This is a genomic window from Methanoregula sp. (assembly GCA_041645435.1).
Lineage (GTDB): Archaea > Halobacteriota > Methanomicrobia > Methanomicrobiales > Methanospirillaceae > Methanoregula.
Genome location: JBAZQB010000007.1, coordinates 1 through 56,035, shown reverse-complemented (window position 1 = coordinate 56,035; position 56,035 = coordinate 1). Strand labels below are relative to the sequence as shown.

The window sequence follows — 56,035 nt, the reverse complement described above, 5'->3', positions numbered from 1 at the left end:
TAATATGCTAAAAACTCTCGTTTTTGGCTTTATCTGTTAAAAACAATCATACGGTCTGGCGATAGCTCTTAAAAAAAAGAAGTTTTGTGGATGTAACCCATAGTCCCGGATAGATTCTGATTCTTTTACCGGAGTCAACATGCACGTTTGTCCGGATAAAAAAGTGTGAGATTTTCGCTATCCTCTATTGTTTTTTGTATCCACGGTATTTTCCCAGGAAATGACCTTTAATCCGGAAATTCGGTTAAAATGAGCGTCCCTACTGAGCAATGGGACTTCAAGAACGAGACATGCTGCTGCAATCCAGATATCATTCTCAGGAATTGGATTCCCCCGTTGCTTCAGATCAAAACGAACTGTGGCATACCGTGCAGCAATGGCTTCGTCGATCTGCATTACAAGAGAATACTCGATAAATTTATATACAAATTTTTCATTGTGTCTGGTTTTTGTACTGTTTAATGCACCATACAGGAGTTCGCCAATAACAGTAACCGGTAAAATGATTGCATCTGCTTCATCGACCTGGTTACATACGTCAGGAATACCCTCCCGGTAGGCGATGACAGCATTGGTATCTAACGCTAATTTACCAACTTCCTTCAATCCTTTCAAACTCCTCATCAATACATTTCTGCATTGCCCGTGATTCGTCATGGGTTATTGTTCCTGCTAAATTCCGAAGACCTTTTTTGACTGGACGTCGGGAGAATATCACGACCATTCTCTCATGTTCTTTAATACCTTCAACCGGCTCAATCGGTTTAAAAACATTATTTTCGTACACAACTTCAATCGCCCTTGTCATAATTGCACCACCCCCATTTATTGCATTTATAGTTAGGATTACATTTTACGGCAAATAACTTGTTGGTTCAAGATAATTGAACCCGTCATTATGACTCACAAACAACAACACGTTCTGCTAACACCAGAGCTTCATGATATTCGTCATCACTGACCGGACCCTCCAGTCCGGGATATCGGGTTTGAGCTGCATAGAGCGTGAGTGTGGAGGCAGTTTTTATCTCCTGAGGGATGACGGTACCATTTTCTCCAAGAGCTGCCAAAAGCTGCGAGATATCAGGATATAGGTGAATGCCACGTTCTATAGATGTAAACCGCCTTTATCGCATTCCCTGTTGCTGTCTGGACCCGGATGCAAAGGTCTTCCGGATAAATTTCACGGGAATGCTGTTTTGCAAGAGCCAGATTGTTTTTTGCACGATTCAGCCATTCAGCCGGATTATCTGGTGCAATCTTTTCCGTTTCATAGATCATAACTCCCCCGTATGGCCGGATAAATTATCCGGAATGGAGAGTACACCTTGTTCCCCCATTTTGATGATGTAAATATTCTCCAGACTCTCTAAATTTACATTCTCAAATTATTTAAATAATCTAAAAACGCACGTAAACACATATGGGCACCATTACGATAAGCATCAATGATGATATCGAGAAACGTTTCCGGGAGGCAGCAAAGAAGAAGCTCGGGGACCGGAAAGGATACCTTGGCAAGGCAACAGCCGAGGCCCTGGAGAGCTGGGTGAATAACCAGACCCAGGATGAGATCGCACGCGACGCTCTTGCACTTCTGGAAACCGGATATCATCTCGGCAGGCATGCCTGTACGGAACGAAAGGACCTCTATGACCGCACAACCGGCACTTATTGATACGAATATTCTCTGCTATGCCCTTGATGCCGGGGAGCCGGAGAAGCGGGCGGTTGCTGTGGAACTTCTCTCGCAATGCTGGCGCTCCGAGATCGATCTCACGGTGTCAGTACAAAACCTTGCGGAGTTCTCTGTCGTTATGACTGAAAAAGTCAAACACCCGGTACCGGATGCCGTTGTTACACGATTTATCCGGGACATTGTCTCGTTCGATGGGTGGAGGGTGATCGGCTATGACCCGGGAACGATTATGGATGCAATCGATATCCGGCGCACGTACTCTCTTCACTTTTGGGACGCCCTGCTTGCGGCAACCATGAAACAGCACTCGGTTGGTATGATCTATACAGAAGATTCGCATTTTAAAAAGATCCCGTGGATACAGGTTAATAACCCGTTCACGTAAACAAGGTCCCGTTCCGAAATAATTATCGTTAATTATTGCTACATTTTTTATATGTTCTCTCTCCCAGTGGATCATCCCGCGAATTGCATATTACCCGATTCATGAGGCCTGTATCCGATCCGTGGGGAAGCTCGTCCTTTAGGGTAATGATAATTGAAATACAGCCGAATATGGCTCTTTTTCTGGTTGGAAAATTTTGGTGAAGAATGCATTCCGGCTAGTCAGGCCACCTCACATCAATGAAAACCGGGGCTCTGGTGAATTTTTATTTTCATATTGTTCGATTATTCTTAATCGTGACGGAACGTGTCCCTCCCACACTTCCGGAGGGGGTGGCAACTCCCGGGGAAATCCCCTTGCCACCCGTGAGTAAAATCCCTCTCTCGAAAGCGTTTCAGCAGAGCCAGAAAACGCTATTCTTTCAGTAAAGGATTGGATCGTATGAATATCCTTTATATCATCAAATGTCCATCCAATATACATAGCGTTGTGAATTATGAACATCAGCATTGGCTCCCCGTATGAAGCGGTAATAAAAAGGATCATTGAAAAAGGATATGCCGGAAACCAGACTGAGGTTATCCGCCAGGCTATTCTCGCCTATGAACGAATGCTTGAGGATGAAGAACTCATGCTTGTTCATAGAGCAGTTACGATTGAAGTGAGTGAGATGAAGGCTAAGAAGAACTCAACCCACTCATTTGCTGAGATACAGAAGATTCTCAAAGGCTGATGTTTCTACGAATTATGGAACTTGTTTTTTCCGATTCTGCCAAAAAAGAATTGTCAACAATGCATCAGGACATGAAATCTGTATTCCTTATGCATCTTGAAAAAATACATGCCAGGCCCCCACGTAAACATATGAAACATGGCATTCCCTGTCATGTTGAGAACGTAACGAAACAAGCGAGAATAATTTACGATATCAGTGAAGATCGAACGTATATATTGCACTGCTTCACCAGTCATAAGGAATACGAGCACTGGTACAGTTCTTATAAATGATATACGATCAAAATCCCTTTTTATCGAAATCCCCAAAAATTTTTCAGGGCATACCCTCATCCGGCTTGGGATGACTTTATGATAACTACCGCCAAAATACGCTCAAAATCGGGACCTTTTCAGTCCGAAATATCCTGGTGGACATATTATTTCAGAGGGTAAAGTACCAATCTAGCCCCGAACCTCACTCTAACAATCATCCGCCCCCCTTGCGCCAGCCCTGCGCCCATTGGGGGCGGGGACGCATGCGATTTCTCTGAATTAACTAAGATCCCATTTAGATAATACAGCACTATCGCACCCAGGGGCGCCATAGCGGCGGGGCGAAGCCCCTGGAGCGTTAGTGTTTTCCGGACCAACCGGATGTCCTTTTTACAATACATTTTAGGCATGCAATTTATACCGGTTTTCACTCCGAAAATCCTTCCGGAATTTAGGGGCTGAAATAGTACATTACCCATTTCAGATCTTCTGTCCACCAGAGAAACATTCGCTCAAATCCATTCTCGTAAATCTCGGTAAAATCCACAACAAATCCTTTCTCTTTATTGGTGTTCCGGAGGAGACATTTTTTGAACATTTTGTCCATTGAGGAATCCTGGAACCTGCCAGCAGTCGCAGCCTTGGACGTTTTTTATTCCGGGGATTGGTAAAATGATGAATAATGATGGGTGTAGGCAATAACTGATAAAACGATCGCTGTGATATGATATCCGGTATATCCCCTCGAAACAGCGTAGAAAATCAATCTTATTCCAGGGAATTGGGAGAAATTCGGGCCCGGCGATTTTAATTCCCTTCAGTAAAATTCAAGAGCCCTCTCTCCCGGGGTATGTTTGCCACATGGTCTGAAAACAGGCTGCAGCCTTTGAAAAGCGCTTCTCTGATCGTATCAGCGGATAGTGTACGCTCTGGTACTTGCCCGGAGATTCTTAAAAACCATCCATCGGATAACCAGATTCACGGATAAAAAAAGATCAGCCGGTTTTAATGAACACGGCGTCAGATATCGCTTTGAAATGAGGATCACCGGTGACCACGGTATGACCCCCGGATCGGGCGGTTGCGAGGATGATGGTATCGGCAATCCCACCTTTAAATCCCTCATTTTTGAATTCACCGGCAAGAATGGCAATATCTTCTGTTACCGGGATAACAAGACTCCGGATACCTATCTCTGAAACAACATGACGGATATTCTCCGGATTCTCGTGGTTCTGATGAAGGAATTTTATCATCTCGGTGAGGGTAATTGTGGACGTGAACAAGTCGAGGCTGTCATTTTCGATATACTCATTCACGCGTGAATCTTCACCGAGATAATATTCAACCCAGACCCACGTATCAATGACGAATCCGATGAGAATCATCCTCCTCGCGGGTAAAATGACCGATACCGGGTAATTTTCCGAATGACGACGGGAGATGTTTCCGTCGCTCGCGGATCAGGAACAGAATTGCCTGATCATAGGTCTCGACTCCGGACTGTTCTTTGATTTTATCCAGGTAATCCTTGGTATGAGGGGTAACCTGGATCGTGGTCTTAGAAACTTTTCCTTTCCGTACGGTCAGATCAAGATTTTGAGGGGGATGAATTGCCTGAGTCATACTATAGACTACAGCAGGACACATTATTAAATTTCGTATCAAAAAAGTCGCAAACCGTGGAAGTGACCTACATCGGGATATGGTACAATAAAAATTTTTCCCCTTATCCTGACATGATCTGAAATTTTATCAATCATCGTTAAAGGCTTTCGGTTGTTTTTTTTCAGTGTAGTATCCCGAAATCATTTGACATCAAATGTAAATATCGATGTGAGTAAACTATCAGATCGGGATATCGAGAGACTAATCAAGCAATGGCTGAAAGAGAAGCCGGTTTCAGAGATAGCTCGGGATTTCCAAGTCACTCGCCAGCGGATTTACCAATTAATCACTCAATTCGAACAGAGACTGGTAATCCCCGAACTTCGTTGTCCTGGAAGAAAGCCAGAACCTATCGATTCAGAAACTGAACAGATAATCCTGGAATCATATTACGAGAACGATCTCGGTCCCGTTCATCTTGAGAAAAAGATCGAACAAACACGCGGGATCCACATCCCTCACAACCGGATCTATCGTGTCCTTCTCTCGCACGGGCTTGTTGAGGTGAACATGAAGAAACGCAAACAACGGAAGTATGTCCGCTACGAACGGGCTCATTCTATGTCGCTGTGGCAAGGGGACTGAAAAGAGTTCGAAATTGACGGAACCAAACGTTGGGTTGTCGCATTTATTGACGATTCGTCCCGGCTCATTACCTGCTGCGGTGTCTTCGATTCTCCTACCACACAAAACACCATTACAGTACTTAACCAGGGATTCACTGAGTACGGGACTCCGCGGGAGATCCTGACGGACCATGGTACGCAATTCGTTTCAGCTCGCGACCGGGAAAATGCCCGACACACCTTCGGAGAGTTCCTTGATCAAAACGGAATCAAACACATTGTCGCTCGAATAAAACATCCACAGACCAACGGGAAGATCGAGCGTTTCTTTGGAGAGGTTGAACGGAAAATTCCTCGTTTGGGTTCAATTGACAAAGTCGTTCGGTGGTACAATGTCATCAAACCTCACATGAGCCTTGACTGAGATGAGCCGTGTAATGTATTCTGGTACAGATTGCCTCCAGAGAGGATTTTGGATTATGCGAAGAAATGGTTATATGTGTAAAATTAATTTGGGATATCACAGTTGTTTTTTTTCAGATCAATGAAATTATTGATGAACTGAAACAGATTCAATTGCAAACTATCCGATGCGGATATACATATCATATGTAATGTGAAATTCCCTCTTTAAACAGATCATAGTAAAAAGACGCTCAATATAGGCTCCGTTTCCACCCGTCAGATCACTGTGAACACATTCTTCCGGGTCTTCTGTCCACCATCTGAATTTCCGTCCGAATCTGCACCCGGATTCGACAAAATATCGGTAATGCCAGTAACAAATCCTTCCTCTTTAATGGTGTTCCGGAGGATGCATTTTTTGCACACTTTGTTCATTGAGGAATTTCGGAACCTGCCACCGGTCGCATCCATGGACGGTTTTTTTATTTCGGTATTTGGTAAAAATAGTGAATATGGGTGGGTTTCGGCAAGAATCGATCAAACGGGCGTTGCGATACGATATCCGGTACATTCCGGAACATCGCAGAAACAGGATCTCATTCCTGTGGCTTATGAGAAACACGGGCCAACCGGTTTTTCTCCCTTCATCAAAATTCAAGACCCCTCTCTGACAGAGGTATATTTTGCCCCACTGCTTCAAACGGGCAGCAGCTTTGCAAAAGCGCTTCTCTGATCGTATCAGCGGATAGCGCACGCTCTGGTACTTGCCCGGAGATTCTGAATGCCGTGCGGCAGGAGACATACATTGATAAATCACTCAAAGGGATTGATTGATGAAAAGGTACGTCCTGACAGGACAGAAAAATGTGGCCTGCATGAACTCGCTAACTCCATTGGATCAGGAGAATGTAGAAACAAGACCGGAAAAACCGGTCTGCAATCACATGTAATGCTCAACGAACTCACGTCCGGAAAAAATTGTTCGAATGTTTCGGGACATGAAATGAGGCAGGGGGTGACAGGATGACCCGGGGATACAAGCCGGTCGTTGCAATCACTGAAGCCCAACGTCATGCAATTGGATGGGGATTAATCATGATTGGCCTGATCACAGATGCAAAACTTGCGTTCGACTTTATTATCCACGACCGGGGATGCACAAGTCTTGTGCGGGTCCGGAGACTGAAGTATGCCGGTTTCAGACTGGAAACTATCGGGAGATCCTGTGCACAGGAAATCAGAGAGTTGCGGGAGCTTAAGGTCCCTGAAGGAATTTACCGGGAACTCTGGGTGAGAGGGCCGGAACGGACATGGCACCGGTACCGGATTCTTCCGGAAACCATAGACCCGTTGCTAATCCGTCGCTCATTCGAAGTGATAACCATTAATCAATAATCATTTTTGGGAAAGGAGATCCTGCTGAACCGGAATAGTCTGGTCTCTCCCCTTTAATAACCGGGATTATTCAGGACCTTTTTTTGTATCCCCTTCCATGGTACTGTGCAATCGTTTATCGAAGATTGTTCCAAATCCTGTATTCAGGCAAACCGTAATTCTGATAATTTCCCGGATGACCTGCAAAAACAGGTGACCGTACAGCCACCTGTTTTTTGGATATCAATACGCAAACGCCAGGTACAGAATTGTGGTTGAATTCAACAGGGTGATATGCATCCTTTTTAGATCCTGTGCATTAAATACTGTATCCCGGGTTCGGATCTTCATGAACCTATTGTTCATCTTTGTGATACAGCGAAAGAAAAATAACGGTATCCTGCTGTTTTGTATATATATAGGACAACCTGAACGGAGGAATATACACTTCCCGTGTTCCTTTTTTGCAGTATCGCATTGGTTTTCCCGTTTCCGGGTGGTTAACAATTTTAATGAGCTGGGCTTTGATCCGCTCTTTGATGGAATGATCCTGGATCTTTCTGATGGTTTTTTCAAAGCCCGGACTGTAGGCAACTGTCACCATGATGCAAGTTCGTTGATGAACTCTTGTTTTTCCTTTACCTTGAATAATCCTTTCCGGTACTCGGCAAGTGACTGTTCCGTTTTTTCTGCAAATTCGATATCTTCTTTTAATGCAGCTTCAAATCCTCCCAGTGGTTTGATGAGATATCGTTCACCATCACGGACGATAAGAAGTTCTTCGCCTTCTTTTAAGCCTTTTCTCATGGATGCAGGAATGACAATCTGTCCTTTCGAGCTCATACGGATAATGCTGGCTTCCATATTAATCAGTAAGATACATCTTACTTAATAGGATATTATCATTTGGACAGATACAATACAGTTGTAGGGAATTTGCTCTCTGACCGGTGAGTTGGGATGGCGGGTCTGATGAATCCGGTTTTTCACTATTCCAAAAAAGAATGAAATTCCGGGATATACTTCAATTATCCCAGCTCCCGGAACCATTTCACGGTCTCGGCCAGCCCTGTTTTAACGGTATATTCTGGTGCGTACCCCAAAGCATTCCTTGCAAGGGAGATATCTGCCAGTGAGTCCCTGATATCCCCGGGAGCCGAAGGTCCGAATGTAACCGGAACCTCACTGCCGGTAATCTCCATGATCATATCGGACAGTTCACGCAGATTGATCCTAAGGCCGCATGCAACATTGAAAATGCCCGGTTCTCCGGATTGCATTGCCCGGATATTTGCCGGGACAACATCCTTTACGTATACAAAATCGCGCGTCTGGGTACCGTTGCCGAAGATTACCAGCGGACGGTGGGCAAGTGTATTAGCAATGAATTTTGTGATGACACCGGAGTAGGGGGAACCGGGATCCTGTCGGGGGCCAAAAACATTGAAGTATCTCAGTGCAATACACCGGAGCCATATATCCGGGAGAAGACCGAACAATACTGTTCCCCAGCCAGTTTTGATACCGCGTATGGTGAGAGCGGATCGGTTATCATATCCTCCCGCTTGGGCATCTCGGGATTGTCGCCATAGACTGCCGCAGATGAGGCGAATACCACCTTTTTTACACCGCAGTCGCGTGCGGTTGTTAGGACATTGAGGGTTCCCGTCAGGTTCACTTCATGAGTATGATGGGGATTTACCACTGAGTGGGGAACCGATGCGATCGCACCCTGATGAAAGATTCCATCTGCCCCTTCAAATGTCTTATGAAGAAGCGGAAGGTCCGTGATGCTTCCCTTCACAAAAGAGACTGCATCCTTTTTGAGAAATGGTGCGATATTCTCCATCTTGCCTGAGAACAGATTGTCAAGGACTACGACCTCGTGCTTCTGCCTCTCCAGCTCTTCAACAAGATGCGAGCCGATGAAGCCAGCACCACCGGTAATAATGTATTTCATGAAAATCACTATGGTTGAACGAAATTATCCTGAATCTTTTTTTGGTTTTTAAAAGCCTGGTGGGCAGGCAACTCTCACCATCATGCAAGTTCGTTGATGGACTAGTGTTTTTCCTTTACCTTGAATAATCCTTTCCAGTAATTGGTAAGTGATTGTTCCGTCATCTCTGCAAATTCGATATCTTTTTTCAATGCGGATTCAAATCCGTTCAGTGGTTTTATAAAATATCGTTCACCCTCATGGACGAAATGAAGTTCTTCGCCTTTTTTTAAGCCATTTCTCATGGATGCTGGAATGACAATCTGCCCTTTCGAGCTCACATGAATAATGCTGGCTTTCATACGGAATCGGTAAGATACATCTAACTGAATATAATCTCATCATTTGGACGGATATAATACAATTATAGGGAATTTGCTCACTCACCAGTTAGTTGGAATGCCGGGTCTGATTAATCCGGCTTTTCATTTTTCTAAAAAGAAGAAATTCCCGGAATATGCTTCAATTACTTCCCGTCTGATATCCTGCGTCATATATGGAAAAACTCAGTTGGTTAAAAAAACCCGGGTCAAATCCATAACTGGTATAATTACTATTTTAACAACCGATAAATATTCTTAATAACAGAATACATATACTTGTTGCCAGAGTCAGGGATTATTAATTTGCATTGATGAACTGAAACGACGGGGGTACCTGATAACGATGTCGACAGAAAATCACCCTGAAGGAAGTGCATTCTTCCCGCAATATTTCATCATCGGAAAAACTGACCCGCAGTATATTCCTATAAAAAAACAACTCGTGGATTCCTGCCCGCATACCATAGGATCGTCCTGTTACTTTATTCGGGCGGGCGCAGACAGCACCTGTATCTGCCGGATTAAAGCCGGCAACGAGACTGTGCTGTTTTATGAAATAATGAATCACACTCTCGCAGGAATCTCCGATCAGGAAATCCAGGAGGTTGTTCTGCAGCCTTCCTATGCAGCCCCGCTGCCGGACTATTTTTTTCTCACGCCGGAAATTGAACAGAAGATTCGCACGCTATATCCACTTGGATCCCGCTCACCCGGGACTTCCTGACTATAGGAAAATCGGGTGTTTTTCTACCCGAGCCACCTTTTTTTTGTCATATTGAATATTTTTTGTGGTTATCCTGATCCGGGTATAAACCGGATTTGTTCTTCTGCGTTTCTCCAGAACACATAAATTGACTCGCCCGCCAACGGTTATCACCCTTGAGCTGCAATAGCTAACCGAAACATGCACGCAGGCAGAGAGGATATGACCGGAAAAAATACCGAAGAAGAACAGATCGTCATGGCACGGTACGGCGAGTTGTTCTTGAAAAGCGAACCGGTAAAACATCACTTTATCGGCATGCTCCTGCGGAATATAAGAAAAGCCCTGAACTCATTCGGGATAACCTGCCGGTATGAAACCCCCCGCGGACGTATCCTGATCCACACGGCTGATCCGGTAAAAACTGCGGATATCGTATCCCGGGTATTTGGAATCATCGATGTCAGTATCTGTATCCTTACCAGCAGCGAATACGATGCACTTTCCCGCAGTGCAGTCAGGCTTGCATCTGAACACCTGACGTCCGGAAAAACGTTTGCCGTTCGCGCAAAACGCCAGTACAAGACCGGGCTGGACAGCCAGGAACTCGGCGCCCGGATTGGTTCTGATATCTTCGATACCATCCCCAATCTCACCGTAGATCTCGGCACTCCCGAGTACGAGGTATTTGTTGAAGTGCGGGATTTTGGCGGCCTTGTTTATGATTCCCGCATAAAGGGACCCGGGGGTCTGCCCTGGGGCACCCAGGGACGGGCGCTTGTCCTGCTCTCGTCCGGTATTGATTCCCCGGTGGCGTCGTGGCTGATGATGAAGCGGGGATGCGAGATTACCCACCTGTACCTTGATGCCGGGCGATGGGCCGGGAGTGACGTGACTTCCGCTGCAATTGAAAATCACCGCAAACTCTCTTTCTGGTGTGCCGGAAACAACCTGTCGATGGTGATTGCCAGGAACGAACTGCTGTTCGATGAGATGAGCCGGCTGAAAGTCCCGCCCCGGTACCGCTGCGTTATCTGCAAGCGGTTCATGCAGCGGGTTGCCGGAGAACTGATGACAAAAGAAGGAGCACAGGCAATCGTTACCGGAGAAAATCTCGGCCAGGTGGCTTCCCAGACCCTTCCGAATCTCGCGGTTATCTCCGATGCAGTGAGCGTTCCGGTCCTCCGCCCGCTTATCACCTATGACAAGGAAGATACGATCACCCTTGCCCGCCGGATCGGGACTTTCGATGCAACGCCCGGGGACCTGGCCTGCCGTGCAGTGCCGAAGATGCCGGCAACTGCGGCGGTGCTTGATGAGGTCCGGGAATTTGAAGATCAGATGGAAATCGCAAAGCTGGTGAATCTGGCCTGTTCGGATGTGCGGTTTGTCAATGCGCTGAATGGTACGATTACAGAATAACCGGCTCTGTTGAAACGCACAAGACCGGTTCCTCACAGACTATAAAAAAACCAAATCCTGGATTCATTTTGAGATCAATTGTGAGCATAGCTCATCTCCCAAGAATAGCCACTTTTTTTGTATGTGTTTATTTTTCAGGAAGAAAGGAGCATGACTCCCTACCCCTCAGTGGGATAAACGACCCGGGGGGAGATCCTCTTGGTTCACGACAAATTCGTGTCTCTGTGCAGAATTTCATCAGAGAACGAATAATGCGAATTTTTCCTGGCAACCCGCTCATAGAAGTTTCCTTGCGGTCTGGATAACCGTGTTCAGGGCCTTGACCCGGGCATACCATTTATCATTCGATTCAATAACGGTCCAGGGAGCATACTCCGTGCTCGTCCTTGCCAGCATCTCATCAACCGCCTCTTCATACAGATCCCATTTTTCCCGGTTTCTCCAGTCATCATCGGTGATCTTGTATTTTTTGAGAGGATCACTTGCCCGCTGCTGGAAGCGTTTGAGCTGCTCATCCTTGCTTATCTCGAGCCAGAACTTTACCATCCCTCCGCCCGTGGAAGATATGAAATCTTCTTCCATGTCGTTGATCTCGCCATAGGCCCGCTGCCAGTCGGATTCTGTACAGTATTTTTCCACGCGCTCAACAAGCACCCGGCCGTACCAGCTCCGGTCAAAGATTGCGATATCGCCACCGGTGGGAAAATGTTTGATGAACCGTCTCAGGTAGTGGTACTGTTTTTCGTGTTCAGTGGGAGCGGCAACAGGAACCACGTAATATCCAAGCGGGTTCATATATCGCGTGACCCGGGTGATATTCCCGCCTTTTCCGGCTGCATCCCACCCCTCGTAGGCTATGATGAAGGGGATCTTCCTCTTGAAAAGAAGGTAATGCAGCTCGAGCATCTCAATCTGGAGATTGTTTAAGGTCTGCTGGCATTCTTCCTTTGAGTACCCGTTATCCGGCGTGGATTTTCGTATAACCGGGTTTTTCCTGGGTCGGGTGGGATCTTTCTGTTTTAATTTTTTGGCTCTTGTCTCTTTACCGGCTTCCTCTCTTTTTTCCAGGTTTTTCACAATCATTGAGTATACTTTCAGGATCGCATATTGCCGGTCGGTTGCTTCAATGATGGTCCAGGGAGCATACTCGGTGTTGGTTTTTTCAAGAAATTCATCGATCAGGGGATACGTGTTCTCATAATGCCGGTGGACATTCCATATTGACGGTGTGACAAGCCACGCGGTGAGGGGATTTCGTTCACGCTCCTCAAGACGCCGCTTCTGTTCCTCCTTTGTGATATGCAGGAAAAATTTGAGGATTATCGTGCCGTCATCGTGCAGTTTCTTCTCGAAATTATTTATCCGGACTGCCGGCTCCAGCATGGATTTTTCCCAGGTGTGTTTCTGCATCTCTTCCGAGAGCGCCCGGCTGTACCAGCTCCGTGCAAAAAGCCCGATACGCCCGCGGGGAGGTGTCCGAAGCCAGAATCTCCAGAAAAACGGGTGGGCCTTCTCCTCCTCGGTGGGCTTCTCTATGGCATGGAGGGCAAATCCCCGGGGGTCCAGAGCCTGGACGATCTCATGGACGGCCATGGTGATGCCGGCAGCGTTCCAGCCCTCAATGACGATGACGGTTGGGACATTCTGGTCTCGCAGGGAGCGCTGGAGGATGCCAAGGCGTTCTTTTAATGACGTGAGCGTCTTTTCGTAGGTGCTCTCATCAGCAGTTTTTGTAAGATCGGTTTTATCAAGCATCCGTACCAAGACTCCTGTAACCGTCAGGGAGATACAATCCTGTTCATCGGATTCGTAGGCTATCGCTGGTAATAATATTACCTGCCCGGCCGGGAGATCCTGATACTGGTTTTTTAGAGAATATTTGTTATGGGCCGGCAAAAAGGATTATTTCCGGTATTTCAGAAGAGAGGAGAGAAAAATGGAGGGTGAGATGTTCCGATCTTCGGATTTTTCGTTACGGGTTTACCACAAGGCCGTTCTCGCGGGCAATATCGACAAATACCTTCCCGAGATATTCTGCCTGGATGCGGGTCATGCCATAGGTATTGAATTTCCAGACTTTCGTTGCCCCGGGGATAATGCCGGTCACCCCTTTTTCCTCAAGGGCGCCTGAAAGATAGAAGCCCCGCTTCTTGTGGGATTCTGCGACCTTATCGAAGGATGCTATGGTGTCGATCCGGGTCATCGTGTGTTTGCGGGGAAATTCTGAAAGGATCTTCGTCCCCTCAATGGAAAGCAGTGCATCGAGAACGATCCGGTTATTTTCCAGTTCCTTATCGAAATGTTTCACCCGTTCTTTTACGTGCGGAAATGAGGCCATCATGCCGATGAGGGTTGCCCCCATGAGAGTACAGCCCATCATCTCGGGCTCCTTGATCCCGAATTTCCTGTTCGTGACATCACCGACAATGGTTGTCGTGCGGAATACTTCGGCCGCACGCTCGGCAGTTGCCGCAAGAATGCCGGAGGGGGCCGGTGCTGCCATGCTCTTGTGACCCGACCCGACAATGAAATCGACACCGAGATCTTTGCCGTTCACCGGCAGCGTTCCAACCGTGTATGCGCCATTGTACACGATCGGGACATCGTTCTCGCGGGTAACTTTTGCAATTGACCGGATATCGTGCATATTGCCAAACTGGTAATCCACATGATCTATAAAGGCAAGAACGGGCGGACGGCCGAATTCCCGTTTGACTTCTTCGATTTTCATCGCGGCTGCATCAGCAGTAATAATTTTGTTGCTGTCGGCAGGGATCTCCCGGGGAATTCCCCCTGCTTCTTCAACCGCCATGAATTCAGTATAGTGGGATAATGAGGTGAGGAGGACCGGGTCGCCTTTCTGCACGTACGTATTTGCAACTGCCTGGAATCCCCGGCGGGCACCGGGAACCGTACGGACCGTATCCATGCCAAGCCAGGATGCCACATCCTTGTGGAATTCAGCAATAGGGGGTTTACTGATGTAGTCGAGCCGGTTTGGCTTGCGGCAGTTGTCGCAGACCGAGTACCCGTCCCCGTAAGCCATGACTGCTTTCATGGCATCGGCAGTGAGCCGGCCGGCGGCCTGGATCGGATCGATGTTGATGAACAGTTCGTCGACCTGCCGCGCTTCAATGCCATTTGCGCATCTCATTTCAGCATCTCCTGTTTGAGCGAGGCAACCTGCCGCTCAAGGTTCTGGAGCAGCCGTTCGGCTTCTGCCCGCTGGCGGGGATCAAGCGCATGGGTGGGTGCGGTCTCCCGGAACAATACCCGGAGGTCCGTAAGCGTGTAGATCGCCTGGAATGTCATATCAACGGCCCGTTTCGACATAGTATCACATACTTATTGGGACGGTGATGAATTAATTAAACGCTCGCTGCAAAGGTGCGGAAAACCGGTATCGCTGTCCAAAAAAAACCGGCTTTTGACTTTTGGATCTTATGGCTTTATGCAATCTTGTTCCAATGTTTTCTTGTTTTCCAGCGGGATGGATCGTTATCCCCTCTCTCCAGCGCATTCAGGAACGCTTTTTGGAGTGCCGGGATGACTCCGGTCTTTGACAGGATCAGATGGTAAAAATCCGATCTGTCCTCGCTGCCCACAAAATGCGTTTTTATTTACACAATTTTCATAGTCCGGGTGTGAACCTGCGTGCAGGTTCGTTTTTACCGAGCTGCTTATTCATAATCCCAACAGGATCCGAAACTGTGATCGCGGCAGAAATCACCGGCCGTACCTGAGTGCTGTTGGTACCGGGCAGGCTTCCGTACACCGGCCGCAGAGATAGCACTCCCGTTTCCCATCGTTCCTGCCAGCTGTTGATGCAGGGCAGGCCCTCTCGCATTTTTTGCACCCGATACAGGTCTCTGTGCGTTGCAGCCGGAACCAGCTGAACTCCGCAAACATCGAGAAGAGGACGCCAAACGGGCAGAGAATCCGGCAGACCGGACGGTACAGGAATGCCGAGAGCAGTATGAGTCCTGCGGCAACGGCAAATCCCGCAGTGAGCGTGAGAGAGAAGAGATCGTACAGGCCAGTATACGCCATCAGGTCGATGAGAGAGATGGCAGCAGCCGCGGTTGCTATGAAGAAGACAAGCCGGATTAATTCAAGAATTTCTTTCTTACGGGGAACAATTTTTTTCACCGGAATGATATACGCCAGTTCCTGCAGGGATCCCACCGGGCAGACGCTCCCGCAGAACGTCCGGCCCACAAGGAGTGCAAGCAGGATAACAGCACAGATCACGATAATAGCAATACTGAGAGCCGAGGTTCCGGTAATTACATTCACAATTCCCCCGAGTTCCAGGGGCATTATCGGCGACAGGAATACGAAACCGGCAAACGTGGCAAGCCCTGCTAATAGGAGTATGATCCGTTGGGTCATCCTGCCGGCATGCCAAAGGTATGCAACGAGCAGCGGGCCAGCCACCATGTAGATCAGGGAGGATGTGATTCCAACCGCGGTACCCCCCGCGAGAAGTGAAGTCGCAACCAGCGAAAGGTTAAGGCCGAAAAGCGATACAAGGGCAAGTGCCGTCCCGGTTTCCTGTTTACGAGTCCCGGGCAGTCGTGCCATCAGGAGAGCGAAGATGATACCGGTGAAGACAAGGAATAAGATCACGCCGGACAGGAACGCGGATACGTGGATGGTTTCCAGAAATCCCCCGGACGTTGTCTGCTGAATAACAGTGTTTGTTGTATCCGCTGATACCGAACTCATTGTCGGTACCGGCATTTGAGTTGCGGATATATCCGGTTGCGGTGCTGCCGGTACCTGGGCAGAGGTTCCAGGCCCGGAAGGAATGGCATTTGACACGGTCTGAGAACCGGTCCGTCCGGTATAATCGCATAAACTGTTGCCATCGGCATCCAGGAACAGGAAACACCTTCCCGGAGAGGTGCATCCGCCTATCCCTTTCGGGCACACTGCGGCACACGCCGGATATGCGAGTCCTGCAGTAAGGAGGACGGTTCCTATGGAACGTCGGATGGATTTTGTAATCTGCATGGTGTAGACCTCCTTTTCCTGGATGATCAGAATCAGATGCTGGTGAAAAGAGTATATATTGGTCTGATGGTTAGGGGAGGATCTTATCCGCGTACTGCGATATTATTCCCGTGAAGGATGCTATGAATTCTTATAGGAGTACCAGATCCGGTTCGTACTACCGGAGGAATTCCTGAAGGGGATTTTTAGAAAAAAACGATATACGGTCTCTTGAAGGACCGGTTTCTCGTGTACCGGGCCGATACAGGAAACCGGGAGTAAGCCCTGTTGTATCATTACCCATTTTTTTGCCTGCGGTATAATCCCCGGAATCCGAAAGCTGCAGGTCCGGTTCGTCATCGACATACAATACCGTAATCACGCTGCCGCTGCACGCCCCTGTATTCCGTATGTAACATTAAAAGAAGGTGTTGAAAAGGATTTGGGAGATCCTGCCCCGTTGGAACATTCACCCGGTTATCATTTTTACGGAAGAATTTCTTTACGGTAAAATTACCATATTCCCATCCTCATTCTATAAATCCCCGGGCCGCCCATACTCCCGGCATGAAGTATACGGCACGGCATATCCAGCGTTTCCTCGAAACCGGGAAGATTGATGCAACGCTCTGGAAGAACCATTTCCCCTCGCTGCTGCCGACCCTGGTGCCGACCTGCGAGGAGTGCTCGGAGTTCAAGGACCGGACCTGCGCCGGCGGCAGGGACCCGGTCGAATGTTTCCTTGCAAAAGTTCCCGAGGCAAAACCGGGGGACAAGCCCCGCCAGAAGAAACGGGACCCTATGCTCGGCATTGGTGCGAAACGCCCGGGATTCAACGGTACGGCAATGCCCAAAGACCAGTCAAAAATGTGACCGGGGAACGCCCCCACACTCAATATCCGGTTTTTTGTACGGGGAATTCCCCGATATCAAGGTATTTTCCGGTTGCAGGAGTGTACTGCGGCCACGTAACGTTCTTCCCGCCATCCGGGCTGCCGCTCCGGGCAAACTGCGTCCAGTACTCCATCATCCTGTCCGAAACGTTCCGGCTCACGGGATCCGGGTCCATTGCGGCCGGCCGGAAGACAAAATATAGTTCACTGCCATGGAATGTCCCCATCGGCTGGCCGGGCATCTCGTACGAGAACCGGTACAACCAGGTTTCCTGGCCAATCCCGGCGTTCGATCCGGCAATGATCTCTGCTGCTGCTGCAAAGTCAAAGTCGTTCATAATCCGTTCCATCTGGTACTGGACCTCTCCTTCTGTTTTTGCCGGGTACGCTCCAAGAACTTCATCGGCATACCTCCCGAACCGGTCCCGGATATAGCGTTCGTACCCCGGGACATTCAAACCCGTCTGTGCTGCAAGCGTTGTTCCTTCATCGGCATTGGTCCCGATAATGAGCGGGACCGGGTTCTGCTTTCCGTTCAGGAATTGGTCCTCAGGAGCAAAAGGAAGGATATACCCGTCAACCGATGGCTTGAACTTCAGGGTGTGGGTGGCCCAGAACGCTGATTTGGGATGGGGTGTTGCATTGACAAGAGTCATCGCGTCCAGTGCACGCATCTGCCGGATCGCATCCGGCCCGGTATACCCCAGCGTGCGGGCAAATTCCATGCTGTCCTGTTCGGCTTGAACCCGGGAACTGACAATATTTAAAGAAGAGCCATTTGTCCAGAGCGGCCCGCTCTCAACAATGGCCTGCCGGAAGAGACCGTTACCCTGCGGGCTTGAGAGGTGGGAAAGGATGCTTGTTGCCCCTGCCGATTCCCCGAAGACAGTTACACGGGAGGGATCACCGCCAAACGCCCCGATATTCCGCTGCACCCATTTCAGGGCGGCCTGCTGGTCCTGGAGACCGTAATTGCCCGAAGAGTTATTGGCCGATTCGTTGGCAAGCGCCGGGTGGGCAAGGAACCCAAGAGCTCCGAGCCGGTAGTTGAGCGTGACAACGATCACCCCTCTCTTTGCCAGTGCGCTGCCATCGTACAGCGGGAGGGAGCCGGCCCCCTGGATGAAAGCCCCGCCATGGATGAAAACCATAACAGGCAGTTTCTCTGAGGGATCCTTTGCCGGTGTCCAGACATTCAGGTACAGACAGTCTTCGCTCATGGCTTGGGCTTTTGTTCCCGTTGAAGAATTGTCTGAAACGTTCTGGGGACAGATTGCCCCAAAGGACGTTGCGTTCATCACGCCGTTCCAGGGTTTTGCTTCTGCCGGGGGTTTCCACCGGAGGTTTCCGGTGGGTGGAGCCGCGTAGGGAATGCCCCGATATGCGGTGATCCCATTATCCGTTATTCCCGAGATTGTGCCTGCATCGGTTTTCACGATTCCTGGCGTTGCAGCAGTCTGACTGCATCCGGCAGCAAGAACAAGACTGAAGAGGATCGCCAAAAGGATCAGTATAGCCACACGGGATTTCTCCCACCCAATTTTACCCGCCATGCCCGATTCTCCAGTGATAATGGAAGCAATTGGAAGGATTTCAGATAAGAGTTTCGTTTCTTTCCGGGTTTCTGGTACCCCCAGCGAATTTGCACGGGATCCGGCATGAACTTTCTTTTGGAAAAAATACCGGGAAAAATATGACCGGATATGGTGAAGGCGCCAAAAAGAAAACGATTTGAAGTGGAAAAACAGAACGGTCGGAAAGACTAGCGGCCAATCCAGCCGAACAGCCCGTGGTCATTCTGCTCCTGTGCTGCAAGGCGCTGCCATTCCGCCACATTCTGGTCCAATGCCCGGATCTGCTCTTCCATTAAAGTACGGGTCTCCGCATCCATCTCCGTTGTGTTCACGAGCTGCTGGATCTGCATGATACGGACCTGGTTTTCAGAAGTAATGTTGGCAAGTTCCCGGGCGGCCGGCTGGTCCCCGCCAAAGAAAAGCCTGCTGAACGCATCCCGGTTCTGGATACGCTCTTCAAGCCGGAAGGTTGACTGAACGGAATTATTGAAGGTCCGGGCGATCTCCGATATCTGAGGGCCGATACCTCCGGTTACGTTCTCCATGGCAAGAAGCGAATGGACCGCAACGCTGATGTCATTCTCATTTTTCATCCACCCGGCCTTGCCGGAGCTGGAATTGGCAAGGGAGGCTGCATATTCCATACGGTTCTTCTGGAGGTTCTCACGCAGAGCTGAATTATTCCGGACTGCAACCGTTGCATTCTTCTGGATTTTTACCGGGGTTTCCCGTGGTTCTTTGTCATATGAGGTCGTATTTTTCCCGCCGGGCTCTGCAACCGGTTTGCCACCCGGGGACTCATTGTCATCCCCGCCACCGGCAATGACAACCCCTGCATGAATTCCATTGCCCTCCTTACCCGCCGCAAGTACCGGTATTGCCAGGGAAGCCAGGCACAGAACGATTACGAAAATACCTGTTATTTTTTTCATGGGAAACCTGCCATTTTGTAGTATTCACCTGTGCGGGCAGTGCTATAGAATTTTTCTGATGAGAAGGATCGGGAAGGTATGGATATGTTCATGCCACTCATGGAAGCCAGGAAATTTTAATCCTGTTCATGAGTGAAGTATCGCTCAAAAAAAAGGGTAAAGTGCCAATCCAGCCCCTGCCATCTATCTTTTACAATTGTCCGGCCCCCATTTGCGCCAGCCTTGCCCCCATTGGGGGCGGGGGCGCATGCGATTCCCCGGTATTACCAAAAATCCCGATTCAGGTAATGCAGCACTATCGCAACCGGGGCGCCATAGCTGCGGGGCGAAGCCCCTTGAGCGTCAGTCTTTCCGCTCCAAAACGAATTTCCTTTTTTGATTTAAATTTCAGGCATGTTTTTTTTACCTTTTTTCACTCTGTAAATCCTTCCTGGATTCAGGGGTTGGAATAGTACATTACCCCCCCCCAAAAAAAAAATAAAAAATAAAAAATATCCAATACGAAAAAGGGATTAACAAGTATGTTTACAACCGCGTTCAGAACACGTAGGTTGTCCCGGTTGTGTTCAGGATGCATTTCCCCGGCATCGCTGCCATGAACCGGTTGATTGCATCCCACCCGGTGCAGTGCATGGGTACAACGTAATCCGGGTTGATCCGTTTCATGGCATCAATGGTTGGCTGGATTACCGGTGCAAATGCCGGGCCGGTGAGATGGAACCCGCCTAAAACTGCATGGACCAAATCGACCCCGGTTATCTTCCTCGCGTACTCCACCGTGTTGATGATCCCGGCATGGGCACAGCCACTTATGATGACAAGCCCCTTATCCTTCACGTTGATCACGAGTGCCTGGTCATCCCGGATAGGATCGGCCTGCCACCGGTCACTGACAAACATCTCCATCCCGGGCATACCGTTCTCGAAATCGGTCTTCCGCTCCACTTCCCCGGTCACGATCAGGTGGCCACCAGCGAGTCTCGAGGGTCCGGTGCGCTTGAGGATATCAGCCCCGGATTTTTTCAGCACTACCGCGTCCAGCTGGGGAAGCGCAGCAATACCATTCGGGCCGTTCAACCGCCGTTTCAGGAAAGCATCCGGGTGGACAACGAGCGGTATCTGCCGTCCTGCCCCGGAGAAGACTCCTTCAAGCCCGCCGATATGATCGAAGTGCCCGTGGCTCAGAACCACCGCCTCTGCGCCGGCAAGCGGGATGCCCAGCTGCCGGGCATTCCATGCCATGCATTCCCGGGACAGCCCGGCATCGAGCAGGATCGCGTGCTCCTTTTTGCCGGAGAATACCCGGACAAAGCAGGAGAGGCCGTGCTCAGCCAGGATCTGGCGGCCCGTGTTGAACGGAAGACGGTGGTCAACGGGAGTTGAGGGCGGCACAAAGATATCAATGTAGTTATCGACAAGAACGGTGATTTCCACACGATCGGCCGGTCTTAACAGATGTTCAGTCATGGTCTTTTCACCCGTTAATCGATAAGCAGGAGCGCCATAAGCTCCGGGTTTCCCTGCACGGGGAAACGTATCGGCATTCCCGCCTTTTCTGCAGTCTTCACCATGTTGACGCCAACGGCATGCTCGGGAATCCGGGCCTGTGTGGGATGAACGCAGATACCGGCCTTCACGTTGCAGGTCTCGCAGAGCCGACACGAGCCGTTGACAAAGGCAAGGGCTAAGGGATTGCCGGCATTGAACGCGGTCTTCTCCAGTTCGAGCATCATCGGGGCGAACGCACCGGTGCCATTGAAATGATCTTTCCAGAACTGCGTTGCCTGCTCTTTCTTATCCGCCGGGGCTTCCGGGTCGAGCCAGTACCGGTAGATCGAGCAGATCACATCCGGTTCGGCTTTTGCCGGCGAGATAAATTTCACGAGCAGGGCGTACCGGTACTCCGAGAGGATCTTCCGGAACTCGTCAGGGGTTGGGACGTTGGGCGGGCAGGTGAGTTTTTTGCCGTACCCGATGCAGCCGGCCCGGCACTTCAGGGGCACGCGGTTTTCGACAATCACATCCGATGCGGGGATAACTTTGGCATCAGCAGCACCGAGCGCGCGGGCTGCCTGCACGAGGAATGCGAAATCCCCTGATTCTTTCTTACCGTCATTCATCATGTTCACCCGGTTCTGCCTGAAGTGTATGGAGCGGAATACAAAAAAAACCTCATAACTGCTGTCAGCAGGGTTCAATCCGGTACTCCCAGGTCATTTTCGCGGAAGCGGCCGCCATCACGGCAACCTGGCAATGGAGCGTCATGACATGTTCAATCACCGCAGCCACCTTTGCGTTGTCCAGGTTTCCTTTCAGGGTGAAGGTCACGTGAATTGTCCTGAGAATCTGGGGAAGCGTCTCGCTCCGGGTACAGTCAACGTTCACTGACAACGACACTGGGGGGGTTCCCATGGCAGCAAGATCGATTGTGGTCTTGATTGCTGCACATCCCCCGATCGATGCAATATAATACTCCATCGGGTTGGGGTACTTCCCGCTCCCGCCAAGTGCCGGGCCCGGCTCAAAGAATATCTCATTGCCCATGTTCGTTGTTGCTACAAATTTCAGGCCGCCGGCCGATGATACGGTTGCGGACGGTTTTGTCATGGTTGTGGTTGGTGTTGTCTTCATATTCAGGTTCCTACTTTGTTGATGAGTTCCTGTGCTCTCCTCCCTGGAGAGCAGGGCAGAAATTACACAGCGAGTAAAAAACTTCTTTCTCCTTATCCCGAACCGGGCAGTAATACACACTTCCTTTCATCTCCACATTATATCCCCCGGGAAACCGCGTTCCCACCGGATGGGCCGGTTCTTCGAGAACAAACATAGTGAACGCTGCGAGAAGATAGTAGAAAAGGAAACTAAGTTTTTTGAGATGGAGGGTCCCTTCGCTGGTATCGATCACCGCAAACATACCCGAAGGGAGCATATTGCAGAATGCTTCGAACCGCTTCCGGTTGCCAACAGGTGCAGTGAGTCTTGCAAATTCTCCGCTACGGTGAAGAACAATAAGATGATGGTGACACGTGAATACATGGTCCCGAAGCTGGACCATGGCCTTTCGATAGGTAGAAGGCAGATGTTCTATCTCTGTATTCATTTTTCCCCCAAGGATCTGGAGGTCATTGAGAGAATATTTCTGTACTTCCCGAGAAAGGATCTCTCCTAGTTCGCCTCTGGTCCGGGCAGATTTAAGCAGGCACGCAATCCGGAAGATATCTTCAGCTGCTTCGCTGCTATCAGTCATGTTACGGTTCAGTGAATCGCTCATTTTGTCTCGCCGTATCCAAGGGCATCAAACTCAGGTCCGATAAGGAGATCAGGATTTGTCCAAGTGAAAAAATGATCTTTTTGATCAATACGTAACGCGCTCCTGCTATCCCGTCCCGGAGTTTTCCGGTTAACTTACTGGCATCGAGAGATAACGGAGTCCGAATCATTCCGAGCAGCGTCGGGTCATCGGATTCCATGAGCCCCTCGAACCGCGGAGGAAGGATGCGAATATCAGAGTGTTTTGACGTTGACATAGAGTTCCTTCTCATTTTTTTGTTATCAAGTTGTTTTCTTTCACATTTTCAGGAGCGAACGGTCAATTGCAAAGAGGAAGCACCCCCGCACTCCCCACCACGTGCACTCCGGGCAGGTGGTATGATCTTTCCTGCATCTCCGGCCAACCGCTTCCATCGGGCAGTCGTCCCGCTTGGCACAGCCCCAGCAGCAGGTGCCGGTTGTCCGGCCATAGATGACGTCGAAGTTGACGTACGTTCCAGGATCAATCCGTTTTTTTCCGTTCATGTCTGTTTTCTCCGTAATCAGATGTTCAGGATCGACCAGTCCAGCCTGAATTTCTTACATCCCCGCTCGCTCCACCGGGTGCAGGAATTGCAGGTACTCTGTTTTTTGGTGCACTTCCATTTCCGGACTTTTTTCGGACAGTTGTTTCTTCTCGTACAGTTATGACAGCAGGTGAATGCAGAAACCCCGAAAATATAGCCCGTGTCAAGATAAGATCCAGAAAAAACGGGTACCGGGTTGTCATGGATCATGCCCACCAGTCTCCGGGATCGGTTTTGTGTCGAGCCATGAAGCGGCATCACGCCTGCACAGCGCAAAATATTGGGAGTATGTATACCCCCAGCCAATTACTGCAATTACGAGAGAGATTCCCGCAGCAGCGGCACTCAGGAATACAAAGGACAGGATTGCGGCCATCATCAGCGTCAGAAAACCGCACTCCAGGGCAAGCATGAACATCCGGTCCTGTTTACCGGTTGGCAGCACCGCGTTCCAGGGATGCTGGAGAGCAATTGCACCCAGGATAAATACAACAAAAATAACACCGCCGGTAAGAAACAGGTGATCCGTGCCACGAACAAGGCCGGCAAACGTAAAACCGCCGGTGATCATTGCGGTAAGGCCGAGAAGCGTCAGCGCCCCGACAACGGCGAGCTCCATCAGGGACCGGGCCATGACAGGGATGTTCATATTCAGGACGTGATTTGAGAGGTACCCGAGTACAAGACCCGTGATCATTGCCACAATAACGGCAACCAGGGGGGCGAAAAAACCGGAACATGTCGAGAGGAGCATCCCCCCCACACCCGCTCCGAATCCGATCATTCCCGCGGACGGGACACCCGTACCAAGACCGTAACTGTTCAGGATCTTAATCGTGTCCGATCCCCACCACAGTGCACCAAGTGCGGCAAGACCCCCGAAAAATGAGAAGAGATCTGAGTTCGTCAGGTCATTGAGATACGTACAATAGAGGAATGCAACGGAACAGATTATACCGGTGATCAGGATCCGGTTGTGCGGGATGCCAGGGTCGATCTGGTTGATATCGACTTTGATACTCATGCTCATTCATCTCCGCCCGTTGCCTGTTCCGGCCCGGGAATCGTTGCATATGCGAGCGTCATGAGGCCGGATATCTTCCGGTCCGCATTTTTTCCGGAGTAGTACATCCTCCCGAAATCCCGGGAGGGTATCACCTGAATACCGGTAAAGCCATGGCTCGCGAGGAAAGGTACGATCTCGTCCTTTTCAAAACCCGACTGGAGCGGCTCACCAGCCAGGATGGTATAGGCCCGGATCTTCCGGCCGCCCTCTGCCTCAGATGACCCGTCCGCCATTGACTGCGGGATGAAATCAAAAAGCACGGCACTGCCTGCCCCGGCATTCTGGCAAAGGCCGGAAAACAGGTCCGCCACTACCGGGCGGGGAAGGTACATCACGAGCCCTTCGAGAAGGAAAAGGGTCTTTTGATCCGGAGACCAGCCGGCCCCTTCCAGGGCCTGCCAGCAGTGCTCATGTCCGAGGTCTATCGGGATAAATGAGACATGAGACATCGGTTCGCCAAGAACCCGTTCAAGGATTGCAGTTTTTCTTGCCTGCGTCTCCGCCCGGTCGATCTCGAAGATCCTGACCCGGTCCTTCAGCGTCCCGATCCGGTACGCCCGGGTATCATACCCGGCACCCAGGATCACCAGCTGGTTAAATCCTTCACCCGGAGCATTCTCGCAAATTTCGTCAAAAAAACGGACCCGGGCACGGATGGTGTTGCTCCACCCGGGCATAGCCTCTTCTATCTCATCTGCCATCGCTTTCGCTTCAGCGGGATGGGTCTTTCCCCAGGCAAGCAGAGCGGGATTTAGGAAATAGACTGCATACGGATCGTAAAAAATCCGCATATCTTCCGGCAGCATCGATTCAGCGAACCGCTGCAGGGCAATTCCTTCCGCCATCCGGCTTGGGCTTTCGGGCCCATAATTTCCCGCGGGTGATATATCCAATCTCATGGCAAATCACATACCCTCTTGTAAAATAACATACTAATTGGAATGTATAAATACCAAACGGTTTGTATTTTATCCGGATGCAATGTTTTTTACATCTCACGGGAGTAGTGAATATGAGAAGCAATGCCCAAGGTAATCCCGGAATATAAAGAGGATGCAAAACGCCGCATCATAGAAGCCGCAATGGATGTTATCGCAGAACGCGGCTGCGATCAGATGACGATAGATGATGTGGCAAAAAAACTTAACGTTACCAAAGGTGCGGTCTACTGGTACTTCAAGAGTAAAGAGGAACTTGTTGCTGCGGTCTTAAAAAAATTCCAGGATACTATTGAGCGGACAGGTTTTGAATCGTTTTATAACCGTCCCATCGAAGATGTCTTCTCAAATCTGTTCGAACGGTTCTCCTTAACCGATGACCGGCAGCGGGCAATTTTTTTTGAGATGTTTGCCCTTGCTGCCCGGAATTCTGATGTCCGGCATGCAACCCGGGAATATTATATGGGACTCGTCTCCACGTTTGAAGAGGCAATCAAGAGAGAAAAGAAACGGCATTTCATCCAGACCCAGGCAGACCCCCATACACTTGCCCTCCTGATGGTGGCCCTGTACTCGGGCCTCCAGAATTATGAGATGGTCTGGATGTTCCAGAACGAGATTCGGGATCTCTGGATGGAAGGGACAAAGATCCTTCTCAAACCATCCTATACCGGCACGTACGGGGAAGAGAAAAAGTAACCCTCTTCACGGGTGGATCTTTTGTCAAATTATTTTTTCTGAGGGAAATCTCCCGTCAGATATGCCGGTTTTTGGTATAAAAAAAAGAAACCTGTTATTGTTCCGCGGTAATCCGGTCATAGAAAACTGCTGCAACAATCGCGCCGACAACCGGGCCTATTATGTAGATCGGGAAGAATGTCCAGAGGTTCGGACCTCCCAAAAGAAAGTCCATGATATAGGGGCCAAATGTCCGGGCCGGGTTGAGGGACGCTCCCGCAATATTGCCGGTTGCGGTGATCATACCGGCAACCGTGAGACCGATAATGAGTCCCGCAAAACCTGTTGGGGCACGCTTGTCAACAGCAACGCCCATGATGACAAGCATCAGGACAAAGGTTGCAATTGCCTCAACAAGGATTGCCTGCCCGTACCCGATACCGGGGAAGGGTGCCGTTGCTCCAAGACCCCCGATAGTCACCGCGTCCATTCCAACCGTTAAGAAGAAGAGCGTACTTCCGATTGCTGCGCCGATACACTGGGCAAGTACGTATGCCACGGTCTCCCCGAGCGAGAACCGTTTCGTTGCCCACAGGGCAATCGTTACTGCAGGGTTGATATGTGCCCCTGAAACCCGGCCAAGCGCATAGATGACCGCGGCAATCACGATACCAAACGAGATACCTATGGCAAACCAGTCTCCGAGCCCGCCGAGCTGGCCGATACCTATGTTGAACGACGATGCCGGTTTGGTCCCGTGAGCGATCATCAGCGTTATGGCCGCAGCACCCGCCCCAAAATACACAAGGAGCAGGGTTCCTACACATTCCGTAAGGCTGCGGCAGGTCAGCGATGCCATTACTTGCCCTCCCCAAACGCATTACTGCAATCAGGGCAGAGCATCCGTGGCATCCTGGTGGGGAGTTTTCGTGAGGGAAGAGGATAGCTTCCTTCCCAGACATCAACGTCTTTCCGGACCGTATGCTTCATGCAGGTTCCCATACCGCAGGCAACACAGACTGCAACGGCATCGGTCTCTTTTCCTTCTTTAGCACAGACGTAACACTTCATTTTGAACTCCATCTCTCCAGTACAGGTTTTCAGACCGCCTCTTTCCACTGGCACGAGCAGTGCCGGAAATCCATTAAGGCTGCTGAGGCACAGTCTTTGCAGATTCGTGCAGGAGCTGCAGCAATTTCTTTGTTTAAAGCGATAATATTTGTCATAAGTGTTGCTGTCACGGGTTCACTCGTGAGTAGGCACGGGTAGTCGGAGAGGCGCATCATGGCCGAGAAGCGGACGGTCATGGCACAGGCAGGATATGCGTACCGCTGCGGGTTTGCGAGCACCTCGTTCTTCAGGATGGGTGAGAGATCAACATCGAATCCGCCAACCTTTGGAGTTACCAGACCGGGCTCGCTGCTCTGCATCCTCCGGGCCTTGTCCACCATCTTCCATCCACGGTAGATCATGTCCATGAAGTCGCAGTTGTGGAGCTCGATGGCTGCACCCCGTTTCGGATAGAGCTGGACATAGTTGTGGTAGCGTTTCGTGAGCATGTCCACGACCATGATGGCATTGAACCCGTCGAGTTCAAGGATATACTCGGCAGCACTGGCCGAAGAGCCGGTTGCAACCGATAACACTTCGTGCGGGGACTTCATCTTCGGGGCCGCTGCTTTGAGGGTCCTGTCCATCACTTCGGTCACGGATTCAATGACCGCCATGATCACGTCATCCTTGCACATGTTGAACGTGGACTGGGAGATGTGATGGGCAATGTCCCCGACACAGTAGGCCGGCACGGTCACGATGTTGCCGTAATGAACCCCCTCATTGAGGGATGCCTTGACCGCACCCTGCATCTTTGCGCGGTAATCCTTCATGTATTTCCGGCAGTCAAACGAGGACTGGCCCACGCTGTCCATGAGCTTTGCCTGCGCATCGACCGGCGTGTCATAGATGGACTGGATCATTGCAATCTCCTGCTTCACCGCATCGGCAAGGGTGGCGCCGCCTTCGACTGCATGGGCAAAGACATCGCCAATGCCGTACGAGGTGTTCATGGCCCAGGATTTTGAAGCCAGGATTGCCTGCTTATGGGATGCCGGGATGTCCGTGTTCTTGAGGATCTGGTTGACAATATTGCTGCTGCTTCCCGGGATCAGCGCAAAGTCTACTACGCAGGTGGGGCCATAAAAACCCGCATACCGCCGGGCTGATTCCCTGCCGATAAGAGATTCTGCTTTTGTAACCGCTTTGATAAATACCTCAACACTTTTACGGAATTTGGGATCCGCATCATAGAGCATCTCGAGAATGACCGGTGTCTGGTAGTGTTCAACAAAAGGATCATCTTCGGGACGGATGGTCGTGGTCAGATTTTTGAGAATGGTATAATGGGCATGAACCGAATCGGTATGGAGAGAAAATACTGCCTTGCTCTGGTCTCCTGCGGCTTTCATGCCTTTGACTGCATCGACATACACTTTCGAGTCATCGATAACAAAATTCTGCCCGCGCTTCTTTTTTATCTGGTCTACATCGGCGTGCTGGGCTGCCATCGCCTCGTTGATCATTTTTTTGATTATTTCCTGCATAAATCATGCATCTCCCGGCACCGTAACTGGACGGGGTGCCTACAGGCAACCATTGGCGTATACCTTATAAATATCTTCATATTTGGAAAATTGAACCGTCATGGTGATGTTCCCCCATGCATGGGGTGGCGGCGTTTCTTGTGATGGGGAACGGGGACATCAGCCCCCTTGAAAACATGACAGATGGATCTTATTTTCACGTTCATTTAAAAAAAAGCCAAAAAACCAGGTAATTGATCGCAGGTCTTCCAAAGGTTAGTGTCTGCCACCACCAGGTTCTACCCTGCCACCCGGCAGATAAGGTAAGGTCTCTTTCCCCCGGTTGCGGGAGCAGGGAAAAACCGGAATACGAAAAAGGGGGATTTTTTTAAGGATATGATCTTCCCGTCTCCATCCCATGTATCAGAACAGTTTTGAGAGCAATGCTTTAATCTGGGCTATAATGTCCTCATTACCGGCCGTGACTGATTTTTGCCCGGCCGGGTTCTCGTTGTTTCCCGGTTGCGGATGGGTTATATTCCCGCTCCCCTGCAATGCCCCGGGTCCATCTCCCGCTGCCGTCGAGTTCCCGAAATCCCCCGCCGGGGGTGCGTGGAACGTCATGTTTCCCATCCCCTGCGCATCGCCACGGGAAGTCACGTTGCTAAATTCCCCGGCAGGTCGCTCAGGAGAAGTCATGTTTCCAAAACCCTGTGTCTCTCCGGGCATGGTACCCGGTGCAGTTTCATTGCCGAAACCTTCGGAGGGTGGACCCTGGCGGCTCATGTTTCCAAAACCGGGCCCGTTACGCTGGGAGGTTGCATTCCCAAACCCGCCGGATGGCGGGACGTGGCCGGTCATGTTTCCCGTTCCCAGTTCCTCACCCGGATTCTGCCCATCGGATGGCGGTGCACGAGACGTCCCGTCCCCCCCGCTGTTGCCATCCATGCCACTGTTTCCATGGTTACCGGTATCCTGTCCGCCGGGACCGTTCAAGGTCCCAGAATTTCCCGAGGGGGGGTTTGACATCGGGTTCATGCCACCATTGCCGGATACACCCTGGCCCGGAGCTGATCCGGCTGCGGATTCCTGGGCCTGGGCCATCGGTACAAGCAGTACGGCTGCACATACCAGCACTGCAATGACCGTAAATGAATTTCCGATCTGCTTCATGGTTATCGTTCCTTGCATCAGACACCTGCGGTGCAGGTTGTCTGGCATCTACTCCCACGAATCAGGATATAAATAGCGTTTATGACGCCGGTCATATATATCGCGGAGCGTTATGATGGCAGAACCTGGAAGTTAGAACATGGGTTCTGCAGGAAGCCCATGTCTTTAAAAGAAAAAACGCGATCAAAATCGAGGTTTTCTCCAGAGCATTTATGCACAATCTGTTGCATGTTAAAAAAAGGGTTATGGCAAATCAGGTTGCCTTTGCCGTCTGGTTGGCAGTTGCATTCACGGCGGTTGTTGCCGTTGTAACGGGTTTTGCCGTTGTTGCCGTTGTGGCAATTGTCGGGGTTGGGGTGGGTTTGAGATCAACCTGGATCTCAACTACCCCTTTCGGGGATGTCGTTGATTTCTGTGTAACCAGGTTGCCGTTCTTATAGACTTCAACCAGGAGTTCCTTGCCCGTTGAATCTACTTTCTGGACGTTTGCAACAACAATGCCGGTGCTGGTTGAGATCTGGTAGATGTGTTCGCCGGTATCAGCCTTTGCGCTTTCCGCTCCCGGTGTGCCGATCGATGCAGCATAGTTGCCATCCGGATAGTACACCCGGACCCAGACTCCTGTTGACGGGATGACTATTTTGGATGATACAGGAGTTGCCAAGGTCGGCGTCGGGGAGGAGATAACCGCTGCGGTCTCTGCGGGTGTTGCAGTTGGTTTAACGGTAAGCTCAGGGGTTGCAGTTGGAATCGCCGTTGTTGCAGGAGTTGTTGTTGCGGGAGGGGTACTGCCCTGAGGGAGCGCAAACAAAATTACGCTTCCGATTACGGCAAGGATAACAATAACCGCAACGGCGATTGCTATGTATTTTTTCTTTGAGGATTTTGGTGCCGCCGGGGGAGGAGGTGGCGGAATCTCCGCAGGAGTTTCGGGTGCGGCAGGTGCCACTGGTGCGACAGGGGCCGCAGACTCGGCTGCTTGTGCAGTTGCCGGCGCAGGTTCCGCTGCCGGAGCCGTTCCATCGGGAGTAATTACCGGCCACGGAATACCGGCAACGGGAGCCGTGGCATCAAACGGGATGGCCTGCGGTTCCGGTGGTGCAGGTTCAGTAACGGTGTGAGTGACCATCGTGGATATGACACCGGGCTTCTGGATGAGCGGGGACGGCTCTGTTCGCGGAACCGAGTCTGCAATAAGGGGTTCGATAGAGTGGATGACCTGCTCGATGGGCCGCTCCCTGCGCTCGGTTGCAACGGATCCAAAGACCGGCGGGGGAATCGGGACATGCATCTGCGGGATTGCGGCCTGGGGTGGTGGTGGTGGGGGTGAAACGGGAAGAGCCGGTGCCGGTGCAGGGGGAATTGACGGCGCGGGAACCGGTTCCTCAGTTACAACCGTGAGGGCTGGATCTCTTACTACGGGAGTTCCGCAGCGGTTGCAGAACACGGAATCCGGGGGCACGCGGTTCCCGCACCGGTTGCAGAACGACCCCATGGGAAGCGAGGTTGTCTCTACAGGTTTTGGCATTGCCGGGGGAACTTCAACTATCTTCTTGATGGGGCGGGCGATCTCGATCTTCTTCTTGGGCTGGGGGGCATTGGTGATCTCGATCCGTGGTGCTGCCGGGGTTTCCTGCACGTACATGGGTTCCGGTGCCGGCGCAGGGGCCGGGGGTTCGGGAGCAACCGGGGCAGCGTGGTGCTGGAAGGTGGGGGAGAGGTTCTGTTTGAGGACGCGGATCCACTCATCGCACTCGCGCTTCCTGTCGCCCCCCGAGGTCTTGGAGAATGTCAGGATCATCTGCCTTGTCGCGCCACTGTTGGTGATGAGCGAGAGGGTGAGCGTTGAGTCGCGGATGGCATTTTCTCCTCCCTCAACATCCCGGAGGGTTGCAAGCAGGATCTCCTGGGGTGCGATGATGTGTTTCTTGCTGTCCACAAGGATGAGACGCTTCGTCGTGAGGATTGCCTCGAAAGTCACGGATTTGACTTTGACATTCTGCGCGTTCAGGAGTACCGATTCGTCATTGTAAAGATCAGGATATGCCATGCAACCACGTTCTAGTATCTATCTAGGTTATCTGAATAAAATAAGTGTTTGCAGGCTTATGGTTCTGCAAGCCTTCGATCAGAGCGTTTCATGCCCGTTCATGTAGGGCACAAGGACTTTTGGGACCACGACGGTCCCGTCCGACTCCTGGTAATTTTCAAGGATTGCCCGGATAACCCGGGACGTTGCGATTGCCGTGGAGTTCAGGGTATGGAGGTGCTGCTTGGATTCAAACTCACTCTTGTCGCGGACCTTGATATTGAGCCGGACTGCCTGGTAGGTGGTACAGTTGCTGCACGAGACAACTTCCTTGTACGCATCCTCACGCGGCATCCAGGCCTCGATATCGTATTTCTTTGCAGCAACCGTGCCGATATCGCCTGTACAGATATTGACCACCCGGTAGGGGAGGCCAAGGCTCTGGAACACTTCTTCGGCATTGGCGAGGAGTTCCTCATGGATCTGCCAGGAATCCTCCGGCATGCAGTACACGAACTGCTCGACTTTCGTGAACTGGTGAACCCGGAAAAGACCTTTCGTGTCCAGGCCATGCGCGCCGATCTCCCGGCGGAAACACGGGGAGATTCCCGCAAGCCTTAAGGGCAGGTCTTTTTCCTCGAAGATTTCGTCCTGGAACATTGCGCCGATCGGGTGCTCGCTCGTTGCAATCAGGTAAGCATCGTCCCCGTCGATCTTGTACATGACTTTCTCGAAGTCGCCGAGATCGGTCACGCCTTCGTAGGAGGTCCGGTTGATCATGTAGGGCGGGATAACCGGGGTGAAGCCTTTCCTCACCAGCAGGTCGATGGCATACCGCTGGAGCGCAAGATCCAGGAGGACGAGACTGCCTTTCAGGAAATAAAAACCGGCGCCGCTGGTCTTTGTTGCCCGTTCGAAATCCGCCCAGCCCTGCTCCGATGCGAGCTGGCCGTGGTTTTTTATCTCGAAGTCAAACGTCCGCGGAGTGCCGACTTTTTTGAGCTCGACATTCTCCGTATCGTCTTTTCCCACGGGAACGCTCTCGTGGAGGATGTTGGGGAGGCGCATGAGATAGGATTTGACGGTGGTGCGGATCTCCTCCTGTTCGGTATCGTGATCGCGGATCTTCTGGGGAAGCGCTGCTGCCTCTGCCATGAGCGCGCCTGCGTCCTGCCCGGCTTTCTTTGCGGCATTGATCTCGCGGGCAATGGTGTTGCGGCGCTGCCGGAGCACGTCCGTCTCGACCTTGAGTTCCCGGGAACGGGCATCCTTAAGAAGCAGGTCGTCGACCCACTGGATTTTCTCAGGATCATTTCTCTTCCGGAGATCGGCTTTTACGATATCCGGGCTGGCCCGTACAAACCTGATGTCAAGCATGGAAAAATACCTTCTTTGCGAGCGTATCGTTTTATTATTAGACGATTATCCCACATAATGTATTGTTTTTTCCGGGTTTTTTGGGTGTCGGATACCCGGGGGAAAACAAGCCCTGTGAGGGCCCGGTTTCCCACTTTCATATCCCGGCCCTCTCCAGAAAACCCTGTAAATCTCTTCTTTTCACTTCCTTTGGAGAATATGCCCAATTATCGCCCTGTTTGCCAAAATCCGGCTGAAATCCACCTCATACAATGGCCCTTCCTGGTGTTCCGGCAGCCCCGGATTTTGCCACCTATTTCACTCTGTCCGGTACTGAGAATCGCCAAAATAACTGTGGATATGACGGTCATATTTTTCGGGAAATATTCTGGGAAGGGGGGGAAATGCCCGGATATGAAGTCATACGGGAACCGTAACGATCTCATCCCGGAGTTTCTGGATAATCTCCAGATGATTGTTTGCTTCCCTCTTTTTCTCTTTCGTTATGACTGCCAGAATTTCCTTGAACGAAATTGCCAGAGAATACTTTTTCACGGGCCGGCCTTTCCACACGGAAGGGATTTCAGCGGACTTTACCCAGTCCCGTTCGGTAAGATCCTTGATAACTAAGCTTACTGCGGGCTGTTGCGTGTTTGTCCCGCGCTCAATTTCCCGGGATGTTGATGCCCCCGGCTTGTCGCGCTGCTCCGGCGCAAGCGGCTGCTCCTGCTCGCTCCCCGCATACCGCTCCCGCGAAATGCTCGTCGCTGATTAATGGATAATTATGGCTAGGGATTCACAGGGGGGGGAAATCCGAACCCGTCACCGGGTTCGACAAACCGGGTTTTTACAAGATTATTTGCCGGCAAATCGGCATCCCTCTTTTTTCTTTCCTCCTGTTTTCGTACCCGGGCATCCTTCCGGGGATGCCGGGTATGTACTCTGGTAAAAGAGATGCGATGCCCGGAAGATAGGAAACCGGTATGTTCTGTTTTTTGTCTCATTTTTTGAAACACCAACGCGGTTTTATCTGGTTTTTCCCCTATTTCGCATTCAGGGAAATGATCACGGGAGATCCCGTATATTTATTCCGGGGGAGTCAGTTTCTCCCGGAATAATTATGGGATTATACACCGTGACCCCGGTATCGGGTTTCCCGAATTCATAAAAAGAGGACGGATTCAAAGTATGAAAAAAAAATATTCAGGTAAAGTGAGGACGGCTGTCGTTATTCTTCTGGTGCTTGTCCTTGCATCCGGTATCGGAGGAATCGTTACAGCAGATAGCCCGGCCACGGATGGTGCGGGTTTCTACCCGGGAATGATGTACGGGTACGGGAACGCGGGATACGGGAATGCAGGGTACGGCATGATGGGTTCCGGCGGGGTAAAGATGATGGAATCGGTGGAGATTCGTGCCATGGGAAATACCACGCATGCCGAGATGCAGGACCTGGTCACGAGGATGATGGCAGGCAGCCTTGACACCGCTGGCCAGCAGCGCATGGTCGAACTCATGAACCAGTATCCCGGACCTTCGAACATGATGGTGTCCCGTCTGGCCGTGGGATACGGTTCCACCACGGGCGGGTACCCGGGCATGATGGGCGGTTATGGACAGTACGGGTACCCGGGTATGATGGGTGGCGGCTATGGCCAGAATTACGGTATGATGGGCATGATGAATTCGGGACTCATGTGGCTTGGGTATCTCCTGGCAATACTGCTCTTCATCGTATGGCTGGTTGTTGGTATCCTTCTGGTCATCTGGCTTCACCGTCAGCTCAGGCCAGAGCAGAAACCCTGATAATTTTTTTCGCGCCGGTCCGTAGCTGGGGAGATGAAATGCAGTTCAGCGTAAAAGCACTGGCACTTGCATCGGGAATCGTCATCGGGGCTTTCACTTTCGTAATCGCCCATGTTGTTGTCATCACCGGGACCGGGCTTGCATGGGTCAGCCTTGCCGGCCCGCTGCATCCCGGATGGTCACCGTCATGGTTCGGAGCCTGCATCATGACATTCTGGATGTTCGTATACGGTCTGATTGGCGGCGCGGCGGTTGCGTACATATACAATTACTTTACCAAAGGAGAGAAAAATACATGAAAGATCGAGTTTTCCCGGGGGAGGGATAATCATGGGTTGCTGTGGCGGGGACATGAGTGGCATTGGGGGATGGTTCAGGAGACTGGGCATATTTGGCTATATTCTGGTCACCCTCCTTATCATCATAGCCGCATACTTTATTATTGAGCACCAGGCTCACCTTGCAGCGTATTCAACGATCATCTTCCTTGTGATCTTTATCGGGCTCCACCTGGTCATGTGCGGGATGGGTCACGGCAGCCACGGGAGTCACGGCAGTCATGGTGAACCCGGAACGAAAGAGGGAGATGCGGATGAAGGGAAGGGCAGGGTGGGTGAGGATGAGAAAGAAAAGCCCGGTGGCGGGTGTCACTGAGGCGTCGTCCGCACCAGGCCCGGTTTTTCCCGGGCGGCCGGGGAAGACCTTGCCAGGACAGGCACTCCAGCACCGGATTATTGGAAGTGGATATCCATGGCCATGAAAAATGAGCGGATCATCACCATCGGGGCAGTTCTTGTCAGCGCCGGCGTCCTGCTAGTGAGCGGCCTGACCTCGTCCATTATCTGGGGACTGTTGATTATCTGCATCATTGCCGTTGTGTATTTTTTCCTGCTGTACCAATAACTGAAACTCTGGAAAAAAGCCGGTCGTACCGCCAGGTACGATCCTGAACCGGATAGGGGGACCCGTATGCCGGCTCCGTACAGGGATCCAGAGGGGCATTTCACGTACTCCGCTCGGGTTTCTTGTCCTTACTCTTTTTACGGGAAACACCGGGAATATACCCGAAGCCCCCGGGCGAGGGTGGCAGTGCAAGACCATGTGCTGCAAATTTTGAGTTGAAAATTGTGAAGTGCCTGAATGGAGATATAGGTCTTCTGTCGATATTCACGCATACTGCTCGGATGAGGTGCGGTAATCCTTAGCAGGAGCAGGGGATGTCCCGGCCACTGCTGTCCACGGGTACGCAGGGCAGGGAGGAATTGACCCGGGTTACGATACGTAAGATCGTGGTTTCCTGTTCGCTGTCAGGGCACCGGGAAGCCGTAACGGGCATTTCCCGGCCGGGACAATTCAGTCCACCGGGGCAGGCCGGCCTGAAGGCACACTCTTAAAGGAACGTGAACCCGTGCAGGAATCCTAAGGGAAAACAAGAGAGCCGGAAGATACCGGGGACACCGATGAAAACGAAGCTGCTGATAGCAAACGACGATACGAAAGACCGCGACTTCCTTGAGATCCTGCTGCGGAGCGGGGGATACAACGTTGTCACGGCCGCTGGCGGCGCCGAGGCGCTCGAAAAACTGAAAAGGGAGCCGTTTGACGGGATCGTCTCCGATATCCTGATGCCCGGTATGGACGGGTTCGTCTTCCTGCGGGAGTGCCGGAAGGACCCGACGTTCCGCTCTCGCTGGTCGGGCCACGATCTTATCATCTCCTGCGAGGACGACGGCGTCGGAATCGCCCAAGAGTGCCGGCCCCGCCTCTTCGAGCGGGGGTTCGGGAAACATACCGGCCTTGGTCTCTACCTCTCGCGCGAGATCCTTGCCATCACGCGGATGACGATCACGGAGAACGGGGAGCCGGGCTGCGGAGCCCGGTTCGAGATTTCGGTGCCCGAAGGGGGATGGCGCATTGCCGGGACACTGCGCTGACCGGGAGCTGAGAAGATGGAAGAAGGTGAAGTGAGGATGGACCAGAAAAAAACGCGGAATATTCTCATCATTGTTGCCTGCGTTATCCTAATCCTGGCCGGGGCATGGTATTTTTCCCAACCCCCCGCAGGTTTCTCCGGGACCCCAGATCAGGTCAGTATCGGTTCAACTTCAGATGAATCCTCCGCATTGATCTTTGTTGCCGAAGACCAGGGCTATTTTACCAAAAATGGTCTCAACCTTACCCTGCGGAAATATCCTAACGGGGCAGCTGCAATACATGGCATGGAGACCAGCGATGTGGACATATCCCTCTCCGCTGAATATCCATTTGTCGTTGATGTGTTGGAAAAAAAGGAGTTCCTCGTTGTCGGATCAATCAATAAATATTACGGTACCTATGTCGTGGCACGGAAAGACCGGGGCATAGTGAACATTTCCGATCTCCGTGGAAAAAGGATCGCTGTGCCTGGGAAAACGATTGGAGAGTTTTATATCGCGAGATTCCTCGATCTGAATGGAATAAATAAGCAGGATGTCACGCTCGTAGACAAGCTCCCGGCACAGTCAATACCGGAATTTACCGGTAATGGCAGCGTCGATGCATTAGTAACCCGGAAATTTGTTATCGAATCAAAGATTGGCCCACTGGATGGCAATTACACGGTCTGGCCATCACAAAACAATCAGGCAACGTACAACATCATCTCAATAAGGAAGGACTGGTCAGAGGGGCATCCTGATACAATCCGCAGGCTCCTCTTATCGCTAGAAGAGGCCGAGAGGTATTCCCTCAAAAATCCCGATGAGGCAAAAGCGATTGTCCGGAAAAATCTGAACATGAGCGATTCATACATGGCATCAGTCTGGCCGGAACACCAGTTCTCCCTTTCCCTTGACCAGTCGCTTATCCTTGCCATGGAGGATGAAGCCCGGTGGATAATTGCGAACAACCAAACGGACAATAAAGAGATACCTAATTTTCTCAATTACCTGTATCCCGATGGCATGAACACGGTAAAACCGGGATCGGTGAATATCATCCGTTAAGGTGATCCCCCATGAAGATCCGAACACAATTTATTATCAGCGTGGTGGTCTTCATCGGGATATTTCTCATACTCAGTTTATCCGTCATCTCCAGCATGCAGGAGGTTGACCGGATGACCCTCCAGATGGAGATTGCTGACAGGATAACCCTGGACGCCTACGAGCTCAACCAGATCTCGAATGACTACCTGCTCTACGGCAATGAACGGCAGCGGGTCCAGTGGGAGTCAAAAAATGCCGCATTGTCCGACGACCTCTCGCTGCTGGATACTACACGCCCGGAGGAGCAGGAGCTCATCAGGAATATCAGGGCTAACCAGCAACACCTGAAGGAGATCTTCTCCGAGATCTCGTTGTCGGTACAAGAGACAGAGGCAAACGGGAATGCACCCCCCAGCACTGCTTTCATCCGGCAGTCATGGAGCCGGATCGCAGTCCAGAACATGGGTATTGCCTTTGATGCCTCGCGTCTCTCGCAGATAATACGGACAGAACTGGAACGGGATCAGAAGGTCCATTTGATACTTACCATTGTTCTGATGGGAGCCGTCTCACTCATTCTCGTATCAATTTTTTTAATCCTTGGTCGGCGTATCCTTGGTGCAGTATCCGAGCTTGAGGCCGGGACAAGAATTATCGGGTCAGGTGATCTCGACTTCCGGATTCCGGAGAACGGTGATGACGAGTTCCGGTATCTCGCCTCGTCGTTCAATACCATGACTGCCAACAGGAAAGCGGCTGACGGGGAACTGCAGCGGAAGAACGAGGAACTGTACGCTTCTTACGAGCAACTGACCGCAACCGAAGAGGAACTTCGCGAGAACTATGAAAAACTTGCCGGGAGGGAGAAGGCACTGCAGGAGAGCGAGCAGAAGAACCGCAATATCATCGAGACAGCGCAGGAAGGCATTGCCATTTGTGTACCGGAAGGCGGTTTTGTCTTTGTCAACCAGAAGATGGCCGACATGCTGGGGTATTCACGGGAGGAGATTGTCGGCAGGAGCACCATGGATTTCATGGTCCCCGGCGAGGATGGCCGGATAGTTCAGGTACGGGCTGATCTCAGGGCCGGCAAAAAAATCCAAGGAGAATTCCGGTGGCGCAGGAAGGACGGTTCGGTATTCTGGACCCTTGCCCATTCATCACCGATCAATGACACGACAGGCCGGCATACCGGCAATCTTGTTATGCACTCAGATATCACCGCCCGTAAGCATACAGAACAGATCGTATCCCTGACCGCCAGGATCTACCAGATCGCCAATCAGGCCGGCTCCCTGCAGGAGATGCTCGATGGGTTTGTTGACGAGTTCATGGCATTCTCCGGCTGCGAGGCGGTCGGCATCCGTCTCCTCGATGGGGAGGGGAACATCCCGTACCAGGCACACAAGGGGTTCCCGATGCCGTTTTACGAGAGCGAGACGCCGCTGTCCATCAAATCCGATGAATGCATGTGCATCTACGTCATCAAGGGAACAATCAACCCCGGCCTGCCAGTCGCCACGCCGAACGGATCCTTCTGGTGCAATGGCACGAGCAGGTTTCTTGCCACGGTATCCGAGGAGGATAAAGGGCATACCCGCAATGTCTGCAACGCAATGGGGTACGAGTCGGTGGCATTAATCCCGATCCGGACTTCGGCCGGGATCCTCGGGCTCGTGCAGTTCAACGATCATCGTGAGAATATGGTCCCGCTTGATATGGTCCGGACCATGGAAGATGTGGCGCTGCCGCTTGGGGAGACGATCCGGAGGAAACAGGCTGAAGAATCGCTCCGCGAGAGCGAAGAGCGGTACCGGAACCTTTTCGAGACCATGACACAGGGCGTTGTCTACCAGGATTCCTCCGGTAAAATAACCGAAGCAAACCCGGCAGCGGAGAGCATCCTTGGCCTGTCCCTTGACCAGATGCAGGGAAGAACATCGGTCGATCCACGCTGGGAAGCGATCCGCGAAGATGGTTTGGCATTCCCCGGGGACCAGTATCCCTCGATGGCAGCCTTGAGGACCGGAAAACCGATCACCGGAGTTACCATGGGAATCCGCAATCCCCGGGATGACCGGCTGCACTGGATCTGGATCGCTGCAACCCCCCAGTTCCTTCCTGGTATGACAACGCCATTCCGGGTCTACACAACCTTTACTGATATTACCGGGCGCAAAGCTGCAGAAGACGAGTTGAAGGAGAGCGAGTCCAAGTACCGTACCCTTGTGGAAAATATCCCGGAGAAGATCTTTATCAAGAATTCCGATCTTGTCTATGTTTCCTGTAACGACCTCTATGCCCGCGATCTCGGTATTATGCCCGGAACAATCGCAGGAAAGAACGACTTCGAGTTCTATCCCCGGGACCTGGCGGAGAAATACCGTGCTGACGACCGGGCGGTCATGGATGCCGGGGAGGTCCGGACGTTTGAGGAACGGTATGTCGCGGACGGGAACGAGTCCTGGATCTCCACGATAAAAACCCCGATCCGTGACGAAACCGGGACTATTACCGGCGTCCTCGGCATCTTCCACGACATCACCTCACGCAAACTGATGGAGGCGGAGATCCGGTCCTTAAACACGGTCCTCGAACAGCGGGTCATCGATCGTACAAGCCAGCTCAACAAAACCCTCGCCGAGAAAGATCTCCTCTTAAAAGAGGTCCATCACCGGGTCAAGAACAACCTCCAGATCATCATCAGCCTGCTCCGGCTCCAGAAGCACCAGATCGCGGACACGGCAACACTCCACCATATCACGGACAGTGAGAGCCGGATCCGCTCGATGGCGATCGTGCATGAGAAACTCTACCGCTCGACCGATCTCACTTCCATTGATTTCGACGATTACATCAAAACGCTGGTGAACCAGCTCATCCTCATGTTCGAGGTCAACAAGGGACAGGTCCGGATCGCAGTGGACATGAAAGGGATCACGGTCGACATCAACCAGGCGATCCCGCTGGGGCTGATTATGAACGAACTGGTTTCCAATGCGATGAAGTATGCGTTCCCGGAAGGGAAGAGCGGAGAAATCACCATCAGCGGATCATGTGAAAAGAATTCCATGCTTTTCACGGTCAGGGACACCGGCGCCGGCATCCCTGCGGACTTCGACTGGAAGAATACGAAGACGCTGGGGTTGCACATCGTGACCATGCTCACCGACCAGCTGAACGGGACCGTGGAACTCGAACGGGATGGCGGCACGCTGTTCCGGCTGACGATCCCGGCAAAGCGTGAGGAACGGTAGGATATCCATGGGGCTCCTGAATCCCGGTGGCGATGAACCTGCAGGCAGGGAGAATCCCATTCCATCATAAGGTGCAGTACCATGAATGATACGATACCAAAAATCCGCGTTCTCGTGGTCGAGGATGAGGCCCTGGTAGCAGCCGATATCCAGGAAACCCTTGAACGACTCGGGTATGATGTTCCGGTCATTGTCCCGAGCGGTGAAGAGGCTCTCGCGGTCATCCCTAATGTTCACCCGGATGTTATCCTGATGGATATCTACCTGAAGGGAGAGATGAACGAGATCCAGTGTGCGATGATCATCCGGGATACCCACGACATTCCGGTTATTTATCTTTCGGCCTTTTCTGACAGCGGCACCGTGAAAAAAGCCAGTGAGACGACCCCCTACAGCTACCTTTTCAAACCCTTTGAGTGTGCGCAGGCCCGGGCCAGCATCGAGATGGCGGTCAGCAAGCACCGGGTTGAACTGTTGCTCAAGGAGAGCGAACAGGATAAAAAGCGCTCCTCACGGCAACAACCGATGCGCTGGTACTGATCAGCAGGGATGCAAGAATTGTCGAGTATAACGATGCCATGGCCCGGCTGGCGAGTATAACCGGAGGTGATGTGTCCGGGCGGTTCCGGGCGGTTCCTGGACGACCCCGGAATTCCAACCGGTTTTACGGTACATACCGGGGATATTGATGATGTGATACGGTCCGGGACACCGCCGCAGTTCGAGAGGCAGCATAATGGGAGATGATTTGACATCAGTATCTGCCCGGCGATCGGGACACATGGGAAGATCAACCTGCGTACCCTCGAGTTGAAGCTCGTGTCCCTGCTGGTGCAGCAGGAGTGGGGCACCATCGAGCGGCTTCCGGAGCAAGGCACGGTCTTTTATATAATCCTTGAAGAACAGCCGGCAATTGCCCTCCATGCAATCTCTCCCGTGAACTGATACCGGCAATTCCGGTAACTGAATAGATCGGAGCAGGGTGTGATGTTTTCAAACCTTCTGTTACCGGTGCCTCCCTCTTTTGGAGCTATCCGGATGTATCTGGGGATAGTCTGAAACCCATGCCGAGTCATGACGCGGGGCTGACGGGTCCGGATGGGGTGTCTTTTCGTAACCGGAGGCTCTCCTTGTGCTCCCGCAGCTGCTGTTCGATCCGGGCAAAATTCAGTGCAATCTCTATGGCCATCTCGATCTGCATCTCGTTATAGGGTTTGAAGATGAAGCCAAATGGATCGGTTTTCTTTGCCCGGTCGACAATAGACCGGGTGGCATAAGCCGTGGCATAGATGACCGGAATACTCCACCGGGACCGGATCTCTGAAGCAGCCGTGATACCGTCCATCTCCCCGTTCAGGTTGATGTCCATCAGCACGAGATTGGGGTGATGTTCACCGGCGAGACGTATTGCGCCTGTCCCCGAATTTACTATTCCGACAACTTCATACCCGGACCCGGTCAGTATCTCCCGCAGGTCATCGGCCACCAGCAGTTCGTCCTCAACAACAAGGATCCGTGCTTTTTCTGCCATTAATTATTTTCTCCTGATTTGTCAGATTCGGCTTTACGTGGCATTGCAAGGGTTACGGTCAGTCCGCTCTGCCCGCTTGAATAATCCAACCTCCCTCCAACCTGGTCTGCAAGGATCCTGACAAGTCCGAATCCGATCGTATCACTGTCAGCAGGATTGATCCCTGCCGGAAGCCCCCTCCCATCATCACTCATGGACAGAAGGATATAACCGTCATTTTTTTCGGATATGGTGAGAGATATCGTCCCGCTCCGGCCATCGGGAAACGCGTGCCGCAAGGAATTACTTATAAGTTCGCTGGTAATAAGCGCAAGCGGCAGGGCAAGGTCGACACCAAGTTCCCTGATGTTGATCCGGATATCGATGTCTACGTATTGGACCGTGTTGCCGCAGGTGCTTTTGAGGAAGCTGACAATGGCCGTGATCACGTTCTGGAGATTGACACGGCTGATGTCCTCGGAATAATAGATCTTCTCAAACGTGGCTGCGATGGCATTCAGCCGTATCTGGGTATCGAGAAGCACGGACCGGACCTGTCCGTTACTTTCCCGGCGGATTCCCGTCCTCATCATGCTGACTGCCATCTGGAGGATATTTCCGACCCGGTGGTGGAGTTCACGCAGGAGGATCTCTTTTTCTTTCTGGAGACGTGTGAGTTTCTTCTCCCGTGCATTGCGTTCCGTCACGTCCCGGAAGCTCCCGAGGATGTACTTTTTGTCGTTGAGGAAGAACGGGGATGAGTTGATGTCTGCATAAAAGATTGTGCCGTCCTTCCGCAGCACCGGAATGTCGGAAGAAAGGTCAATCTCCCCACGACTCTGTCTTTCGAATTCCCCAATGACATATGGCAGGTCTGCCGGGCGATGAATATCGGGAATAGAGAGGCTGAGGAGTTCTTCTTCAGAATAGCCGGTCAGTTTTGTGATGGCGGCATTTGCCATGACGAACCGGTGTGTTTCCGGGTCTGCAATGAGTATGCCGTCGCGTGCCGCATCGAAGACGGCGTGGAATTTCTTCTCGGATTCACGGATTGCCTCTTTGGCCAGTTTGCTCTTTGTGATGTCCCGGACCGTTGCCTGGAGGAATGTCTTTCCGGCAAGTTCTATACGGGAGAGGAGCACGGTCGCGGGAAAGTCTTTGCCATTGAGCCGCTTGTGGGTCCACTCAAAGAAACGGGTGCCGTCCTGCATGGCAGATTCGATCATCTCCATGGCTTTTTCCCAGGATTCACGGCCATCAGGCTGAAACTCCGGCGAGAAGTCCCCCGGCCCGTGGGAGGTGAATTCAGCCTCGTCCTGTGCCATGAACATCTGCACTGTAGCCGGGTTGCCGGAGGTAAACTTCCACAAGGGGGGTTCAAGGGTCATGATGGCATCGCGGGAGGATTCAAAGATCGTCCGGTACCGCAGTTCAGATTCGCGGAGGGCACGTTCCACCTGTTTGCGATCGGTGATGTCAAAAAATGTCTCGATCAGAACCGGGCGGCCGCCAGACACTTCCTCGATTACCGTTTTGATGATCGGGATCCGGCCACCGGCTGCTGTCAGCAGTACCCGCTCGGAATTGTCGACGGTCTGGCCGAAATCCGATATGGGGCATTTTCCGGCTTCGGCCGGGCAGACAAACTGGTGGCATACCTTTCCGGTAATCTCATATTCGGGGGCGCCGATGAGCACGACGGCTTTCCGGTTGGCTTTGATGATGGTATGGTCCGCCGCATCGATGACCAGCACGCCGGCCGGAAGATGATCGAGGAGTTTTTTCAGCCTGTCCTCATTTTCCCTCAATGCATCTTCAGCCTTCTTTTGCTCCGTGATATCGCCGGAATTTGCAATGATGACCTGCCCGTATCCCGGCATGGCGGCAGATATCGCCCCGGACTGCACCCATCGCCACGACCCGTTGCGGTGACGGATCCGGAACACCGGGGACACGAGGCTTCCGGGATGTCCATGGGCAAAGGTGATGCTCTCCCGGACCATGACCCGGTCGTCCGGGTGGAGGATCTCCATCAGATCCTTTCCATCGAGTTCTTCGGAACGGTACCCCAGGATTTTTGTTAATGACGGGCTGTTGTAGAGAAGGATTCCTTCCGGTGAAAGAACCGTGATGATATCGATCGAGTTCATGATCAGGAGCCGGAACTTCTCTTCTTCTGCTTTCAGCTGCTCCTCTGCCTGTTTGCGATCCGTGACATCACTCCAGCTGCCGATAATCTCGCGGGGGGTCTTGTCCTTGTTGCGGATAAGGCGGAGGGTATCCTGGATCCACCGCCACGTCCCGTTCTTGTGCCTGAACCGGTATTCAAGAACCACCTGGTCCTTTTCTGTCAGGTGTGACATGCCCTCAGCTACGAATGAAGCATCGTCCGGATGTACATTGCGCTGCCAGAAGTCCGGATCGCCGGTAAAATCAGAGGGTACGTAGCCAAGGTTTTCGGTGATATTATCGCTGACGAAGGTTGCTGCATAATTCCCCGACGCACGGCAGGTATACAGGGTAACCGGGCTGGAAGTGACCAGGTAACGCAACCGCCTTGCGCTCTCTACCCGGTCCTCCTCCATCCGGTCACGTTCCCGGGTAAGGGAACCCATCCGGACAAGAACCCCATACGCGACCAGCGCAACGGCAATGCAGATAACCAGGATCAGACCGAAATGTATCACTCCGTCATGAAGAATGTTTGTGACATCCAGCCAGTCTTCCACCATCTCGAATCCGATAAGGATTACTGCTGTTGTAAGGAAAACAGCAGGGATGATCAGGAGATCTTTCTTTTTCCATGCAGTCCTAGTCGTTGTCATTTCGTGGTTTTTCCAAGTGGGTTCGTTCCGGTTTTTTGAGGGAACATAAATGAGTACTTCGTGCCCGCAGTCCGGTCGATGGTAACTGTCCCATCCAGCTGGTCGGTCAGCGTATTTATCAGACGGAGCCCGAGCGTGGCCTGGTTCTCCAGCGTGATGTACTCCGGCAGACCGATACCATTGTCAGCTACGACAAATTGCAGGGACGCGGAATCCATGGCAGCACAGATACTGAGTTTCCCGTCTTTCTTGTTCGCGAATGCATATTTCAGGCAGTTTGTGATCAGTTCGTTGCTGATGAGACCGAGGGGAATGGCAGTATTGAGGTCTACGGAAATTTTCGGGATGTCCAGATCAAACGTAATCCCCCGGTTTGAAGCCTCATACGTCTGGAAGAGCCCGGTTCCCAGGGCACGGATATAATTCCCGAGGTCAATCTGGGCCAGGCTCTCGCCCCGGTAGAGGTGTTCGTGGACAAGCGCCATGGTCCGCACCCGGCTCTGGCTGTCTTTCAAGGTTTCGATCATACCTGGATCATCCATTGTCCGGATCTGGAGATTGAGGATGCTCGTGATGATCTGGAGATTGTTCTTGACCCGGTGATGGACCTCTTTGAGGAGCGTCTCCTTCTCAGCAAGCGAGGTTTCGATTTGCGCAGTCATCTTTTTGCGCTCGGTGATGTCAAGGAGCGCCACGCCCAACCCGAGAAAACCGCCATCCGGCAGTGTAACCGGATAGACGCTCTCCAGCCAGTAGCCCGTGGTGCCGGGAGATGTATGGGACTCTCCCTGGATCTCGATGTTGCTGACCGGAACTTTCATGTCGCGGACCTGCTCGAAGACCGGTCGTACAGTGCCCCAGATCTCCGGGACCATCTCTTCAAATCTCCGACCAAGGTGATCCACAACCGGTATTCCATTCATCTCCGCGAGATGCTGGTTGATGTACTGGTACCGGAAATCCTGATCAAGGAATGCAAAACCCATCGGGGCGTTCTCGTAGAGCGACTTGAACAGGGCAAGCGACTCTTCGTTTTTTATCCGGGCCTCTTCGGCAGCCTTTTCCGCCCGTTTCCTTTCGGTGATGGCCCGAAGCACGACCATCACAGCGGGACGGCCCTGGAACAGGATCCCGGTGCCGGTGCTTTGCACATCCACGATGGTGCCATCGAGACGCAGGGCCCGTACATCCCGGACCGGCGTGGTGTGCCCCTCCCCCTCCACGGCACGGATCCGGGACGCGATAAGATCCCGGTCCTCCGCGGGGATCAGGTCAAGCACCTTTTTCCCGATAATCTCATCCGGAGCAGTGGCCCCAAAGAGCCTGAGGCCTGCCGGGTTCATGTACACGTAGACCCCGTCCTGGTGGACCGCGATGGTATCCGGTGAGAAGTCCACGAGATGCCGGTACCGCTCCTCGCTCTCCGCCAGCTGCCGGTCCCGCTCTTCAAGGATCTCGAATTGACGGCGCAGTTCTTCTTCGGAACTTATGAGTTCCTCGTTCACCCTCTGGAGCTCGGCTGTCCGCTCCTCCACTTTCCGCTCAAGGTCCCGGTTGAGGGTTCTAATCTCCTCATCTTTTTGAGAGAGAGCTGCATACTGCTGCCGGATCTCTGCTTCGGAGGCAACAATCATGTCATAGGAATCGGCAATCGTCTTTTCCGCCGCCTTGCGCTCCGATATGTCCTTGATATGGGTGATGAAGAACTTCGGTTTTCCTGTATCATCGCGGAGCAGCACCGAGCTTACGGCTGCCCAGATGATGTGGCCGTCATGGTGGAGGTAGCGCTTGTCGAACCGGATCACGTTCTGCTTCCCGCTGACGGCCCGATCAACCTGCTGGTCGTTTGATGCGATATCATGGGGGTGGGTGATGTCACGGAAGGTCTTTTGTAAGAGTTCTTCTTCAGAATACCCGAGCATGGAACAGAGGGTTTCGTTCGCGTCGAGAATGCGGCCGTCCGTGGCAGTCAGCGTCATACCGACACCGGCATGTTCGAATGCCTGACGGAACTGCTCCTCGCTCTCCCGGATGCGGGACTCCTGTTCTGCAAGCGCCGTGTACTGCCCCCGGAGTTCCTCCTCCGCGGCAGCGAGCTGCTCGTTGGATGCCTGCAACTGTTCATTGGCACTACGAAGAGATTCGGATGTACGCCCGAGTTCCGCGGTCCGTTCCTGCACCTTTGTTTCGAGCCCCTCGTTTGCGGCAAGGAGTTCTGCCTCAAGGCGTTTCCGCGCGGTCAAATCCCGGAGGATCGCGGTACGGACCAGTCTCCCCTCCTGCCAGCGCCGGGAGATGGTCAGTTCGACCGGCAGGAGTGTCCCGTCTTTCCGTTTGCAGGAAATCTCCATGGATCCGGAAACAGGGACGGACAGGTCCCCCTGAGAAAGTTCCTCTTTGCTCTTTTCAATGACCGTGATGAACCGGGTGTCGATTGCCAGATCCGGAAACGACGACCCGATCGCGTAATCCCGCGTATACCCTAACATCCGTTCGGCCGCCGCGTTCCAAAGGAGGATACGGTTTTCTTCATCGAACGTAACGATGGGATCATTTGCCATCTCTACCAGTTGCCGGTAATTCTGTTCTGCATCGACAAAGAAATTCGCAAGAATTATATCGAGAGGCAGGCATTTTTCCTTTGATTCCCTCCGGGCAAGCAGGACTGCATAGAGGGCTACAACAAAACCGAGATACTGGACGGAGCGTCCCCCCCATCCGATAAGGCTCCCAACGGGGGAGGGGATCAGGACTGCCAGAAGCCCGATTGAGATCAGCGCGAGCGAGATCGAGTACCAGAAGAAAAAATCCGATCGTCCCCTGCGATACGTGACCATGACCAGCACAGATGCCAATCCAAAGAACGCGACCGTGTTTTCAAGGATGACCTGCCGGAGTGCGGTAGGGCCGACACCCTGGACAAAGAAAAGGGGGATCTGTTCCTGAATGGCTGCAAGGCTGAAGAGTGCCACGAATACCAGGATGCCGGTATATGCTGCTGCAACGATCCGTTTGTCCCCTCTGCCGTTCCAGCGTACCGGGCCCGGCAGATTAAGGATGGCCCCGGCAAGGATAAGGATCGAACCGATGCAGGCGCAGGTATTATAGATCGTGACTGCCAAGTTCGGACCCCCGCTTGTGGGAAGGGCCCAACCGGTCACGATGGAGCCGAGGCCAAAGACGAGTAAGCCGGATCCCATCATGAAGATGCTGACCGAACCATTTCTCGTATAGACCCGGCCCGCGAGATGGGCGATGATGAGGGAGATTACCCCGATAAACCCGGTATTTAATACTAAAAGCAGGAAGGGAAGGTCATAGACCGTTGCCGGATTCGCTGCGGCAAGAAGTGCGATAATACCAAGGGAGAGCGGGATAAGCAAAAGGCCCAGAATTTTCCCGATTTTCCCGTTCAGCCACCCGAGTTGTGCATGCGGAACCAGATTGTCCGGAGGTAACCCTGTTGTATCCAAACCTACTCCCCCACCACCAGCATAATCTAGACAGCGTGCCTGAGGATCCTGCTCTTTTACGGGTCCGGCGGAACAGGGTGTGGGGAAACCGGAGGTCAATAGGATTCCGAAGTCAGATCGGGATCTGTTTGTGGGTTAATGAAATATTACTCTACTCTGCACGCATCTATTTCAAATCGCCAGTAATAATCCAAGGGATGATTTTATATAAATAATTTTTCAAGAAAAAAGGGGGATTTTTTTATTTTTTTGCCAACGGTTTCCCTGAAAAATGGTGAAATATGATGGCAGCCTTTTGTTTTTCCCAAATTCTCTTAAAAAAAATTAACAGCACCTGAATGACACATCATCATTCCCCGGGGATTTGAGAAATATATCAAAGAACCGGATACATTCACCTCGATCTTCAATCTCTCCACGTTAAATTCTCATATTTCGAAGCACCGTTGGGTGTTTCTTCTTCAAGGTCCTGTCAGATTTTCCAGGAACTGCTTCCGCGCTTCGATGTAAATGTTCGTTGAATGGTATTTCGACAAGCTGGTTTTAATTCCCGGTAATTTTTCCCAGGGCTTCTGCGGCTTTTTCCCCGTGTTATTTCATCCTCATCGTTCAATGCATGTTTGAGCGCATCCGTGGCGTCACTGATTTTATCTCCCCTCGCGCCCATGCAGCCCCGTGCCGGACCCAGGGATGGGGGTCTGACCCCTCTTTTTTTTTGTGTCGTAGACCTTCGAAAATGGGGGTAAATCCCCTCAGGGAAAATAAGCTCAAATCGGGCTCTGTTTCCTCTTTTTTGCAAATTGACCTCTCCAGAAAACCCCGGAAAATCCTCCATTTCACTTCCTGTGGAAAATATGCTTAAATCTTGCTCTATTGGCCAAAATTCGGCTGAAATCCACCTCATACAATGGCCATTCCTGGTGTTCCGGCAGCCCCGGATTTTGCGACCTATTTCACTCTGTCCGGTACTGAGAATCGCCAATACAACGGTGGATATGAAGGTCATATTTTTCGGGAAATATTCCGGGAAGGGAGGGAAAATGGACGAAGATGAGGTCATACAGGGACCGTAACTATCTCTTCCCGGAGTTTCTGGATAACCTCCAGATGATTGTTCGCTTCCCTCTTTTTCTCTTTCGTTATGACTGCCAGGATTTCCTTGAACGAAATTGCCAGGGAATACTTTTTCATGGGACGTGCTTTCCACACGGAAGGGATTTCACAGGATGTGACCCAGTGCCGCTCGATAAGATATTTCATGGCTATGCTTACTGCGGGCTGTTGCATGGTGGTCCCGCGCTCAATTTCCCGGGACGTTGCTTCGTGTGTACGTGCAAGAAACACGAGCGTTGATGCAATATTTCTCCCGGTGCCAATTTTTATGAGCAGATTGACAATCTCCTCTTCCCTGTCCGAAAATAATATTATTCTCTCTTCCCGCATCTTCATCACCGCTTCTGATTTTCAATTTATCTATTATTATATGTTTAAAAACATTTATGCTTGAATCCCAGAGCGGGAACATTACTCGTTCCACCGCGGCGATTTCGAGCATTGTAACCGGCCTGCTAAAAAATATCGCAATGATGAGGAATAGCGAAATGAGCGATAATATACCGGTAAATTTTTCTGTATCAAAACCAATTGGGTGACATCTGGTTCAATAAATGCTATAAAGAATTATTGTTTTATATAACCATTACAATGAACTGGGATCTCTACCAGAAGGCACAAATTGAGGTAACGATCGCATCGAAAACAATCACGGCATTTTCTCTTGCGGTGATGGAAAGATCCAAACCTGGTACGAGCGATAAACGTCCTTTTCCAAAGACTTGCACCGGATCAATCCCCGGCTATAATCCGGCTCATGGATGGCAGCACCGGCCGATGAGCAGCCACATGCCGGTTTTCTCTTCTTTGCCCGCCCGGGTCTTCGTTTCCTGCCCGCATTAACCGGTTGCCGGTTCTCTCTCATGGCGGGCAGGCATTTGAATTACCTGTCACACCAGGTCCGGATATTTTCACCGGCGCTCGCCATGGGTCAGACCGGCACAATCGGAATAATGATTCGCACAATACCGATACGAGTCGGGATCTGACCGCGTGTCGTTGGAGCGCAGTTGAATGCATACCTGAAGAAGATGGTCAAAATGTCAAATACATCTGTACGATTCGAGAGATACAACGATACCCCGGTTACCCCGTATGAATTGAACGAAAAAATTCACGAAGAACCTCTGAACGTTATAGCGCTGTCAATTGAAACTCTCTTGACTGCAACTGGAGTACCCGCATCATGACGAGCCGTCGTTGTGCACTTATGGAAGACGTGGCTCGTGAACAGTTGCAGCTTCACGGTTATTCTGTCCGCATCCTCCCGCCCGGTTTTCTTAAACTGGAACCCCCGGCTCATCTGATCGCAACCCTGCCTTCCGGTGAGATGCGTCTCATCCGGCTCTGGAAAATTACCAACCAGCCCTCCACAATTATCGATATTGAGCGGAAATACCGGGTCTCGATCCGGCTGTTCCGCAGGCACATGTCCGGGCATGTGCCGGCATCAGAACGCCATTATGAAATCTGGATCTATACCATCTCGTACGGGTTCCGGTGTTTTGAGGTACTGGAACACTACATCCGTGAGATTCCGAAATTCCCGACAAACGATCCGACCGTGACGGTGCCGGGTGGCGTGGCATGATCGCCGAACGTGTCATCGATGCCGCACAAGACCGGGCCCTGGAGATTCTTGTGTACCGGGGCTATGAACCGGTCCAGCCGGTGGAGAACAGTTTCCTCTCGCAATACATAGCACTCCATCTGCTTGGGATGCGGGGCGATTACGAGGCGCTCGCCATCAAATGCCGGGAGGCGCACGGGGCAGTGAGCGTTTCTTCCGTGAAGTCGCTCTGTGCGTTCGAGATCTGCCAGTTCCGGTCCTTACTCACGATGGCGCCGGGAACGGTTTTCATCCGCTGCGAGATCTGGGTCCTTTCACCGAATGGATCTGTCCACTGTTTCGAAGTGCTGCCAGCGGAAATTAACGAGGTGGCGATCTATGCTTCCTGAAGACGGGACGCCGGGTGTTTCTATTGAGAAGATTGAGGGAATTCCGCTCTATCTTATTCCGAAAACCATAGCGGAAGAGATCCGGAAGAAGCGCGAGTCGGTCTTCCAGATCAATGTTGAACGGAAAATGCATCACTGCTACAGCATCAAGGTCGAGACATTCGACGAGCATGCAGTCCGGCAGAATCTGGATACGCAAGCCCTGGAAAAAGGCGATCCGGATGAATAATCCGGTATCGGGGGTGACGTGTGGATGCCAATCTCCGTGATGCACTTACCCGGCTCGCCGAGCCCGGGCAGGTCATCGAAGTCCGGGCGCTCACCGATCAGTACACCCACAGCGGGTACTTTAACGATCCCGCCGCGCTCGTGCGGGCAGTTGAGCCGCTCGATACCGATCCATCCGTTCACGGTATTTACGTTACGCTCAATGTCGTGAACCCGGCCCTGCTCTCACGCCGGGCGAACCGGATCAAGGTGCACCTTGGCAAGAAGGACAGCACAACGAGCGATGCGGATATCCTTTGCCGCCGCTGGCTTCCCATCGACATAGACCCGCTGCGTCCGAGCGGCGTTTCGAGTACTGATGAAGAGCACGGGCTTGCTCTTGCGAAAGCGGAAGAGATTGCCCAGTGGATGGCCGGGCTCGGCTTCCCGGAACCAATCCACGCGGACAGCGGGAACGGGGCCCATCTGCTCTATCGCATTGACCTGCCAAATGATGACCGCGCAACCGCACTTATCAGGGAGTGCCTCGCAACCCTCGATGCGCTCTTCTCCGATGACCGGGTGACCGTGGATACCGCGAACTTCAACGCAGCCCGCATCTGGAAACTCTACGGCACGATCTCCCGGAAGGGCGACTCAACACCGGATCGTCCGCACCGGAGAAGCCGGATTCTCGCGGCCCCGGAGGAGCTGAATGGTGCGACAGTTGAACAGCTCCGCGATCTCGCTGGCAGGCTTCCCACCGAACAGCATGCCCTGCCAGTCCCGACCGGTGTAAAGAACAAAGGATTTGATCTGCGTCACTGGCTCGCGGAACACAGGATCGGTGTCCGGTCCGAAAAACCGTACAGTGGCGGCACGCTTTTTGTCCTTGACCAGTGCCCGTTCTCATCGGGCCATAAGGACGGGGCGTTTCTGATCCAGTTCGGAAACGGCGCGGTCTTTGCCGGGTGCAAACATACGTCCTGTGGCGGCGGAACGCAGCGGTGGCAGGAACTCCGCGAGCGGATTGAACCGGACCGGATGGCGAAGAGGAAGGACTGGGAGCAGAAACAAAAGACCTGGCGGAAGGACCGGGCAAAGGCCAGAGCGGATGACCCGGGACCGGCAAAAAACCGCCCGGACCCGACAGCGGAACCATCCGATCCGGACGTAGCGACAATCCCGCCCACCGATCCGGTAAATCACGATACCCGGGCCGCAGCGCTCGATGTGCTGGAGCACGGCGACCCGGTGGCGCTGATGCTCAAAACCTTTGCCGGGGAACATGTCGGGGATGAGATCCTTGCCCGGTGCATGATCCTCTCGATGGCATCGCAGGCGGTCAAGAACTCGGACGGGCTCCATGTCTCGGTGACCGGTGACTCCGGCAAAGGCAAGTCCCATGCCTTCAAGAAGATGATGCGCCAGGTGCCGGACCGGTACAAGGTAAAAGGCACGGTGAGCAACAAGGCGCTCTACTACATGAAAGACCTCCGGCCCCGGACGGTCCTGATGAGCGACGATATCGATCTCTCGGACGGGCTCCAGGAGATCCTGAAGTCCGCGACCTCCAACTTCCACGAACCGATCACGCACACGACCGTGACAAAGGATCTGAACTCCCGGGTCTGCACGATTCCCGAGCGGTGCGTCTGGTGGATTGCGAAGAAGGAAGGAACCGGTGACGATCAGGTGATGAACCGGATGCTTACCTGCTGGATTGATGAATCCGCTGCGCAGGATGCCCGGGTGCTTGCGGCAAAGCAGGCCCGGGTGCTTGCGGCAAAGCAGGCCCGGGAGATGCTCGACCCGGATTCATTCGTTGAGGAATCTGACGATCTGAAAACATGCAGGGCCATCTGGGAGATCCTGCACGGACAATTGATCTGGGTCATTATTCCCTTCTCGAAACGGATACGGTTCAATGCGATCTGCAACCGGCGCAATCCCGACATGCTTTACGACCTGATCAAGAGCAATGCCGTTCTTTACTACCAGCAGCGCCGGCGGAAGACCGGCAGTGACGGGACGCTCTGCGTGTATGCGGATGAGACCGATTTTGCTGCCGCTGCCGAAGTCTTCACGCTCCTGAACGGTACGGCCGGCGGGCAGGAATCCAAGATGACGAAAAAGGAGTCCGACCTGCTCGCGATTATCGAGAAATCAAAACTCTGGGAATTTACCATACAGGATCTCCAGCAGTACACCGGCGAATCCTACATGGGAATCTACCGGATGATCAAAGGCTACGATAGTCGGGGGAAGAATTACACGGGACTCCTGGAGAAATGCCCCGCCCTCTCGTTCACCGACCGTACCGTGAGCGTGAATGACGATGACGGGGTAACGATTCGCCGGAGGACCGAGGCGTTCATTTGGAACCGTGAGATTTACCGGCACTGGTCGAACGGAGGGGCCTGCTGGCTCGACCGCGATCCGGACAATGGCGATGACGCTGGTGGTGCCGGGTCATTTACAGCATTACAGCACGTTTACAGCAGTTTTACAGCATCTGCTGTAAATGAAAACGGGGCTTCTTCTGCGCCCGGTTCCTGCAACGAGAATGATTCTGATAATAATTCTGTACAACAGGAACTTTATTTACAGCAAAACCGGAATTATGGAGGAAACGAAAATGCCGGAAAAAGTTCTGATCCGTGTCTCCATAATTTCCAATCTGCTGTAAATGAAAACCGATCTTCACCCAGAGCTGCACAAAATGAGAATCCGGCTTCTTCTCACAACCCGATGGTTTACAGCACGTGCTGTAAACGTGCAGAAATAAGCCCGGATCCGGATCCCCCTGCTGTAAACAAGGGTCCGCCCCGGTCTATCAAAGCCAGCGATTACAAAAAACTTGATCTTCCGGAGCCGAACACTCCGTGTTACGTCTGCGGGAAGAACGGATCACGGTATAATGAAAAATATACCAAAGAGCGTAGGTCACGGCCTAAGGATCAGCAGAGGGCCCGGAGGATTTGTAAGGAATGTTATGTGAAGGCGGTTGTAGCGGAGCAGGCGGCTTCGGTTTCCATTATCGGGCACGGGGGATGTTTTCCGGTATGAGCGAGGGGTGGGGGTTGTCGGGAAGTGTTCGGTTTGCGGGGTTGCCCGGGCGGAGTGGCTGGATTCGGATTGAGAGTTAGTGAAGGATGAATTGAGGGGCTGAGGCATTTTTTTGCGAATGCTACTCTCACACAAAAAAATTGGGTAGTGTCTCTATATTGCTGTAAAATCCGAAGCCTCAGTATCCAAAGAGATCATCTCGCTCTTCAAAGATAAATACCGGCTACCGGTAATCCATTCTTCATTAATATCGATAAGAATAGACCC

The 56,035-nt window shown here is 52.0% G+C and carries 62 protein-coding genes and 2 pseudogenes; 27 read left to right on the top strand and 37 right to left on the bottom strand.

The window, feature by feature from the left end; translation table 11 throughout:
• Nucleotides 1-177: 177 nt before the first annotated feature.
• A complete protein-coding gene (locus tag WC593_13695; GenBank protein MFA4826199.1) occupies nt 178-606 on the bottom strand; it encodes a type II toxin-antitoxin system VapC family toxin in 429 nt (142 codons plus the stop codon).
• The gene (locus tag WC593_13690) at nt 590-808 is read right to left on the bottom strand and encodes an antitoxin family protein (protein ID MFA4826198.1); all 219 of its coding nucleotides are present in this window, start codon (nt 806-808) and stop codon (nt 590-592) included. The genes WC593_13695 and WC593_13690 overlap by 17 nt, the downstream gene beginning before the upstream one ends.
• Before the next feature lie 615 nt (nt 809-1,423).
• Between WC593_13690 and WC593_13685 the strand changes: the two genes are divergently transcribed.
• Nucleotides 1,424-1,678, top strand: a complete 255-nt coding sequence (locus WC593_13685) for a hypothetical protein (GenBank protein MFA4826197.1) — start codon at nt 1,424-1,426, stop codon at nt 1,676-1,678.
• Nucleotides 1,653-2,084: a PIN domain-containing protein gene (locus WC593_13680; GenBank protein MFA4826196.1), complete on the top strand. Its 432-nt coding sequence runs from the start codon at nt 1,653-1,655 to the stop codon at nt 2,082-2,084. The genes WC593_13685 and WC593_13680 overlap by 26 nt, the downstream gene beginning before the upstream one ends.
• A gap of 231 nt (nt 2,085-2,315) precedes the next feature.
• On the opposite strand, the gene WC593_13675 is transcribed toward WC593_13680, so the two are convergent.
• Entirely contained in the window at nt 2,316-2,588 is a 273-nt protein-coding gene (locus WC593_13675; GenBank protein MFA4826195.1) for a hypothetical protein, read from the bottom strand.
• On the opposite strand from WC593_13675, the gene WC593_13670 reads away from it, so the two are divergent.
• On the top strand, nt 2,581-2,817 hold the full coding sequence (locus WC593_13670) for a hypothetical protein (GenBank protein ID MFA4826194.1): 237 nt from the start codon (nt 2,581-2,583) through the stop codon (nt 2,815-2,817). The two genes, WC593_13675 and WC593_13670, sit on opposite strands and share 8 nt — an antisense overlap.
• A 708-nt stretch (nt 2,818-3,525) precedes the next feature.
• On the opposite strand, the gene WC593_13665 is transcribed toward WC593_13670, so the two are convergent.
• The 3 genes from WC593_13665 to WC593_13655 form a co-directional block, all read right to left on the bottom strand.
• Nucleotides 3,526-3,681, bottom strand: a complete 156-nt coding sequence (locus tag WC593_13665) for a hypothetical protein (protein ID MFA4826193.1) — start codon at nt 3,679-3,681, stop codon at nt 3,526-3,528.
• A 388-nt stretch (nt 3,682-4,069) separates the two neighbouring features.
• Nucleotides 4,070-4,462, bottom strand: a complete 393-nt coding sequence (locus WC593_13660; protein ID MFA4826192.1) for a PIN domain-containing protein — start codon at nt 4,460-4,462, stop codon at nt 4,070-4,072.
• Entirely contained in the window at nt 4,437-4,700 is a 264-nt protein-coding gene (locus WC593_13655) for a hypothetical protein (GenBank protein MFA4826191.1), read from the bottom strand. Before WC593_13655 ends, WC593_13660 begins: the two co-directional genes overlap by 26 nt.
• 210 nt (nt 4,701-4,910) lie before the next feature.
• On the opposite strand from WC593_13655, the pseudogene WC593_13650 reads away from it, so the two are divergent.
• The 3 genes and pseudogenes from WC593_13650 (at nt 4,911) to WC593_13640 (ending at nt 7,108) form a co-directional block, all read left to right on the top strand.
• A pseudogene (locus WC593_13650) lies at nt 4,911-5,813 on the top strand (IS481 family transposase).
• A 267-nt stretch (nt 5,814-6,080) separates the two neighbouring features.
• Nucleotides 6,081-6,446: a hypothetical protein gene (locus tag WC593_13645; protein ID MFA4826190.1), complete on the top strand. Its 366-nt coding sequence runs from the start codon at nt 6,081-6,083 to the stop codon at nt 6,444-6,446.
• Nucleotides 6,447-6,736: 290 nt separating this feature from the next.
• Nucleotides 6,737-7,108 carry a hypothetical protein gene (locus tag WC593_13640; GenBank protein ID MFA4826189.1) on the top strand — a complete coding sequence of 124 codons (372 nt, stop codon included), beginning with the start codon at nt 6,737-6,739 and terminating at the stop codon, nt 7,106-7,108.
• Between the two features lie 334 nt (nt 7,109-7,442).
• Here the strand turns inward: WC593_13640 and WC593_13635 are convergent, their stop codons facing one another.
• The 4 genes and pseudogenes from WC593_13635 to WC593_13620 form a co-directional block, all read right to left on the bottom strand.
• Nucleotides 7,443-7,691, bottom strand: coding sequence for a type II toxin-antitoxin system RelE/ParE family toxin (locus WC593_13635; protein MFA4826188.1), 249 nt, complete (start codon nt 7,689-7,691; stop codon nt 7,443-7,445).
• Nucleotides 7,685-7,951: an AbrB/MazE/SpoVT family DNA-binding domain-containing protein gene (locus WC593_13630; protein MFA4826187.1), complete on the bottom strand. Its 267-nt coding sequence runs from the start codon at nt 7,949-7,951 to the stop codon at nt 7,685-7,687. The genes WC593_13635 and WC593_13630 overlap by 7 nt, the downstream gene beginning before the upstream one ends.
• 190 nt (nt 7,952-8,141) lie before the next feature.
• Nucleotides 8,142-9,047: pseudogene (locus WC593_13625) on the bottom strand (NAD-dependent epimerase/dehydratase family protein).
• Nucleotides 9,048-9,148: 101 nt separating this feature from the next.
• Nucleotides 9,149-9,388, bottom strand: a complete 240-nt coding sequence (locus WC593_13620) for an AbrB/MazE/SpoVT family DNA-binding domain-containing protein (GenBank protein MFA4826186.1) — start codon at nt 9,386-9,388, stop codon at nt 9,149-9,151.
• Between the two features lie 364 nt (nt 9,389-9,752).
• Here WC593_13620 and WC593_13615 point away from each other — a divergent pair, with 364 nt between their 5' ends.
• Nucleotides 9,753-10,133: a hypothetical protein gene (locus tag WC593_13615; GenBank protein MFA4826185.1), complete on the top strand. Its 381-nt coding sequence runs from the start codon at nt 9,753-9,755 to the stop codon at nt 10,131-10,133.
• A gap of 201 nt (nt 10,134-10,334) precedes the next feature.
• The gene (gene thiI, locus WC593_13610) at nt 10,335-11,534 is read left to right on the top strand and encodes a tRNA uracil 4-sulfurtransferase ThiI (protein MFA4826184.1); all 1,200 of its coding nucleotides are present in this window, start codon (nt 10,335-10,337) and stop codon (nt 11,532-11,534) included.
• A 276-nt stretch (nt 11,535-11,810) separates the two neighbouring features.
• Here the strand turns inward: thiI and pap are convergent, their stop codons facing one another.
• The 5 genes from pap to WC593_13585 all read right to left on the bottom strand — a co-directional run bounded on the left by pap (nt 11,811) and on the right by WC593_13585 (nt 16,550).
• Nucleotides 11,811-13,289 carry a polyphosphate:AMP phosphotransferase gene (gene pap / locus WC593_13605; protein MFA4826183.1) on the bottom strand — a complete coding sequence of 493 codons (1,479 nt, stop codon included), beginning with the start codon at nt 13,287-13,289 and terminating at the stop codon, nt 11,811-11,813.
• A gap of 217 nt (nt 13,290-13,506) precedes the next feature.
• A complete protein-coding gene (pscS, locus tag WC593_13600; protein ID MFA4826182.1) occupies nt 13,507-14,688 on the bottom strand; it encodes an O-phospho-L-seryl-tRNA:Cys-tRNA synthase in 1,182 nt (393 codons plus the stop codon).
• Nucleotides 14,685-14,867: a hypothetical protein gene (locus WC593_13595; GenBank protein MFA4826181.1), complete on the bottom strand. Its 183-nt coding sequence runs from the start codon at nt 14,865-14,867 to the stop codon at nt 14,685-14,687. The genes pscS and WC593_13595 overlap by 4 nt, the downstream gene beginning before the upstream one ends.
• Nucleotides 14,868-14,983: 116 nt before the next feature.
• Nucleotides 14,984-15,139: a hypothetical protein gene (locus WC593_13590; protein ID MFA4826180.1), complete on the bottom strand. Its 156-nt coding sequence runs from the start codon at nt 15,137-15,139 to the stop codon at nt 14,984-14,986.
• Between the two features lie 121 nt (nt 15,140-15,260).
• On the bottom strand, nt 15,261-16,550 hold the full coding sequence (locus WC593_13585; GenBank protein ID MFA4826179.1) for a 4Fe-4S binding protein: 1,290 nt from the start codon (nt 16,548-16,550) through the stop codon (nt 15,261-15,263).
• Between the two features lie 546 nt (nt 16,551-17,096).
• Between WC593_13585 and WC593_13580 the strand changes: the two genes are divergently transcribed.
• On the top strand, nt 17,097-17,402 hold the full coding sequence (locus tag WC593_13580; GenBank protein MFA4826178.1) for a hypothetical protein: 306 nt from the start codon (nt 17,097-17,099) through the stop codon (nt 17,400-17,402).
• A gap of 19 nt (nt 17,403-17,421) precedes the next feature.
• Here WC593_13580 and WC593_13575 read toward each other — a convergent pair whose 3' ends face one another.
• Nucleotides 17,422-18,975: a carboxylesterase/lipase family protein gene (locus WC593_13575; GenBank protein ID MFA4826177.1), complete on the bottom strand. Its 1,554-nt coding sequence runs from the start codon at nt 18,973-18,975 to the stop codon at nt 17,422-17,424.
• A 209-nt stretch (nt 18,976-19,184) separates the two neighbouring features.
• Nucleotides 19,185-19,928, bottom strand: a complete 744-nt coding sequence (locus WC593_13570; GenBank protein ID MFA4826176.1) for a hypothetical protein — start codon at nt 19,926-19,928, stop codon at nt 19,185-19,187.
• Between the two features lie 128 nt (nt 19,929-20,056).
• On the opposite strand from WC593_13570, the gene WC593_13565 reads away from it, so the two are divergent.
• A complete protein-coding gene (locus tag WC593_13565; GenBank protein MFA4826175.1) occupies nt 20,057-20,380 on the top strand; it encodes a hypothetical protein in 324 nt (107 codons plus the stop codon).
• Nucleotides 20,381-20,465: 85 nt separating this feature from the next.
• Here the strand turns inward: WC593_13565 and WC593_13560 are convergent, their stop codons facing one another.
• The 9 genes from WC593_13560 to WC593_13520 all read right to left on the bottom strand — a co-directional run bounded on the left by WC593_13560 (nt 20,466) and on the right by WC593_13520 (nt 25,729).
• Nucleotides 20,466-21,395 (bottom strand): MBL fold metallo-hydrolase, encoded by a 930-nt coding sequence (locus tag WC593_13560; GenBank protein MFA4826174.1) that lies wholly within the window; start codon nt 21,393-21,395, stop codon nt 20,466-20,468.
• 14 nt (nt 21,396-21,409) lie between these two features.
• Nucleotides 21,410-22,048: a DUF2284 domain-containing protein gene (locus WC593_13555; protein MFA4826173.1), complete on the bottom strand. Its 639-nt coding sequence runs from the start codon at nt 22,046-22,048 to the stop codon at nt 21,410-21,412.
• 64 nt (nt 22,049-22,112) lie between these two features.
• Nucleotides 22,113-22,559, bottom strand: a complete 447-nt coding sequence (locus WC593_13550) for an OsmC family protein (protein ID MFA4826172.1) — start codon at nt 22,557-22,559, stop codon at nt 22,113-22,115.
• 10 nt (nt 22,560-22,569) lie between these two features.
• On the bottom strand, nt 22,570-23,199 hold the full coding sequence (locus WC593_13545; GenBank protein ID MFA4826171.1) for a DUF2115 domain-containing protein: 630 nt from the start codon (nt 23,197-23,199) through the stop codon (nt 22,570-22,572).
• Complete coding sequence (locus WC593_13540) at nt 23,177-23,398, bottom strand: hypothetical protein (protein MFA4826170.1); 222 nt, start codon at nt 23,396-23,398, stop codon at nt 23,177-23,179. The genes WC593_13545 and WC593_13540 overlap by 23 nt, the downstream gene beginning before the upstream one ends.
• A 97-nt stretch (nt 23,399-23,495) precedes the next feature.
• Entirely contained in the window at nt 23,496-23,723 is a 228-nt protein-coding gene (locus tag WC593_13535) for a hypothetical protein (GenBank protein MFA4826169.1), read from the bottom strand.
• A gap of 17 nt (nt 23,724-23,740) precedes the next feature.
• Nucleotides 23,741-23,974, bottom strand: a complete 234-nt coding sequence (locus tag WC593_13530; GenBank protein ID MFA4826168.1) for a hypothetical protein — start codon at nt 23,972-23,974, stop codon at nt 23,741-23,743.
• Nucleotides 23,964-24,788, bottom strand: coding sequence for a tetrahydromethanopterin S-methyltransferase subunit C (mtrC, locus tag WC593_13525; GenBank protein MFA4826167.1), 825 nt, complete (start codon nt 24,786-24,788; stop codon nt 23,964-23,966). Before mtrC ends, WC593_13530 begins: the two co-directional genes overlap by 11 nt.
• Before the next feature lie 2 nt (nt 24,789-24,790).
• Nucleotides 24,791-25,729, bottom strand: coding sequence for a class I SAM-dependent methyltransferase (locus WC593_13520; protein ID MFA4826166.1), 939 nt, complete (start codon nt 25,727-25,729; stop codon nt 24,791-24,793).
• A gap of 123 nt (nt 25,730-25,852) precedes the next feature.
• Between WC593_13520 and WC593_13515 the strand changes: the two genes are divergently transcribed.
• Complete coding sequence (locus tag WC593_13515) at nt 25,853-26,467, top strand: TetR/AcrR family transcriptional regulator (GenBank protein ID MFA4826165.1); 615 nt, start codon at nt 25,853-25,855, stop codon at nt 26,465-26,467.
• A gap of 94 nt (nt 26,468-26,561) precedes the next feature.
• Here the strand turns inward: WC593_13515 and WC593_13510 are convergent, their stop codons facing one another.
• The 7 genes from WC593_13510 to WC593_13480 all read right to left on the bottom strand — a co-directional run bounded on the left by WC593_13510 (nt 26,562) and on the right by WC593_13480 (nt 34,138).
• A complete protein-coding gene (locus WC593_13510) occupies nt 26,562-27,305 on the bottom strand; it encodes an MIP/aquaporin family protein (protein MFA4826164.1) in 744 nt (247 codons plus the stop codon).
• Nucleotides 27,305-27,517 (bottom strand): DUF2180 family protein, encoded by a 213-nt coding sequence (locus tag WC593_13505; protein ID MFA4826163.1) that lies wholly within the window; start codon nt 27,515-27,517, stop codon nt 27,305-27,307. The genes WC593_13510 and WC593_13505 overlap by 1 nt, the downstream gene beginning before the upstream one ends.
• A 29-nt stretch (nt 27,518-27,546) precedes the next feature.
• Nucleotides 27,547-29,046 (bottom strand): DUF2193 domain-containing protein, encoded by a 1,500-nt coding sequence (locus WC593_13500; GenBank protein MFA4826162.1) that lies wholly within the window; start codon nt 29,044-29,046, stop codon nt 27,547-27,549.
• Nucleotides 29,047-29,448: 402 nt separating this feature from the next.
• Entirely contained in the window at nt 29,449-30,198 is a 750-nt protein-coding gene (locus tag WC593_13495; protein ID MFA4826161.1) for a hypothetical protein, read from the bottom strand.
• A gap of 253 nt (nt 30,199-30,451) precedes the next feature.
• Nucleotides 30,452-32,248: a zinc ribbon domain-containing protein gene (locus WC593_13490; protein MFA4826160.1), complete on the bottom strand. Its 1,797-nt coding sequence runs from the start codon at nt 32,246-32,248 to the stop codon at nt 30,452-30,454.
• A gap of 78 nt (nt 32,249-32,326) precedes the next feature.
• Entirely contained in the window at nt 32,327-33,604 is a 1,278-nt protein-coding gene (serS, locus tag WC593_13485) for a serine--tRNA ligase (GenBank protein ID MFA4826159.1), read from the bottom strand.
• A gap of 399 nt (nt 33,605-34,003) precedes the next feature.
• Nucleotides 34,004-34,138, bottom strand: coding sequence for a hypothetical protein (locus WC593_13480; protein ID MFA4826158.1), 135 nt, complete (start codon nt 34,136-34,138; stop codon nt 34,004-34,006).
• A 94-nt stretch (nt 34,139-34,232) separates the two neighbouring features.
• Between WC593_13480 and WC593_13475 the strand changes: the two genes are divergently transcribed.
• From WC593_13475 to WC593_13425, 11 genes are all read left to right on the top strand, one after another.
• Complete coding sequence (locus WC593_13475; protein MFA4826157.1) at nt 34,233-34,358, top strand: hypothetical protein; 126 nt, start codon at nt 34,233-34,235, stop codon at nt 34,356-34,358.
• 413 nt (nt 34,359-34,771) lie between these two features.
• On the top strand, nt 34,772-35,389 hold the full coding sequence (locus tag WC593_13470) for a hypothetical protein (protein MFA4826156.1): 618 nt from the start codon (nt 34,772-34,774) through the stop codon (nt 35,387-35,389).
• 38 nt (nt 35,390-35,427) lie between these two features.
• Complete coding sequence (locus WC593_13465) at nt 35,428-35,688, top strand: hypothetical protein (protein ID MFA4826155.1); 261 nt, start codon at nt 35,428-35,430, stop codon at nt 35,686-35,688.
• Between the two features lie 31 nt (nt 35,689-35,719).
• A complete protein-coding gene (locus WC593_13460; GenBank protein ID MFA4826154.1) occupies nt 35,720-36,043 on the top strand; it encodes a DUF2933 domain-containing protein in 324 nt (107 codons plus the stop codon).
• Nucleotides 36,044-36,139: 96 nt separating this feature from the next.
• Nucleotides 36,140-36,292: a hypothetical protein gene (locus tag WC593_13455; GenBank protein MFA4826153.1), complete on the top strand. Its 153-nt coding sequence runs from the start codon at nt 36,140-36,142 to the stop codon at nt 36,290-36,292.
• A 314-nt stretch (nt 36,293-36,606) separates the two neighbouring features.
• A complete protein-coding gene (locus WC593_13450) occupies nt 36,607-36,783 on the top strand; it encodes a hypothetical protein (protein ID MFA4826152.1) in 177 nt (58 codons plus the stop codon).
• A 66-nt stretch (nt 36,784-36,849) separates the two neighbouring features.
• A complete protein-coding gene (locus WC593_13445; protein ID MFA4826151.1) occupies nt 36,850-37,323 on the top strand; it encodes a response regulator in 474 nt (157 codons plus the stop codon).
• 15 nt (nt 37,324-37,338) lie between these two features.
• Entirely contained in the window at nt 37,339-38,373 is a 1,035-nt protein-coding gene (locus WC593_13440; GenBank protein MFA4826150.1) for an NrtA/SsuA/CpmA family ABC transporter substrate-binding protein, read from the top strand.
• 11 nt (nt 38,374-38,384) lie between these two features.
• On the top strand, nt 38,385-41,612 hold the full coding sequence (locus WC593_13435) for a PAS domain S-box protein (protein ID MFA4826149.1): 3,228 nt from the start codon (nt 38,385-38,387) through the stop codon (nt 41,610-41,612).
• Between the two features lie 81 nt (nt 41,613-41,693).
• Nucleotides 41,694-42,152 (top strand): response regulator, encoded by a 459-nt coding sequence (locus WC593_13430; GenBank protein ID MFA4826148.1) that lies wholly within the window; start codon nt 41,694-41,696, stop codon nt 42,150-42,152.
• A 279-nt stretch (nt 42,153-42,431) separates the two neighbouring features.
• Complete coding sequence (locus WC593_13425; GenBank protein MFA4826147.1) at nt 42,432-42,557, top strand: hypothetical protein; 126 nt, start codon at nt 42,432-42,434, stop codon at nt 42,555-42,557.
• A 127-nt stretch (nt 42,558-42,684) separates the two neighbouring features.
• Here WC593_13425 and WC593_13420 read toward each other — a convergent pair whose 3' ends face one another.
• The 4 genes from WC593_13420 to WC593_13405 form a co-directional block, all read right to left on the bottom strand.
• Nucleotides 42,685-43,143 (bottom strand): response regulator, encoded by a 459-nt coding sequence (locus tag WC593_13420; GenBank protein ID MFA4826146.1) that lies wholly within the window; start codon nt 43,141-43,143, stop codon nt 42,685-42,687.
• Entirely contained in the window at nt 43,143-45,947 is a 2,805-nt protein-coding gene (locus WC593_13415; GenBank protein MFA4826145.1) for a PAS domain S-box protein, read from the bottom strand. The genes WC593_13420 and WC593_13415 overlap by 1 nt, the downstream gene beginning before the upstream one ends.
• Nucleotides 45,944-49,420 (bottom strand): PAS domain S-box protein, encoded by a 3,477-nt coding sequence (locus WC593_13410; protein ID MFA4826144.1) that lies wholly within the window; start codon nt 49,418-49,420, stop codon nt 45,944-45,946. The genes WC593_13415 and WC593_13410 overlap by 4 nt, the downstream gene beginning before the upstream one ends.
• A 1,056-nt stretch (nt 49,421-50,476) precedes the next feature.
• On the bottom strand, nt 50,477-50,869 hold the full coding sequence (locus tag WC593_13405; GenBank protein MFA4826143.1) for an ArsR family transcriptional regulator: 393 nt from the start codon (nt 50,867-50,869) through the stop codon (nt 50,477-50,479).
• A gap of 425 nt (nt 50,870-51,294) precedes the next feature.
• Here WC593_13405 and WC593_13400 point away from each other — a divergent pair, with 425 nt between their 5' ends.
• The 5 genes from WC593_13400 (at nt 51,295) to WC593_13380 (ending at nt 55,768) form a co-directional block, all read left to right on the top strand.
• Entirely contained in the window at nt 51,295-51,522 is a 228-nt protein-coding gene (locus tag WC593_13400; protein ID MFA4826142.1) for a hypothetical protein, read from the top strand.
• Nucleotides 51,523-51,719: 197 nt separating this feature from the next.
• Nucleotides 51,720-52,124, top strand: coding sequence for a hypothetical protein (locus WC593_13395; protein ID MFA4826141.1), 405 nt, complete (start codon nt 51,720-51,722; stop codon nt 52,122-52,124).
• Nucleotides 52,121-52,492, top strand: a complete 372-nt coding sequence (locus WC593_13390) for a hypothetical protein (protein ID MFA4826140.1) — start codon at nt 52,121-52,123, stop codon at nt 52,490-52,492. The genes WC593_13395 and WC593_13390 overlap by 4 nt, the downstream gene beginning before the upstream one ends.
• Nucleotides 52,482-52,721 (top strand): hypothetical protein, encoded by a 240-nt coding sequence (locus WC593_13385; GenBank protein ID MFA4826139.1) that lies wholly within the window; start codon nt 52,482-52,484, stop codon nt 52,719-52,721. Before WC593_13390 ends, WC593_13385 begins: the two co-directional genes overlap by 11 nt.
• A gap of 20 nt (nt 52,722-52,741) precedes the next feature.
• Nucleotides 52,742-55,768, top strand: coding sequence for a hypothetical protein (locus tag WC593_13380; protein ID MFA4826138.1), 3,027 nt, complete (start codon nt 52,742-52,744; stop codon nt 55,766-55,768).
• Nucleotides 55,769-56,035: the final 267 nt, after the last annotated feature.

What these genes read in the sequence shown, in the direction of transcription:
- WC593_13690 (MFA4826198.1), bottom strand. Translation starts at nt 808, where the DNA reads ATGACAAGGGCGATTGAAGTTGTGTACGAAAATAATGTTTTTAAACCG.
- WC593_13685 (MFA4826197.1), top strand. Translation starts at nt 1,424, where the DNA reads ATGGGCACCATTACGATAAGCATCAATGATGATATCGAGAAACGTTTC.
- WC593_13680 (MFA4826196.1), top strand. Translation starts at nt 1,653, where the DNA reads ATGACCGCACAACCGGCACTTATTGATACGAATATTCTCTGCTATGCC.
- WC593_13670 (MFA4826194.1), top strand. Translation starts at nt 2,581, where the DNA reads ATGAACATCAGCATTGGCTCCCCGTATGAAGCGGTAATAAAAAGGATC.
- WC593_13675 (MFA4826195.1), bottom strand. Translation starts at nt 2,588, where the DNA reads ATGTTCATAATTCACAACGCTATGTATATTGGATGGACATTTGATGAT.
- WC593_13665 (MFA4826193.1), bottom strand. Translation starts at nt 3,681, where the DNA reads ATGGACAAAATGTTCAAAAAATGTCTCCTCCGGAACACCAATAAAGAG.
- WC593_13660 (MFA4826192.1), bottom strand. Translation starts at nt 4,462, where the DNA reads ATGATTCTCATCGGATTCGTCATTGATACGTGGGTCTGGGTTGAATAT.
- WC593_13655 (MFA4826191.1), bottom strand. Translation starts at nt 4,700, where the DNA reads ATGACTCAGGCAATTCATCCCCCTCAAAATCTTGATCTGACCGTACGG.
- WC593_13645 (MFA4826190.1), top strand. Translation starts at nt 6,081, where the DNA reads ATGCCAGTAACAAATCCTTCCTCTTTAATGGTGTTCCGGAGGATGCAT.
- WC593_13640 (MFA4826189.1), top strand. Translation starts at nt 6,737, where the DNA reads ATGACCCGGGGATACAAGCCGGTCGTTGCAATCACTGAAGCCCAACGT.
- WC593_13635 (MFA4826188.1), bottom strand. Translation starts at nt 7,691, where the DNA reads ATGGTGACAGTTGCCTACAGTCCGGGCTTTGAAAAAACCATCAGAAAG.
- WC593_13630 (MFA4826187.1), bottom strand. Translation starts at nt 7,951, where the DNA reads ATGGAAGCCAGCATTATCCGTATGAGCTCGAAAGGACAGATTGTCATT.
- WC593_13620 (MFA4826186.1), bottom strand. Translation starts at nt 9,388, where the DNA reads ATGAAAGCCAGCATTATTCATGTGAGCTCGAAAGGGCAGATTGTCATT.
- WC593_13615 (MFA4826185.1), top strand. Translation starts at nt 9,753, where the DNA reads ATGTCGACAGAAAATCACCCTGAAGGAAGTGCATTCTTCCCGCAATAT.
- thiI (MFA4826184.1), top strand. Translation starts at nt 10,335, where the DNA reads ATGACCGGAAAAAATACCGAAGAAGAACAGATCGTCATGGCACGGTAC.
- pap (MFA4826183.1), bottom strand. Translation starts at nt 13,289, where the DNA reads ATGCTTGATAAAACCGATCTTACAAAAACTGCTGATGAGAGCACCTAC.
- pscS (MFA4826182.1), bottom strand. Translation starts at nt 14,688, where the DNA reads ATGAGATGCGCAAATGGCATTGAAGCGCGGCAGGTCGACGAACTGTTC.
- WC593_13595 (MFA4826181.1), bottom strand. Translation starts at nt 14,867, where the DNA reads ATGTCGAAACGGGCCGTTGATATGACATTCCAGGCGATCTACACGCTT.
- WC593_13585 (MFA4826179.1), bottom strand. Translation starts at nt 16,550, where the DNA reads ATGCAGATTACAAAATCCATCCGACGTTCCATAGGAACCGTCCTCCTT.
- WC593_13580 (MFA4826178.1), top strand. Translation starts at nt 17,097, where the DNA reads ATGAAGTATACGGCACGGCATATCCAGCGTTTCCTCGAAACCGGGAAG.
- WC593_13575 (MFA4826177.1), bottom strand. Translation starts at nt 18,975, where the DNA reads ATGGCGGGTAAAATTGGGTGGGAGAAATCCCGTGTGGCTATACTGATC.
- WC593_13570 (MFA4826176.1), bottom strand. Translation starts at nt 19,928, where the DNA reads ATGAAAAAAATAACAGGTATTTTCGTAATCGTTCTGTGCCTGGCTTCC.
- WC593_13565 (MFA4826175.1), top strand. Translation starts at nt 20,057, where the DNA reads ATGAGTGAAGTATCGCTCAAAAAAAAGGGTAAAGTGCCAATCCAGCCC.
- WC593_13560 (MFA4826174.1), bottom strand. Translation starts at nt 21,395, where the DNA reads ATGACTGAACATCTGTTAAGACCGGCCGATCGTGTGGAAATCACCGTT.
- WC593_13555 (MFA4826173.1), bottom strand. Translation starts at nt 22,048, where the DNA reads ATGAATGACGGTAAGAAAGAATCAGGGGATTTCGCATTCCTCGTGCAG.
- WC593_13550 (MFA4826172.1), bottom strand. Translation starts at nt 22,559, where the DNA reads ATGAAGACAACACCAACCACAACCATGACAAAACCGTCCGCAACCGTA.
- WC593_13545 (MFA4826171.1), bottom strand. Translation starts at nt 23,199, where the DNA reads ATGAGCGATTCACTGAACCGTAACATGACTGATAGCAGCGAAGCAGCT.
- WC593_13540 (MFA4826170.1), bottom strand. Translation starts at nt 23,398, where the DNA reads ATGGAATCCGATGACCCGACGCTGCTCGGAATGATTCGGACTCCGTTA.
- WC593_13535 (MFA4826169.1), bottom strand. Translation starts at nt 23,723, where the DNA reads ATGAACGGAAAAAAACGGATTGATCCTGGAACGTACGTCAACTTCGAC.
- WC593_13530 (MFA4826168.1), bottom strand. Translation starts at nt 23,974, where the DNA reads ATGATCCATGACAACCCGGTACCCGTTTTTTCTGGATCTTATCTTGAC.
- mtrC (MFA4826167.1), bottom strand. Translation starts at nt 24,788, where the DNA reads ATGAGTATCAAAGTCGATATCAACCAGATCGACCCTGGCATCCCGCAC.
- WC593_13520 (MFA4826166.1), bottom strand. Translation starts at nt 25,729, where the DNA reads ATGAGATTGGATATATCACCCGCGGGAAATTATGGGCCCGAAAGCCCA.
- WC593_13515 (MFA4826165.1), top strand. Translation starts at nt 25,853, where the DNA reads ATGCCCAAGGTAATCCCGGAATATAAAGAGGATGCAAAACGCCGCATC.
- WC593_13510 (MFA4826164.1), bottom strand. Translation starts at nt 27,305, where the DNA reads ATGGCATCGCTGACCTGCCGCAGCCTTACGGAATGTGTAGGAACCCTG.
- WC593_13505 (MFA4826163.1), bottom strand. Translation starts at nt 27,517, where the DNA reads ATGAAGTGTTACGTCTGTGCTAAAGAAGGAAAAGAGACCGATGCCGTT.
- WC593_13500 (MFA4826162.1), bottom strand. Translation starts at nt 29,046, where the DNA reads ATGCAGGAAATAATCAAAAAAATGATCAACGAGGCGATGGCAGCCCAG.
- WC593_13495 (MFA4826161.1), bottom strand. Translation starts at nt 30,198, where the DNA reads ATGAAGCAGATCGGAAATTCATTTACGGTCATTGCAGTGCTGGTATGT.
- WC593_13490 (MFA4826160.1), bottom strand. Translation starts at nt 32,248, where the DNA reads ATGGCATATCCTGATCTTTACAATGACGAATCGGTACTCCTGAACGCG.
- serS (MFA4826159.1), bottom strand. Translation starts at nt 33,604, where the DNA reads ATGCTTGACATCAGGTTTGTACGGGCCAGCCCGGATATCGTAAAAGCC.
- WC593_13470 (MFA4826156.1), top strand. Translation starts at nt 34,772, where the DNA reads ATGAAAAAAAAATATTCAGGTAAAGTGAGGACGGCTGTCGTTATTCTT.
- WC593_13465 (MFA4826155.1), top strand. Translation starts at nt 35,428, where the DNA reads ATGCAGTTCAGCGTAAAAGCACTGGCACTTGCATCGGGAATCGTCATC.
- WC593_13460 (MFA4826154.1), top strand. Translation starts at nt 35,720, where the DNA reads ATGGGTTGCTGTGGCGGGGACATGAGTGGCATTGGGGGATGGTTCAGG.
- WC593_13455 (MFA4826153.1), top strand. Translation starts at nt 36,140, where the DNA reads ATGGCCATGAAAAATGAGCGGATCATCACCATCGGGGCAGTTCTTGTC.
- WC593_13450 (MFA4826152.1), top strand. Translation starts at nt 36,607, where the DNA reads ATGTCCCGGCCACTGCTGTCCACGGGTACGCAGGGCAGGGAGGAATTG.
- WC593_13445 (MFA4826151.1), top strand. Translation starts at nt 36,850, where the DNA reads ATGAAAACGAAGCTGCTGATAGCAAACGACGATACGAAAGACCGCGAC.
- WC593_13440 (MFA4826150.1), top strand. Translation starts at nt 37,339, where the DNA reads ATGGAAGAAGGTGAAGTGAGGATGGACCAGAAAAAAACGCGGAATATT.
- WC593_13435 (MFA4826149.1), top strand. Translation starts at nt 38,385, where the DNA reads ATGAAGATCCGAACACAATTTATTATCAGCGTGGTGGTCTTCATCGGG.
- WC593_13430 (MFA4826148.1), top strand. Translation starts at nt 41,694, where the DNA reads ATGAATGATACGATACCAAAAATCCGCGTTCTCGTGGTCGAGGATGAG.
- WC593_13420 (MFA4826146.1), bottom strand. Translation starts at nt 43,143, where the DNA reads ATGGCAGAAAAAGCACGGATCCTTGTTGTTGAGGACGAACTGCTGGTG.
- WC593_13415 (MFA4826145.1), bottom strand. Translation starts at nt 45,947, where the DNA reads ATGACAACGACTAGGACTGCATGGAAAAAGAAAGATCTCCTGATCATC.
- WC593_13405 (MFA4826143.1), bottom strand. Translation starts at nt 50,869, where the DNA reads ATGAAGATGCGGGAAGAGAGAATAATATTATTTTCGGACAGGGAAGAG.
- WC593_13400 (MFA4826142.1), top strand. Translation starts at nt 51,295, where the DNA reads ATGGCAGCACCGGCCGATGAGCAGCCACATGCCGGTTTTCTCTTCTTT.
- WC593_13395 (MFA4826141.1), top strand. Translation starts at nt 51,720, where the DNA reads ATGACGAGCCGTCGTTGTGCACTTATGGAAGACGTGGCTCGTGAACAG.
- WC593_13390 (MFA4826140.1), top strand. Translation starts at nt 52,121, where the DNA reads ATGATCGCCGAACGTGTCATCGATGCCGCACAAGACCGGGCCCTGGAG.
- WC593_13385 (MFA4826139.1), top strand. Translation starts at nt 52,482, where the DNA reads ATGCTTCCTGAAGACGGGACGCCGGGTGTTTCTATTGAGAAGATTGAG.